This is a genomic window from Enterobacter cloacae complex sp. 309I3 (genome assembly GCF_050031595.1).
Taxonomy (GTDB): domain Bacteria; phylum Pseudomonadota; class Gammaproteobacteria; order Enterobacterales; family Enterobacteriaceae; genus Enterobacter; species Enterobacter cloacae.
On record NZ_JBLGWI010000003.1, the window covers coordinates 1 to 46422 of the forward strand.

56 protein-coding genes and 3 pseudogenes are annotated in these 46422 nt (G+C 46.6%); 48 read left to right on the forward strand and 11 right to left on the reverse strand.

The features are described from left to right. Positions 1–58: 58 nt before the first annotated feature. Positions 59–721, reverse strand: a complete 663-nt coding sequence (locus ACQG22_RS24545; RefSeq protein ID WP_001549893.1) for a recombinase family protein — start codon at positions 719–721, stop codon at positions 59–61. 380 nt (positions 722–1101) lie between these two features. Between ACQG22_RS24545 and ACQG22_RS24550 the strand changes: the two genes are divergently transcribed. From ACQG22_RS24550 to ACQG22_RS24565, 4 genes are all read left to right on the forward strand, one after another. Beyond that, positions 1102–1764: a division plane positioning ATPase MipZ gene (locus ACQG22_RS24550; protein WP_000516402.1), complete on the forward strand. Its 663-nt coding sequence runs from the start codon at positions 1102–1104 to the stop codon at positions 1762–1764. Between the two features lie 99 nt (positions 1765–1863). After that, on the forward strand, positions 1864–2148 hold the full coding sequence (locus tag ACQG22_RS24555; RefSeq protein ID WP_001185481.1) for a hypothetical protein: 285 nt from the start codon (positions 1864–1866) through the stop codon (positions 2146–2148). Positions 2149–2353: 205 nt separating this feature from the next. Further along, positions 2354–2665, forward strand: a complete 312-nt coding sequence (locus tag ACQG22_RS24560; RefSeq protein ID WP_000469598.1) for a hypothetical protein — start codon at positions 2354–2356, stop codon at positions 2663–2665. 35 nt (positions 2666–2700) lie between these two features. Then, positions 2701–2985, forward strand: coding sequence for a hypothetical protein (locus tag ACQG22_RS24565; RefSeq protein ID WP_001043731.1), 285 nt, complete (start codon positions 2701–2703; stop codon positions 2983–2985). A gap of 20 nt (positions 2986–3005) precedes the next feature. Here ACQG22_RS24565 and ddp1 (ACQG22_RS24570) read toward each other — a convergent pair whose 3' ends face one another. The 3 genes from ddp1 (ACQG22_RS24570) to ACQG22_RS24580 form a co-directional block, all read right to left on the reverse strand. Beyond that, positions 3006–3359, reverse strand: coding sequence for a DNA distortion polypeptide 3 (gene ddp1, locus ACQG22_RS24570; RefSeq protein ID WP_000877224.1), 354 nt, complete (start codon positions 3357–3359; stop codon positions 3006–3008). A 187-nt stretch (positions 3360–3546) separates the two neighbouring features. After that, positions 3547–3990, reverse strand: a complete 444-nt coding sequence (locus ACQG22_RS24575; RefSeq protein WP_001074369.1) for a hypothetical protein — start codon at positions 3988–3990, stop codon at positions 3547–3549. An 8-nt stretch (positions 3991–3998) separates the two neighbouring features. After that, positions 3999–5012 carry a replication initiation protein gene (locus ACQG22_RS24580; RefSeq protein ID WP_001348704.1) on the reverse strand — a complete coding sequence of 338 codons (1014 nt, stop codon included), beginning with the start codon at positions 5010–5012 and terminating at the stop codon, positions 3999–4001. Positions 5013–5622: 610 nt separating this feature from the next. On the opposite strand from ACQG22_RS24580, the pseudogene ACQG22_RS24585 reads away from it, so the two are divergent. The 31 genes and pseudogenes from ACQG22_RS24585 to ACQG22_RS24735 form a co-directional block, all read left to right on the forward strand. After that, positions 5623–5775: pseudogene (locus tag ACQG22_RS24585) on the forward strand (DNA-binding protein); the annotation flags it as partial. 589 nt (positions 5776–6364) lie between these two features. Beyond that, positions 6365–6880, forward strand: coding sequence for a DnaJ domain-containing protein (locus tag ACQG22_RS24590; protein WP_001025390.1), 516 nt, complete (start codon positions 6365–6367; stop codon positions 6878–6880). Between the two features lie 58 nt (positions 6881–6938). Continuing rightward, on the forward strand, positions 6939–7175 hold the full coding sequence (locus ACQG22_RS24595) for a hypothetical protein (protein ID WP_000792381.1): 237 nt from the start codon (positions 6939–6941) through the stop codon (positions 7173–7175). A 59-nt stretch (positions 7176–7234) separates the two neighbouring features. Continuing rightward, the gene (locus ACQG22_RS24600; protein ID WP_000662998.1) at positions 7235–7786 is read left to right on the forward strand and encodes a hypothetical protein; all 552 of its coding nucleotides are present in this window, start codon (positions 7235–7237) and stop codon (positions 7784–7786) included. An 8-nt stretch (positions 7787–7794) separates the two neighbouring features. Continuing rightward, positions 7795–8064 (forward strand): hypothetical protein, encoded by a 270-nt coding sequence (locus tag ACQG22_RS24605; RefSeq protein ID WP_001006717.1) that lies wholly within the window; start codon positions 7795–7797, stop codon positions 8062–8064. Further along, positions 8054–8296, forward strand: a complete 243-nt coding sequence (locus tag ACQG22_RS24610; protein WP_000008707.1) for a hypothetical protein — start codon at positions 8054–8056, stop codon at positions 8294–8296. Before ACQG22_RS24605 ends, ACQG22_RS24610 begins: the two co-directional genes overlap by 11 nt. 93 nt (positions 8297–8389) lie before the next feature. After that, positions 8390–8728: a hypothetical protein gene (locus ACQG22_RS24615; protein ID WP_001099725.1), complete on the forward strand. Its 339-nt coding sequence runs from the start codon at positions 8390–8392 to the stop codon at positions 8726–8728. Positions 8729–8802: 74 nt separating this feature from the next. Beyond that, on the forward strand, positions 8803–8967 hold the full coding sequence (locus ACQG22_RS24620; protein WP_000004083.1) for a hypothetical protein: 165 nt from the start codon (positions 8803–8805) through the stop codon (positions 8965–8967). Further along, positions 8964–9221 carry a hypothetical protein gene (locus tag ACQG22_RS24625; RefSeq protein ID WP_004199355.1) on the forward strand — a complete coding sequence of 86 codons (258 nt, stop codon included), beginning with the start codon at positions 8964–8966 and terminating at the stop codon, positions 9219–9221. The genes ACQG22_RS24620 and ACQG22_RS24625 overlap by 4 nt, the downstream gene beginning before the upstream one ends. A 340-nt stretch (positions 9222–9561) precedes the next feature. Further along, a complete protein-coding gene (ddp1, locus tag ACQG22_RS24630; RefSeq protein ID WP_001348698.1) occupies positions 9562–10107 on the forward strand; it encodes a DNA distortion polypeptide 1 in 546 nt (181 codons plus the stop codon). A 2-nt stretch (positions 10108–10109) separates the two neighbouring features. After that, on the forward strand, positions 10110–11270 hold the full coding sequence (gene mobP1 / locus ACQG22_RS24635) for a MobP1 family relaxase (protein WP_004199101.1): 1161 nt from the start codon (positions 10110–10112) through the stop codon (positions 11268–11270). A 352-nt stretch (positions 11271–11622) separates the two neighbouring features. Next, positions 11623–12132, forward strand: a complete 510-nt coding sequence (locus ACQG22_RS24640; RefSeq protein ID WP_000455437.1) for a transcription termination/antitermination NusG family protein — start codon at positions 11623–11625, stop codon at positions 12130–12132. A gap of 232 nt (positions 12133–12364) precedes the next feature. After that, entirely contained in the window at positions 12365–13009 is a 645-nt protein-coding gene (locus tag ACQG22_RS24645; protein ID WP_000953538.1) for a lytic transglycosylase domain-containing protein, read from the forward strand. After that, positions 12993–13283, forward strand: coding sequence for a TrbC/VirB2 family protein (locus ACQG22_RS24650; protein WP_000916156.1), 291 nt, complete (start codon positions 12993–12995; stop codon positions 13281–13283). The genes ACQG22_RS24645 and ACQG22_RS24650 overlap by 17 nt, the downstream gene beginning before the upstream one ends. Positions 13284–13307: 24 nt before the next feature. After that, a complete protein-coding gene (locus ACQG22_RS24655; protein ID WP_015060057.1) occupies positions 13308–16061 on the forward strand; it encodes a VirB3 family type IV secretion system protein in 2754 nt (917 codons plus the stop codon). A gap of 9 nt (positions 16062–16070) precedes the next feature. Continuing rightward, entirely contained in the window at positions 16071–16841 is a 771-nt protein-coding gene (locus ACQG22_RS24660; RefSeq protein WP_000716326.1) for a type IV secretion system protein, read from the forward strand. Between the two features lie 9 nt (positions 16842–16850). Next, positions 16851–17108 (forward strand): EexN family lipoprotein, encoded by a 258-nt coding sequence (locus ACQG22_RS24665; protein ID WP_000759841.1) that lies wholly within the window; start codon positions 16851–16853, stop codon positions 17106–17108. A gap of 11 nt (positions 17109–17119) precedes the next feature. Beyond that, positions 17120–18175, forward strand: a complete 1056-nt coding sequence (locus ACQG22_RS24670) for a type IV secretion system protein (RefSeq protein ID WP_000235886.1) — start codon at positions 17120–17122, stop codon at positions 18173–18175. Between the two features lie 194 nt (positions 18176–18369). After that, positions 18370–19098 (forward strand): virB8 family protein, encoded by a 729-nt coding sequence (locus ACQG22_RS24675; protein ID WP_004199085.1) that lies wholly within the window; start codon positions 18370–18372, stop codon positions 19096–19098. A 5-nt stretch (positions 19099–19103) separates the two neighbouring features. After that, complete coding sequence (locus tag ACQG22_RS24680) at positions 19104–20033, forward strand: TrbG/VirB9 family P-type conjugative transfer protein (protein WP_000783386.1); 930 nt, start codon at positions 19104–19106, stop codon at positions 20031–20033. After that, positions 20030–21244 carry a VirB10/TraB/TrbI family type IV secretion system protein gene (virB10, locus tag ACQG22_RS24685; RefSeq protein ID WP_001295060.1) on the forward strand — a complete coding sequence of 405 codons (1215 nt, stop codon included), beginning with the start codon at positions 20030–20032 and terminating at the stop codon, positions 21242–21244. Before ACQG22_RS24680 ends, virB10 begins: the two co-directional genes overlap by 4 nt. 1 nt (position 21245) lies before the next feature. Next, a complete protein-coding gene (locus ACQG22_RS24690; RefSeq protein ID WP_000629109.1) occupies positions 21246–21443 on the forward strand; it encodes a DNA-binding protein in 198 nt (65 codons plus the stop codon). Further along, positions 21440–22474, forward strand: a complete 1035-nt coding sequence (gene virB11 / locus ACQG22_RS24695) for a P-type DNA transfer ATPase VirB11 (protein ID WP_000650512.1) — start codon at positions 21440–21442, stop codon at positions 22472–22474. Before ACQG22_RS24690 ends, virB11 begins: the two co-directional genes overlap by 4 nt. Before the next feature lie 2 nt (positions 22475–22476). Beyond that, positions 22477–24312 (forward strand): type IV secretory system conjugative DNA transfer family protein, encoded by a 1836-nt coding sequence (locus ACQG22_RS24700; protein ID WP_000053822.1) that lies wholly within the window; start codon positions 22477–22479, stop codon positions 24310–24312. Beyond that, a complete protein-coding gene (locus ACQG22_RS24705; RefSeq protein ID WP_000738524.1) occupies positions 24309–24701 on the forward strand; it encodes a cag pathogenicity island Cag12 family protein in 393 nt (130 codons plus the stop codon). Before ACQG22_RS24700 ends, ACQG22_RS24705 begins: the two co-directional genes overlap by 4 nt. 87 nt (positions 24702–24788) lie before the next feature. Continuing rightward, complete coding sequence (locus ACQG22_RS24710; protein WP_000754496.1) at positions 24789–25103, forward strand: TrbM/KikA/MpfK family conjugal transfer protein; 315 nt, start codon at positions 24789–24791, stop codon at positions 25101–25103. 85 nt (positions 25104–25188) lie between these two features. After that, positions 25189–25515, forward strand: coding sequence for a hypothetical protein (locus tag ACQG22_RS24715; protein ID WP_004208538.1), 327 nt, complete (start codon positions 25189–25191; stop codon positions 25513–25515). Then, positions 25512–26006, forward strand: a complete 495-nt coding sequence (locus tag ACQG22_RS24720; protein ID WP_001215543.1) for a thermonuclease family protein — start codon at positions 25512–25514, stop codon at positions 26004–26006. Before ACQG22_RS24715 ends, ACQG22_RS24720 begins: the two co-directional genes overlap by 4 nt. Positions 26007–26088: 82 nt before the next feature. After that, entirely contained in the window at positions 26089–27351 is a 1263-nt protein-coding gene (locus ACQG22_RS24725) for an AAA family ATPase (RefSeq protein ID WP_000517490.1), read from the forward strand. Positions 27352–27354: 3 nt separating this feature from the next. Beyond that, positions 27355–29682, forward strand: a complete 2328-nt coding sequence (topB, locus tag ACQG22_RS24730) for a type IA DNA topoisomerase (protein ID WP_087525827.1) — start codon at positions 27355–27357, stop codon at positions 29680–29682. Positions 29683–29693: 11 nt separating this feature from the next. Continuing rightward, the gene (locus ACQG22_RS24735; protein WP_001293458.1) at positions 29694–30149 is read left to right on the forward strand and encodes an H-NS family nucleoid-associated regulatory protein; all 456 of its coding nucleotides are present in this window, start codon (positions 29694–29696) and stop codon (positions 30147–30149) included. Between the two features lie 37 nt (positions 30150–30186). Here ACQG22_RS24735 and ACQG22_RS24740 read toward each other — a convergent pair whose 3' ends face one another. Beyond that, positions 30187–30837, reverse strand: coding sequence for a YkgJ family cysteine cluster protein (locus ACQG22_RS24740; protein ID WP_000351937.1), 651 nt, complete (start codon positions 30835–30837; stop codon positions 30187–30189). A 272-nt stretch (positions 30838–31109) separates the two neighbouring features. On the opposite strand from ACQG22_RS24740, the gene ACQG22_RS24745 reads away from it, so the two are divergent. The 5 genes from ACQG22_RS24745 to dqlB all read left to right on the forward strand — a co-directional run bounded on the left by ACQG22_RS24745 (position 31110) and on the right by dqlB (position 33939). After that, complete coding sequence (locus tag ACQG22_RS24745) at positions 31110–31289, forward strand: hypothetical protein (RefSeq protein ID WP_023408316.1); 180 nt, start codon at positions 31110–31112, stop codon at positions 31287–31289. Next, positions 31286–32107: a SprT-like domain-containing protein gene (locus tag ACQG22_RS24750; protein WP_000196235.1), complete on the forward strand. Its 822-nt coding sequence runs from the start codon at positions 31286–31288 to the stop codon at positions 32105–32107. Before ACQG22_RS24745 ends, ACQG22_RS24750 begins: the two co-directional genes overlap by 4 nt. 109 nt (positions 32108–32216) lie before the next feature. Beyond that, on the forward strand, positions 32217–32471 hold the full coding sequence (locus tag ACQG22_RS24755; protein ID WP_000510385.1) for a hypothetical protein: 255 nt from the start codon (positions 32217–32219) through the stop codon (positions 32469–32471). A 289-nt stretch (positions 32472–32760) separates the two neighbouring features. After that, positions 32761–33039, forward strand: a complete 279-nt coding sequence (locus ACQG22_RS24760) for a hypothetical protein (RefSeq protein WP_001093608.1) — start codon at positions 32761–32763, stop codon at positions 33037–33039. A gap of 804 nt (positions 33040–33843) precedes the next feature. Beyond that, entirely contained in the window at positions 33844–33939 is a 96-nt protein-coding gene (dqlB, locus tag ACQG22_RS24765) for a DinQ-like type I toxin DqlB (RefSeq protein WP_000609145.1), read from the forward strand. Between the two features lie 251 nt (positions 33940–34190). Here the strand turns inward: dqlB and ACQG22_RS24770 are convergent. Next, positions 34191–34703: pseudogene (locus ACQG22_RS24770) on the reverse strand (Tn3 family transposase); the annotation flags it as partial. Between the two features lie 143 nt (positions 34704–34846). Between ACQG22_RS24770 and ACQG22_RS24775 the strand changes: the two are divergent. From ACQG22_RS24775 to ACQG22_RS24785, 3 genes and pseudogenes are all read left to right on the forward strand, one after another. Next, positions 34847–35068 (forward strand): DUF4158 domain-containing protein, encoded by a 222-nt coding sequence (locus ACQG22_RS24775; protein ID WP_426711628.1) that lies wholly within the window; start codon positions 34847–34849, stop codon positions 35066–35068. 216 nt (positions 35069–35284) lie between these two features. Next, a pseudogene (locus ACQG22_RS24780) lies at positions 35285–38125 on the forward strand (Tn3-like element IS3000 family transposase); the annotation flags it as partial. A 219-nt stretch (positions 38126–38344) separates the two neighbouring features. Next, positions 38345–39346, forward strand: coding sequence for an IS30 family transposase (locus ACQG22_RS24785; protein ID WP_023408311.1), 1002 nt, complete (start codon positions 38345–38347; stop codon positions 39344–39346). A gap of 108 nt (positions 39347–39454) precedes the next feature. Here ACQG22_RS24785 and ACQG22_RS24790 read toward each other — a convergent pair whose 3' ends face one another. Then, positions 39455–40435, reverse strand: coding sequence for an IS5-like element IS5 family transposase (locus ACQG22_RS24790; protein ID WP_000019402.1), 981 nt, complete (start codon positions 40433–40435; stop codon positions 39455–39457). A 234-nt stretch (positions 40436–40669) separates the two neighbouring features. On the opposite strand from ACQG22_RS24790, the gene ACQG22_RS24795 reads away from it, so the two are divergent. Genes ACQG22_RS24795 through ACQG22_RS24805 form a run of 3 tightly spaced genes read left to right on the forward strand, consistent with a single transcriptional unit; the run spans position 40670 to position 42494 of the window. Further along, positions 40670–41482: a subclass B1 metallo-beta-lactamase NDM-5 gene (locus ACQG22_RS24795; protein ID WP_023408309.1), complete on the forward strand. Its 813-nt coding sequence runs from the start codon at positions 40670–40672 to the stop codon at positions 41480–41482. 3 nt (positions 41483–41485) lie between these two features. Next, the gene (gene ble / locus ACQG22_RS24800) at positions 41486–41851 is read left to right on the forward strand and encodes a bleomycin binding protein Ble-MBL (protein ID WP_004201167.1); all 366 of its coding nucleotides are present in this window, start codon (positions 41486–41488) and stop codon (positions 41849–41851) included. A gap of 4 nt (positions 41852–41855) precedes the next feature. Beyond that, positions 41856–42494, forward strand: coding sequence for a phosphoribosylanthranilate isomerase (locus ACQG22_RS24805; protein WP_004201168.1), 639 nt, complete (start codon positions 41856–41858; stop codon positions 42492–42494). 10 nt (positions 42495–42504) lie between these two features. Here ACQG22_RS24805 and ACQG22_RS24810 read toward each other — a convergent pair whose 3' ends face one another. Both ACQG22_RS24810 and cutA read right to left on the reverse strand, forming a co-directional pair. Further along, positions 42505–43536 (reverse strand): protein-disulfide reductase DsbD domain-containing protein, encoded by a 1032-nt coding sequence (locus tag ACQG22_RS24810; protein WP_004201169.1) that lies wholly within the window; start codon positions 43534–43536, stop codon positions 42505–42507. A gap of 4 nt (positions 43537–43540) precedes the next feature. Continuing rightward, positions 43541–43675 carry a divalent cation tolerance protein CutA gene (gene cutA, locus ACQG22_RS24815; protein ID WP_023408307.1) on the reverse strand — a complete coding sequence of 45 codons (135 nt, stop codon included), beginning with the start codon at positions 43673–43675 and terminating at the stop codon, positions 43541–43543. Between the two features lie 58 nt (positions 43676–43733). On the opposite strand from cutA, the gene ACQG22_RS24820 reads away from it, so the two are divergent. Continuing rightward, positions 43734–44438: an IS6-like element IS26 family transposase gene (locus ACQG22_RS24820; RefSeq protein ID WP_001067855.1), complete on the forward strand. Its 705-nt coding sequence runs from the start codon at positions 43734–43736 to the stop codon at positions 44436–44438. A 33-nt stretch (positions 44439–44471) separates the two neighbouring features. Here ACQG22_RS24820 and ACQG22_RS24825 read toward each other — a convergent pair whose 3' ends face one another. Beyond that, positions 44472–44828 carry a S24 family peptidase gene (locus ACQG22_RS24825; protein ID WP_004199403.1) on the reverse strand — a complete coding sequence of 119 codons (357 nt, stop codon included), beginning with the start codon at positions 44826–44828 and terminating at the stop codon, positions 44472–44474. 2 nt (positions 44829–44830) lie between these two features. Continuing rightward, positions 44831–45070: a hypothetical protein gene (locus ACQG22_RS24830; protein WP_001549892.1), complete on the reverse strand. Its 240-nt coding sequence runs from the start codon at positions 45068–45070 to the stop codon at positions 44831–44833. A 101-nt stretch (positions 45071–45171) separates the two neighbouring features. On the opposite strand from ACQG22_RS24830, the gene ACQG22_RS24835 reads away from it, so the two are divergent. Further along, positions 45172–46392 (forward strand): ISL3-like element ISKox3 family transposase, encoded by a 1221-nt coding sequence (locus ACQG22_RS24835; protein WP_000343760.1) that lies wholly within the window; start codon positions 45172–45174, stop codon positions 46390–46392. Positions 46393–46422 lie beyond the last annotated feature (30 nt).

Consider the following 46422-nt stretch of genomic DNA (forward strand, 5'->3'; position numbering starts at 1 on the left):
GCATATACAGTATAAAGAATCAGTTTTATTCTTCAACACACTGTTTATTATGTTGTAACTACTCCCTACCTTCAGGTTCATGGTTCATTTTGTTAACGGTCTGTTGCTTCACAGCTTTGCTGATAGTCGCCCGGCTACAACCCAGCACTTTTTGAATCTGGCTCCAGGAGCTGCCGCTCGCAATCAGCCTGTTTATGGCGTCATAGCGAGACTGATTAACCTGGCGGCCTTTATACTTCCCTTCCCTTTTCGCCCTGGCGATCCCCTGCTGCTGCCGTTCCCGGCGCTGTTCATAGTCTCGCCTGGCGACGGCGGCCAGCATATCCAGCAACATATCGTTTATGGCCGAAAACATTCGGCTGTCAAAATCATTGTGACCCGATGCGAGCCAGGTTGTCGGAACGTTGACGGCCACAACCCGGATATCTTTCTGCCGGATCATTTTCTTCAGTGTGTTCCAGTCCTCCCCTACCAGGCGTGAAAGCCTGTCCACATCCTCTACCAGCAAGATATCGTTTTGCTGACAATCTTTCAGGAGCCGGAACAACTCAGGGCGTTCAAGCTTAGAACCTGATTCATTTTCAATGTAGTAGTTACAGATGCTCAGGCCGCGCTCGATGGCGAAGGTATTTATCGTGTCCAGGGCGCGTGTTGCATCCTGTTCAGTCGTGGATGCGCGTAAGTAAGCTCTGACAAAGCCTTTCGGTACTGTTTGAGTCATTATAGGGAACCAGTTCATTTTGAGTTAACCAGACACACCCATACAGTACCCATTTCAGTTGGTTCAGGGAAGGCACACTCAAAAAGAACCAGCAAACAGACCCCAGCCCTATAGTGACAACGTCACACTAAAAATTTACAACATAAAGATGATGTAAAGACACACCAAGATTTACACCATAAAGCGCACATAAAGACACAGCAACATTTACCATGTAAAGACACCATAAAGATAAATATATCTTTATTTGTGCTTTACATGGTAAAGCCATTGCATTATAAAGACACTGTAAAGACAAAAGTATCTTTACGAAAAACACACCATGTAAAGACATTCATATCTTTACATGAGCTTTACAACATAAAGAGAGGGATTCTGAAATGGGTAAAATCTTGCTTGTCGTATCAGATAAAGGTGGGGTAGGCAAAAGCACCTACGTGGCTAACACAGGCTCAATGCTGGTCAACAAAGGTAAGTCGGTAATTATCCTGAAGACAGATAAAAACCACGATCTGTTGAGCTGGAACGAAAAGCGGACAGATAACGGCTTACTCACTATCCCGGTTCACGCAGCTTACGGAAACGTCAGCAACGAAATTAAGCGCCTTAGTAAGCTGTGTGAAGTTCTCATTGTCGATTGCCCCGGCCACGACAGCCAGGAGTTCCGTAGCGCCCTGACAGTATCAGATATCGTGGTGACACTGGTTAAGCCGTCCTCTGATTTCGAAAGCGAAACACTGACCAGTGTTACAGAGAAAATCCGCACCGCTCAGAAAGCTAACGCAGCTCTGGAACCGTGGGTGCTGTTCACCAGAATCAACTCAGCGAAACCCCGCCACAGAAAAGCGGCCATTGATCTGGATAAATTACTGCGTTCGGACAACATCTGGATTCAACCTCTGAAAACCCGGATATCCGAGCTGGATGTGTATGAAAGCGCCTGTAATGAAGGGGCAGGGGTACATGACGTTAGCCGGGCATCGAGCCTTTCAACAGCGAAAGCACAGATTGAACTTGTGGCACAGGAAATTGGCATTTTATAGAAATATCAACAATATTCATCGAAATCTTTACATTGTAAATACACCATAAAGATACTATGATATTTACAATTAATGCATACCGTACAAGGGGAAATTTTCATGGCTTTAAAACTAAACCGCCCGAACATCGATGAATCTCAGCAACCAGCAACAAACGCAGAAACCGCGCGTTTTATCTCCGGCGCTACCAGAGCGCCTGTAGCGGGTAAACCAAAGTTGATGAACTTCAGACTGCCAGCGTACTTTGAGGAGATCCTGGAAGCGGAGGCGCAGAGAACAGGCCAGAGCAAGACAACCGTTCTAAAGGCAGCGCTGGCCGCATTCGATAACCTGGACGAGAACCTGAAAAACCACTGGCTGCTTGAATCTGCAAAATTAGGGTAGCGTTATGGCTAAGAAAAAGAGATATGTTGTGATGGTTAGAGATAAACCAAATACAGCGGCAATCAGCGATTATTAGCCTGGTTAGTATGGTTCGCTAACAGGCATAATAAGGCCGTTGCCTATGACTGCGGAGAATGGATTGTCGAACCATCACATTGGTTAAGAATTGGAAATCCAAAATAGAAAGAAACCTAAGGAAAGAAAAATGTTCATATTCAGATATATTAAAACTCTTATTAATATCTACTTGTTATACATCCAACCGATATTGGGGATGTTCCTTATAGGTATAGGCTTATGGGGGTTCTATGCACCTGATGAGGGAACTTGTACTAATCTCAATATTGAGTTATGCGCTGTATCAGCTATTGATGTTCTGAAGCCTGCTATTTTTGTATTTTTAGGCATTATTACCGTTGCCGGATGGTACTTTACCGAACTTCAGCCGAAGCTAAGGGGGGAGGGCAAGTATATGAAGGTAAAAACAGGTGTAAAACCGGAAGATTTCGTTAAGTAAAAACCGAGCCTAAAGACGTTAACCGTGGGGGATTTATGAATAAATCATGGCTTGAACAACAGGTGCAAAATGAAAAATTAAAAAAAGTACAGGAAGAGAAAAAAGATGGCACTATCCAAAAAGGATTGTACAGGGTTCGTATAAAAGACAAATACAGGTGGGATTTGTGGGAAAATGATTTCAGAGTTGTTATTGCTTATTCGAAAGATGATGCAGAGCTAAAATTTACAGAAATGACAGGTTTTAATGAGCATTACTATATAGAAAGCATTGAAAAAATAGTGCTTTCAGATATAGAAAAAATCTTACTGGAAAACTGAAAAGATAGTTATCCAGAGGTTTAGTTAAATAATGGCGTCAGTTTTTCAACCAGTAGCAGATCGCTTAAACCGTCTAAAGAAACAACTTCTATACCAGAATCAACAAGTGAATCAACTCCACATACTTCACCGAAGCCGATAACCATAATCGGCTTTCGGTCTATCAAATCAAAAATCACCAAAGGCAATATTACACTGTTAATCGCTTCAAACTCCTGAAAAAACATTTCAGAGCCGTATTCGCTGGCAGGAAAAAGAATCTCACTTAATCTCAAACCATAAAAAATATGGTAGTGTTCTTTAAGGTTATCCTTTAAAATATTAACAGCCTTAGAATATTTTTCGTTAATAAACTCTTTAACCTGATATTTCATAACTCTCTCCAACAAGAACCGACTGTAGGTCACCGGGCAAACGTTGCGGAATGGCGTCAGAGACGTCATTTTGCGGCGTTTGCCCTATCCTGCATCGCAGTGAAAAGAACTCGCCTCGTGCGCTATGATTAACCGATGATAAAAGGCTGAAAGAAGCACTGCAAGCCGACTGGATAACATTGTTGCTTCACGGCTGATCATCATTGGTTGCCTCAGTGCTAGTGTGCTTTGCATCAGGAACCAGAAGACGATACCACGGCATTTTTTTGTTAAGCAGCTCCATCAGGGGAGTGGCAAACAAACTCAATCCCCACAGCGTTACGATTACTGGAATCGTGAAATTTTGCGGCGTCCAGAACTGGCGCTCAAGGTGGAACCATGTAACAACACAGAGCATTCCACCAATCCAGAAAATAGCTTTACTGAAAGCCCCCAGGACTGCCAGAGAAATAACAGAGACTAAATGCAGTGCGCCAGCCGTAGCAAGACGTAGATAAAACCAGAACCATTTAGCGTGCCGGATAACCGGGTTACCGTTCGTTTCTCGCAATCGTTTTTTACGTTCCCGGATGATTTCTTTTTTCAGCTTACTTCGTTCGGCTCCCTGCGGAAACTCATATATTTTAGCCATGTTTTGCCTCACTTATTCTTTTTTGGTGGAACGACTTTGTCAAACTCCTCTAAAAATGCCATATCATCTTCCGAAAAGGATGAGGATTTTTCATTTATACTAAACTCAAATCTAAGCATGTGAGCCATTCTCCCTTTTTTCCCAACAACAGAGAAAGATAACTGATTTATTTCCGTTTTCTCAATTATCTCATTAATGCTTTTATTGATAACATCACGAACAAAAAATGAGTATTTAGGATACTTATATTTCTTCTCCCCTTCCTCAATAGTATAAAGTCCCATTTCCTCTTTTAAATCATCCACGGATATATCAAAAGATTTTTTTGAACTATTCTGACTGTAATATTTCCTAATGACTTGATAAAGGTTTGTTGAGTTTACACTGTTCAACAACACAACTGATTTCAATACCTGAGTGGTATATCTATTTTCAGAACCAATCAACTTAGAAAAATATCGCTTAGCTGTATTTGTGAATTTTATCCGTACAGTTGCAAGATGATCGTAATAGGCACAGAATTCTGTTAAGTTTAAATCCAAGCGATCAGGTATTTTATTCTTAGATGATAGTATCCCAAGTTCATCAGCCAAATTTTTTAAATCATCTCTGTTTAAAACTAACGTAGTTGAAGAAAGAACTTTAGCTCCCTCTTTCAGAGCTGCATAAGAGGCATATTTATCTAAAGAAGTAGCTTTTGAAAAAAAGTCAGCATCAACCTCCAAAATATCATCATCTAACATTTCCTTTGTATCAATCTGGCAAAGAGCCAGAAAAAGCACTCTTTTTGCTGAAAGGGAAAGGGATGCAAGAGTTACCCCAACTTCATTTCTATGTCTAACTTTCGTTAATCCCGTTACTGTCTTCACGATAAGCCTCATATAACCTTTCCTATGTAGGCAAATCATAACCCCACAAAGGTTGTAATTCAAGACAACAATACAACCTTTAATTAAAAAACCTCTCACCTTTAGATATGAAGATCTGAGGATCTTCATATCTAAAGATAGCAACAACCGCATGTTTCACTTGATGTTCAGTCAAACTGTGGAAACCGTTAAAAATCTTCTCACCTTACGTGAAAAATCCTCTCATCTTTAGTGAAAAATCTAACTACCTTAACTTAAAAATCTTCTCACCTTACGTGAAAAATCCTCTCACCTTACGTGAAAAATCCTCTCACCTTTAGCAATTTTTTTCCATAATTTTCAGGTAATTGAAGCGAGCTAAGTTTTTAAGTTTTTAAGATCAAGAAGAAAATATAAGGCTTTTAATGCACAGCGTCTGTGGATAACTCAGCATAAATCCAGAGGATAGATCCGTCTGGCCTCCCTGAGCACTGCACCACCAAAAATTGAGCAAATATTAACCTTAGCGCGTAAGTGCTCTATTGAAACCCCGTGGAAATTCCGCTTCCTCGCTCACTCGCGGGCTTCGCCCTGTCGTTCGGCTGCGGCGAGCGGTGTAATCTCTCTAAAAGATCCAGACGGGATCCTTTTCCGATCCAATTCTTAAATGCTCTCAAAAGCCCTCAGAGGCGTTTTAACCGCTTTAACCCGGTCATGGTTCAACGGAGCGGGTAAAATGCGCTTAGAACGTCATACAGCTCGTTTTTAACCTGATCCCTAATCAGGGGGTATAACAGAGGCGGCCAAAAAATCCGGCCTTGCTCGTCAGAGTATCTACCGCGCATTATCCCCGAACGGAAACCCGACCATCACAACACTTGCACAGCTTGCAGCAGTAGCCGGGTTACAGTTCACTCTCAGTAAGCCCAACCACTAACCTTTCAGACAAGCCCCTCATACCGGGGGGATTATTTCTTACGCCAGCAAAATTTCACGACCGGCGAGGATGGCCAAGTGTTTTTTGCTGGCAATTTTCGTGCAGCAGCTGGCGCCCGGATTCATTTTTTGCTGTCAGGCATCAATCGGTTTCAGCAACCCGCCCCGTAATTCGCTGCTAACGCATCTCATAACGCGCAGATACAGCGCCCCGCGCCAGTGTTTCACACTGACCCGGCGTACCGTTCGCAAGCTCACGCGCTAACTGCGACAGGCTAAACATCGTCTGATAGTCAGAAATTGGCCTGGCAGGGGTGAGGGGGGTTATCGCTCTCATTCGGGCTTGTTGGTTCGCCAGTCCTGGCGAACGTCTCCGGCGCGATGTTACGACAGCGCATTATGTAACTACAGTTCGCGCCTCTTTCGGAAATCCCTTCATGCGCGGTAAAGCAATATACATCTTTATGTAATCTTTACAATGTAAAGCATTAAAAATGATTCCATAACCATCATTTGATGGTATAATGAATTTGTTGGTTGGGAATGGTTCCCTGCCAGATTCCAGAAGCCCACACGGGCGGGAGCGAAAAATGAATATTCAGGAAGCATTAAACGTTTTTGGTTTATCCGGTGATCTGACTGAAAAGGACATCAAGGCGGCATACAAAAAAGCGGCTTTAAAATATCATCCAGACCGCAATCCATTGGGTGCCGAGCTGATGAAAGCAGTAAATGCTGCGTTTGATTTTCTCATGGCTAACATTGATAAAATCAATCAGTTTCAAAGCACTGATGAAAACGCACGTTACAACTACGGTGAAGATCTGGAAAAAGTTCTGAATACGCTTTCCGGCCTTACAGGGATTGTCTATGAAGTTATTGGTAATTGGGTCTGGATTAGCGGAGAAACTAAAGAACACAAAGACATTTTAAAGGAAATGGGCTGTAAGTGGGCATCTAAGAAAAAACAATGGTTTTACCGTCCTGAAGAACACAAAAGCCGCTGGAACCGTAAAGAACACAGCATTGAAGAAATTCGTGAAATGTATGGTACAGCGGGTAAACGTAAGGCGTCAGGCTGGACACGTGTAGAAGCAAGCGCATAACCGGAATGGGGGCGAAAGCCCCCTAGAACATGGCAAAGATTGATTCGGAGACACGTTGATGAAAAACAAGACCATAACGGAAGCGGAGCTGATAAACATTTTTGAAAGTTACGGAGCCTACATTTGCCCGGATGAGATCGAAGTTACAGCCAAAGAATGCAATGAAAATGGTTCAGTCTTGCACCGTGGCTTAAACGCAGAAGGATGGGCGCATCTTTTTGCGAAGGAAGAAGCATATCAGCAGGAATGCGAAGCCCAGGAAGCTGCAAGTGATGATGGACACTTTGATGAATAGTCTTAAAACTGCCGTAATTCGATTTACGGCTTTTTTATTGAGTTCAAAAGGCTGAATCGATGAAAGAACAGAAAAATTTCTTTGAACGGTATAAACCGGTGTTTGAAATCGTTTGTCGAATCCTGGGGAACGGCTGGCGTGTAAATCTGCTCGATGATTGCCAGTACAGGATTAAGCTAACCTCACCTGATTTTAAAAATTACTCTATACATATTCGAATGGAGAAAGGAAGGTTAGTTATCATTGGAAGCGTAGATAGTCGCAGCTGGAGAAGTCCTTACCATACTTGCACAGTATCGCCAGAGCGTAACCCTGTAGAAATCGCCGCCGATATTGAAAAGAAAATCCTGTCGGATGCTTTAGATAATGTAGATATGGCGCGAGAGTATGAACAACAGTTACAGCAAAAACGCGAGAAAAAACTGATCCTGAAAGGAATGCTATCTCGTTTAGTGCATCTTGAAAGCTGGCATGGGACATTGACCGGGTTTAAAGTTGAGAATGGGTTAGATGGTAACGTATCAGAACGGGGCGACGGATATGAAATGGTAATTCGTGGCCTGAGTGTAGATCAGCTCATAAAGGTAGCGGGGTTTATTAAACAGCTATGAGGCAAAAAATGAATGAAGTCCTGAGCGACAGGAAAAACAAAGGTAATGTAACATACAGGATTGTTGTGTCTGAAGATGCAACACGTTTGTTTATTGAACTTGAAAAACTGATGAAGGTACGCTCTAAAGAAGCGGATAAAAAAACAACTAAAAAGATTGTTTTCCAAAAATCATTTTATTACGAAGAATTCTCGAACGTTAAAGATGAAATTGATGATCCAATTTTATTGAAATTCTATACAGATACTATTGTGAAGGTACAAAATCATGAGTTTTAAGCCAACACCTGAAGAGGTGAAACAAGCACGTATTAAAGCTGGCTTTACGCAGCAGGAAGCCGCTGAACGGTTTGGTTTTACGTTATCAGCCTGGCAAGCCAAAGAAACATCCGGTAAAACGTCTCGTGGTTTAGCCGCTGGTACGTATGAATTACTTTTGCTCCTGGCTGATGAACATCCAGATTACCAGCTCGTTAAGAGAGAAAAAAATCAGGATAAAGTGACTAAATAAATTGCATTACCATCATATGATGGTATAATTTATTTGTAGGTCGGGAATAGTTCCTTACCATGATCCAGTAGCCCAAACGGGCGGGAGACTAAAATGAACACGTATGTTATCACTTTCCAGGCTTTAAACACTAAGAAAGAAAAAATCACCTGCTCTGCTTTTGTCCATTCAGAAACTCTCTTCCTTGCCGTTCATTCTTTCGAAGATAAAAATCGCGGTCGTGGTTATGTTATCACGTCTGTTAGTGAATTGTTGTCCGAGGAACTGACGGCGAAAAATTCCCTCAAGAAAAATATTAACTTTTGGTTTAATGAGTGTGGTTTAAGTAAATCTGAGGTTATAAACGAAGTAATTAACTGGAAGAATTTCGCATATACCCTTAAAGAACTGGAGGAAGCCAAAAATGAAGCGATAAGAGAACTGCGGAGTTAATCAATTAGGGGTGGTATCAGGTTGTGGAGGCAACCTGATACCGTGACACTCAATTCCCTCGCGAGGAATATAAAATGTCGGAACGCATGTTATCAGCAATACAGACTGTTGAAAAGGGTGGGCGTCCGGTTTTTCCCTTGATGCCATTCTCTGCTTTTCCTGAGTACATGGCATTACTCAGAAAAGCCCTGGAAAAGAAAGAAACAAAAGCACTGATAGAAAAACAGGAGGTGCTATGAAAAAACAGGAGTTTTTAGATTTTATCAGTGCAGAACAGAGGCGGGGAGCTGTCCGGTTTTCGCTGGGATTTAACAGCAAAGGGGAAATTGTATTGCACTGGACTAACGAGGCCGGGTTAAGAGTCTGGAGTATACTAAGCGGTAACAGGGGAAAAAGTCCCAGCCGGGCAAACCGGGAAAGAATGAGTAACCTCCGCCGCTGGCTCCATGATGCCCGGCAGGGCATGGAAGGCGACACACCAGAGGCAGAATAAAATTCCCGTTCCTGAATCGCCGAAGCCCTCCCGTTTACGGGAGGTGCTTTTTTTGTATATTCCGTAAAACAGCGCTCGCGCCCCCTGCCAGGCCATTCGCGTAGCGAATTTATTTCCGCCCAAGTTAGCCGCGAATCCGTTGTCTCCGGTCGCAGACGCACCAGATCACAGCCACGATAGCCTTTCATTTTTTGCATTTCGATGGACGCTGAAGCACAATTTATGTGTGGAGGTAGTTCACTGCGATGCAGGATAGGGCAAACGCCGCAAAATGACGTCTCTGACGCCATTCCGCAACGTTTGCCCGGTGACCTACAGTCGGTTCTTGTTGGAGAGTTTTATGAAAAAAGTTCAATTCAGGATTGAAGAAAGCCAACATGATGATCTACTTGATTGTCTTAAAACACTTTATCCAGATGAACCGGGTTTAACCGTGGCAAAAGGAATGAAGCTGCTTGCCAATGCTTTACTGAAAAGCAAGGTTAAAAATGAAGATGTTAATGTGTCAAAAGACAATGATGATTTTATCAAAACCACAATGTATTTGACAGGGAAACAAAGAACTTTAATAGAGAAAGCGGCTCATCGTCATGGCTGGAATTTATCCAGAGAATGTCGTTATCGAATCCAGACGACACTTGAAAATGAACTTGATTTTTTCGATCAGGAACTTCTGGTGATGAATCGTTGCCGTAATGCAATAGATAAAATAGGGCGAAACTTTCATTATATTATCGTTAATGATAATGCCAGAGTACTTGATAAAGATGGGTTCTATCAGGACGCTGAGCGGTTGAGTTCAGAGATAATGAGTCTCAAAAGTGAGTTTGAAAACTACATTATGTTATGCAAAGGGCGAACTGTTTCTAACAAGGTTGAGGTGTAATCATGGGCGTTTATGTTGACAAGGAATTCAGGGTTAAGCGTAAGTCCTCTGAAGCTGGCCGCAAGTCTGCTTTCGCCCATAAAGTTAAAAATGGTGGTAAAAACTATCAACGCAACGTTCAGGAACGTATCAACCGCAAGGGTGCCAGTAAGGAGGTTGTTGTCAAAATCTCAGGAGGTGCGATTACCCGGCAGGGAGTTCGAAACAGTATTGACTATATGAGCCGGGAGTCAGAGCTGCCAGTGATGAGTGAAAGCGGTCAGGTATGGAAAGGTGATGAGATTCAGGAGGCTAAAGAGCACATGATAGATCGTGCTAATGACCCTCAAAATGTTTTCGATGATAAAGGTAAGGAAAATAAAAAAGTAACCCAAAATATTGTGTTTTCACCGCCTGTATCAGCAAAGGTAAAACCTGAAGATCTGCTTGAGTCTGTCAGGAAAACGATGAACAAGAAGTACCCAAATCATCGTTTTGTGCTTGGCTATCATAACGACAAAAAAGAACATCCACACGTGCATGTCGTTTTTCGTATTCGTGATAATGACGGTAAACGAGCTGATATCAGGAAAAAAGATTTACGGGAAATTCGTACAGGTTTTTGTGAAGAGCTGAAGATGAAGGGCTATGACGTTAAAGCCACTCATAAGCAGCAGCATGGACTTAACCAGTCTATTAAAGATGCGCACAAAACAGCGCCAAAACGACAGAAGGGCGTTTATGAGGTTGTTGATGTTGGCTACGACCATTATCAGAACGATAAAACCAAACCAAAGCAGCATTTCATAAAGCTTAAGACACTGAACAAGGGCGTGGAGAAAACATATTGGGGGGCTGATTTTGGTGAGTTAACCACTCGCGAGAACGTTAAGAAAGGTGATCTTGTTAAGCTGAAGAAGTTAGGACAAAAGGAGGTGAAAATCCCTGCACTTGATAAGAACGGTGTACAGCATGGCTGGAAGACTGCACACAGGAATGAGTGGCAGCTAGAGAACCTGGGGGTTAAGGGCATAGACAGAATCTCTTCATCCAGTAAAGAGCTGGTGCTGAACAGCGCGGAGATGATTAAGAAACAGCAACTCCAGATGAGAAATTTCTCGCAAATAAAACAGTCGATGATTCAAAGCGAACAGAAAGTGAAAATCGGAATTCGTTTAGGATAATTCATACTCTCCGGTAACTTATTGATTAAGATCGATTTATTTATCTTGTTAGCAGAGTTTTTGTAAAAAGTAACTAGCGGTAAAAAATTTAGTTAACTTGACTATAAAATAAGCGCATGGTGATCAATCGATCTGCTTTTTTGTTATCAAATAGCATATGTATCTAGATATAAATAAAATACAAGCACAAACAAAATGAAATGTGTCGTAAATGCGATCTAAAGATCTGCTTGTGTGGTTGAACGCAGCACATGTAGCTGATAAAGTTTTTATGAGATGTAAATTTGTCCTTTTGTTTTTTTTCTCTGATTCGGGGTCATCCGAGTCGAGAGAGCGCCTGAAAGGAAAAACTATGGAATGGTATGTTTTGCAATTCACCACTACGAGATTTGCAGCAGTTTTTGCTCATCTCGAACGCCTGAACTTCTCTTACTTCTGTCCTATGGAGACTGAAAGGTATCGTCGCCCGGATAAGATAATTTCATATCGAGAAAGACGTTTGCCGCTTTTTCCCGGTTATCTTTTTATCCAGGCAGATTTTGAAGAGGTTCATTCCACTACAATAACTGCTATCCCTTACGTACAACGCTTTATCTCATTTGGCGGTGAGCCTTTACCTGTACCAGAAGATGTGATGGCGGAGCTTTTGTACAGACAATCACATACAACAGCTCAGGCAAATCTTTTAAGGAAATCAATTCCACACGATTTTGCTGAAATTCTACTCATGGATAATCCGCAGCAAAGAAGTATGGCTTTCATCCACTACATCACAGAGAGAAGCTTAACCCACAAAATGAAACGGAAGAAAAATGACTGCTACCCGAAAAAAAACCGCAACGAGACGCAAGCCCCAACGTAATACACTCTACCTGCCCTCAGCTTCTCGTGAGGAACTGGATAAAATTGCTCTGGAGATTGGCTATCGCAGGGGGCGACGTATTTCAAGCTCTGGTGTTGTCCAGTACCTCATAAAAAAATATTCCAGCCAGGCTATTGAGGAGCTGATAAACGAAGACGATGAAGACGATGACGACTTCGATGACTAACCATTCAGTCTAAACTTTCCGCGCTGTTCTGGCCGGGAGAAAATCATGTTATCTACTACTGCTTTTGCGGCGCTTGCTTTGCAATGCGCGGCCAGCGTTCATCCCGATACTGCGCATGAAGTTGCAAGGGTTGAATCTGGTTTTAACCCATATGCTATTGCCGAGATAATACCGAAGGTTGAACGTAAGCCCGGTGACAAAGGCGTAGTGTCCTACTTTCCCAAAACTAAGGAGGCTGCACTCCAGATCGTAAATCAAATTGAATCACGAAATCATCGTTACTCAGTCGGTCTTATGCAAATAACGAGTACGAATTTTGCAAACTTCAATACAACCGCTGAGAAAATGTTTGACCCCTGCGAAAATCTCAAGGTTTCAGAGCAAATTTTGGTGGATTGTTATAAACGTGGTGGCGATATTTTACGTGGCCTGAGTTGCTATTATTCCGGCAATCCAGAAACAGGAACTAAACCTGAATCAGATTTTAATAACACCAGTTATATACAGCGCATAGGGTTTAATCCGCCTGATAACAAAAAAAACTGGGTGGTTCCTTCAGTTAAAGATGCAATCAGAAAGGAGAATGTAACACAGAGTATCAAACCTAAAGAAGTTACCGTATATCCCCAATATGCCATGCGTGGCACTGTTTTAGATGAAAAGGAAACAAACGATGTTAAAACTCAATAAACGTTATTTAACTCTTTCTGTATTTATGGCTGCATTGATGCTTTGTGTAGCAGAACCCGCCTTTGCTGATGATGTATCCACTAAAACAACTGGCTTCTTGCAGAAGATTATCGATTTTCTGACGGATATCCGTAAGCCAGCAATCACCATCATTGCGCTGGTAATTGGTTATATCGCTATCTTCTCACGCCAGCATGCAGCGTGGATTACGCCTTTAATTATCGGGATTATCATCTTTATTGTTGCGCCATATCTGCCTGACTGGTTAGCGTAATATGTAATAAAAGGGGGCGTAAAAATGAGTACCGTTTTTAAAGGGCTGACACGCCCCGCTTTGATTAGGGGGCTGGGCGTTCCGCTCTACCCCTTTCTTGGAATGTGCGTTATCTGCGTTTTGCTTGGTGTCTGGATTCATGAGGCTATGTATGCCCTCATCCTCCCTGGCTGGTATGCCATCAAGCGAGTTACGAAGATAGATGAACGCTTTTTTGACCTGCTTTATCTGCGAATGCAAATCAAAGGTAATCCTCTGGCAAACAAGCGCTTCAATGCCGTCCATTATGCGGGGAGTTCGTACGACGCAGTCGATATATCGAAAGTGGACAATTTTATGAAGCTTAAAGACCAGTCTTCTCTTGAAGAGTTAATCCCGTATTCATCACACATCACTGATAACCTCATTGTTACCAGAAACCATGATCTACTGGCGACCTGGCAGATTGACGGAGCTTATTTTGAATGTGTAGATGAAGCGGATCTAGCCTTGCTTACTGACCAGCTCAATACGCTGATACGTAGTTTTGATGGGAAACCCGTTACCTTTTATACGCATCGTATTCGGGTTAGAAAAGAAGTGCGACCTGTATTTGACAGCAAGATCCCATTCGTCAACAGAGTGATGAACGATTATTACGAATCGCTTTCGGCGGCTGAGTATTTTGAAAACAAATTATACTTAACCGTATGCTATAAACCGTTCAGCGCTGAAGATAAAGTGACGCATTTTCTTTCAAGGAAAAAGGGTAATAAAAATATCTTCGAAGAACCCATTAATGATATGAATGAAATATGTGGCAGATTGAGCACCTATCTCTCCCGGTTTCATTCCCGTCGTCTTGGGTTATATGAAGAAAATAATATAGTTTATTCAGAACAGCTTACGCTGTTCCAGAAACTGCTATCCGGGCGCTGGCAGAAAGTCAGAGTCACCAATAGTCCGTTTTATACATACCTGGGTGGTAAAGACCTGTTCTTTGGTAACGATGCTGGACAAATCACTGCCTCTGACCATGCCCGGTACTTTCGTTGCATCGAGATCAAGGACTACTTTCAGGAAACGGATGCCGGAATTTTTGATGCACTGATGTATCTCCCGGTTGAGTATGTACAGACTTCCTCTTTAACTCCGATAGACAAGCAGTCTGCAATCAAGGCGCTGGATGATCAGATCGACAAACTCGAAATGACCGATGATGCCGCTAAATCCTTGCTCGCTGATTTGAAAGTTGGTCTCGATATGGTCTCCAGCGGCTATATTTCTTTCGGGAAAAGTCACCAGACACTGATTGTTTACGCAGATTCGCCGGAGCGTCTGGTGAAGGACACCAATATTGTAACGACGACCCTGGAGGATTTAGGGCTGATCGTAACCTATTCAACCTTGAGTCTTGGCGCAGCGTATTTTGCTCAGTTACCTGGTAACTACACGTTACGGCCACGCCTGAGTTCTATCAGCAGTCTGAACTTTGCCGAAATGGAAAGCTTCCATAATTTCTTTACGGGCAAGGAGAAAGGAAATACCTGGGGTAACAACCTTATCACCCTGGGCGGCTCAGGAAATGATATTTATAACCTGAACTATCACATGACTACCGAGCATCAAAATTACTTCGGTAAAAACCCCACGCTGGGGCATACCGAAATTCTTGGTACGTCAAACGTGGGTAAAACGGTAGTGATGATGACTAAGGCTTTCGCCGCCCAGCAGTTCGGAACGCCGGAGTCTTTTCCACCTGAGAGGAAATTAAAGAAGTTAACTACAGTATTTTTCGACAAAGATCGGGCAGCGGAACCCGGTATACGTTCAATGGGAGGTGCTTACTTTCGGGTGAAAGAAGGAGAGCCGACTGGCTGGAACCCTGCGGCTTTGCCACCAACCAAACGAAATATTTCCTTTATGAAAGACCTGGTGAGGCTACTTTGTACGCTTAACAGTGAGCCGCTTGATGATTACCAGAACCGCCTGATTTCTGATGCCGTTGAGCGCCTGATGCAGAGGTCAAACCGCTCTTATCCGATCAGTAAGTTGCGACCACTCATTCTGGAGCCTGATGATACTGAAACCCGGCGGCATGGGCTTAAAGCACGCCTGAATGCCTGGGTGCAGGGAGGGGAATTTGGCTGGGTGTTTGATAACCCGGACGATACGTTTGATGTGGACAACCTGGACGTTTTCGGTATAGACGGAACGGAGTTTCTGGATAACAAAGTACTTTCCAGCGCCGCTTCATTCTATCTCATCTACCGTGTCACCATGCTGGCTGATGGCCGCCGACTCCTTATCTACATGGATGAGTTCTGGCAATGGATTAACAACGAAGCGTTCAGAGATTTTGTTTATAACAAACTCAAAACCGCGCGTAAGCTGGATATGGTGCTTGTCGTAGCGACACAATCGCCGGATGAACTAATTAAATCACCTATCGCGGCTGCCGTTCGTGAGCAGTGCGCAACACATATTTATCTGGCGAACCCCAAAGCGAAACGTAGTGAGTACGTAGACGAGTTGGAAGTGAGAGAACTTTATTTTGACAAAATTAAAGCCATTGACCCGTTATCTCGTCAGTTCCTGGTCGTCAAAAACCCACAGAGGAAGGGGGAAAGTGATGATTTTGCGGCTTTCGCAAGACTGGATTTGGGAAAAGCGGCGTATTACCTACCGGTTCTCAGCGCATCGAAACCCCAGCTTGAACTGTTCGATGAAATCTGGAAAGAGGGTATGAAGCCGGAAGAGTGGCTTGATACCTATCTGGAACGTGCAAACCTGATTTAAGGAATCCCTATGAAAAAGCATATCGTTGCGGCACTTATCGCCTCTGTTACGGTTATTTCTGGTGCTCAGGCTGGTGTTCCCGTTGCCATTGATGCAAACCCTGAATGGGCTGTCGAAGCGCAGCGCTGGACAGAACGCCTCAAACAGTGGCAGGACACCGTGAACCACTACCAGAAACAGATTAATGCCTATAAGCAGGAGCTGCTGACCAAAACGGGCATTCGTGATGTTCAGGGACTGGTGCAGTCTGCGCAATCTGTCAGTAAGGAGCTGGAGAATATTTACGACCAGGGGAACTCCTTCATTGATGATTACATTAAGAACCCGGAAGCCACCCTGTCTGAGCAAGCCAGATCACTACTGGCCGATTATAAGGTGACAAACACCTGTAAGGGGCTGGGATATACGGGCGACCTGGTGCGGGGCTGTGAAGCCTCGTTCCTGTCCCAACTGGCGGGGATCGAGTACGGCAATAAGCTGGAAAGTAAACTGCGTGAAGATAATCAGGAAATGGCCGACCTTATCGACCAGGTGAAGAACGCCCAGGACACGAAAGCCACGCAGGACGCGACAAACGCTGTATCTCTGGCAAGCCTGAAATTTAACAAGCTCAAATTTCAGTATGAAATGTATCGCGATAAGCAGCGCGATCTTGCAGAATACAAGGAGAAAATGTTACAGGCTGCTTTCCAGGAGAAACAATTAGGGGCTGTTAATAAAGAAACTCCAGTTGTTGATTATAAGGCAGCATTTGAGCAGCAGAGTTATGAAATGAACTGAGGGGGCATTTTGAAAAAATATGGATTAGTTGCGGCGTTGGGGCTTACATTCTTTCTTACCGGGTGTGAAGAGGTTAAATCTGTAGACTGGTGGCAGTCTCACGTAGACGATGCAACGAAAAAAGTAGCTGAATGCAAAAAGTCTGGGAGTGATAGCGAAAATTGTAAAAACGCTAAGGAAGGTTTGTTTAGGTATAAGCAATTACATCCTAAGCATGTTGACTATAAAGATGCATTCAAAAATGTATTGGGTAAAGATGGAAGTTAAAAGGAGCCACTATGGCAACTTCTAGGTATTTCCAGGCCGCTCATGACGTTATTGTTAAAACTCTTGACCAGTCTTTGACTGGTCAGTTAGATAACTTTTCTTCAATAGCGTCTCAGTTGGGTAAGTATGGTATTTCCATTTATATATTGTGGTATGCTTATACCACAATAGTTGGGAAGCAAAAAACCGCAGTGCAGGATTTTTTATGGAATCTATGTCGATTCTGGTTAATTCTTGTTTTTGTCAAAAATATGGGGGGGTGGTTAGATAGTGCAACTCAGGCCATTGATGGGCTGAAGGAAACATTTGCAGGAGGTGATCCTTGGAAATGGGTTGACGAGCTTTGGGAGAAAGTTCAGCAGGTAGCTGCATATCTTATGTCCAAAGATACTTCGAAGTATGTGAAAACAGATGGGGCAATCGCATCTTTATTAACATATGCTGGAGGGATAATTGCATTATTGCTAACTTCAATAGTTTATCTCGCCGCCGAAGTTACTATTAAGATACTTACTATTACCGCGCCGTTGTTTATTATTTGTCTTTCATTTGGTTTTTTAAGGCAGATGTTTAATAGCTGGCTTCAGTTAATATTTAGCTCATGCTTCATATTCTTGTTTTGTGGACTGGCAATTAAAGCGGGAATGACGTTCCTTAATGGCATTCTGACAATCTCGATAGCTAACGCAGATGAATTAAATCTGATATCAACAGGTGCTCAGGCCGGGGTTGCAGGTGCATTTATGGCCTGGATTATCTGGCAAGCCAAAACCTATGCTTCCCAGCTCGCAGGGGTAGGTGTTGAAGGCGCGATGCAAGGGGCAGCCGCAATGGGGATTGGTGCTGGCGTGTTCGGCGCTTCCCGTATGGGGCGTAATCTGCTTGGTATGGGTAAAAATGCAGGGATTGGCGCATGGAAAGGCGTTCGCCGTCAGGATGGAGGGTTCAACCAGTCTCCTGGTGTATCCGGTAAGTTGGGGAATCTGACCGGGCAGGGCGTTAATATTGGCGCTAAGAGGCTTCGCCAGGCTGCGATAGATGCGGCGAAAAAGAAATATGGAGGTTAACCGATTTATTATTTAAATCTGTCAACTCTGAGTATTCCGCAGTAAATATTCACTCCTCTATTTAGGTTCTCACATTATGAAACTACTTATCACGGCTATCGTGACGCTTTGCCTTGTCGGATGCCAGGCGTCACATAAACAACCTCCGGTATCCGGAAAAAGCGAACCTGTTAATTCAGCAGAGGTAATGCGCAATGGGGTTTAAACTCTCAGGATTAAAACTTCCCGGTTTTAACAAGAAAAAAGAAGTAACAGACTCTTCAACTACTTTTGAAGAGAAAAATGTATTGATGCAGGAGAAAATGAACCGCATTTATAAATTCGGTGGTATTGCAGGAATTGCCGTAGGTGTGTTGTCTCTGCTGGCACTGAATGGAGCGCTACCGTTAAAGAGTACGGTTGTCGAAGCTTATCTTATTAATGGTGTCACTGGCGTTGCTGAAAGACTGACTTCTGTTAAAAAAGAAAACCTCTCTGAAAATGAAGCGCTGGCGAAATACTTCATTACTCAGTATGTGAAGCGTCGTGAAGGGTATAACTATTTCAGTCTCCAGCATGATTATGATTATGTTCTGTTATACAGCGCTGAGAATGTGGCGACGGATTACAACGCTTTAATCAACGGCAACCAGTCACCAAAGGTTATTTATAATAAAGCGGAAAAAACCGCATCTGTTCAGGATAATCCGTCCGTGATTATCAGTCCGTCATCCCGGCGCGATGATAAGGATATGGGAGCATATATCCGGTTTAAATTAACCATTCGAAATGTCGCGACAGGCCAGGATGATTATGAATACTGGAACGTCCGGTTGACCTACCGTATTGAACCACAGGTCGAAATGGCATCGGGTGACCGAAACAATAACCCGCTTAAATTCGTTGTAACGAGCTATGTACGCGATAAAGAAGTGAAAGGGTGAAAACTATGAAAATGAATAAAGGAGCGCTAATTGTGGCGCTTCTGTTGGTGTCGCACGTCTGCCATGCAGCCGTTACGCCAGCAGCCAGCCGTTTTGATCCCCGTAATCAGATTGTCAGTTATAACCCGCAAAACACGACAGTCATAAACAGTGCGGTTGGCTATACAACCACACTGGTATTTGACGAGGATGAAACGGTCATCAGTGCCAGAACCGGCTTTCCCCAGGGCTGGGAAGTGAACAAAGAAGATAACCTGGTGTATCTCGAAGTGAAGCCCGTCAAACAGACCGTACAGAAGAACAGTACCGATGACAATGGCAACCAGTCTTCAGAGGTGGTCAGTGTAGCCCTTGATCCTGAAAACGACCTGGAACGCTGGCGAACAAACCTGTTTGTTCGCACAACAAAACGTAATTACAGCATGGAGCTGAACGCCCGAACGTTCCGGCAGCCGGATAAGATCGCGTTTGTTGTTAATTACCAGTACCCGCAGGAACGCCGGAAGGAGCAAGCCGAAATCGAGAAGAAACGGATTGAGGCTCTTAACAAGCGGCAGGAGGAGCAGGCAATCAACCGTTCTCTTGAAAATGCGAAGTCGCCCAAGAACTGGGATTACTGGAAGCGGGTAGCTGACGGCAGCCAGTCAATCAGCCCGGATTATGCGTATGACGATGGCCGCTATACCTGGTTTGGCTTCAGCCCCCTGAAGAAAATCCCCAGCGTCTTTGTTATGAGCGGCGAACAGGAAACGCTGACTAACCCGGTAGTCAAAAACAGCGGTAGTTTCACCGTTGTTGGTGTTCCTGTAGACCAGCGCTTTGTTTTGCGTATGGGAAATCAGGTTGTTGGGGTTGAAAACCGGGGCTTTGGCAAAGTCCGTCTTCCGGCAGGAGATACCGTTTCCCCGAACGTTGAGAAAGAGGTGATCCAGTGAGCGAACAGGAAAATAAAATCCCGACCGCTGTAGAAATTGAACAGGCACTACGGGAACGGCATCAGAAAGAAATTGAGCAAAACGATAAAACGGATAAGGGAGATGAAGATGACGGTAAATCAGTAAAACGCCTGGGTATCGAGAAGCTTAAAAAATCGCGTAAGGGGCTGGTGATTATTGTGGCCGCTTTCCTTCTGCTGGCCGCCGGGGTGTCTGTCTACTATATCCCGTCGATTATTCGTGCAATGTCCAGCGGTGATGATAAGCCTGCCAGTAATGCGGTATCTACTGGTTCAGTAAAACGCGCGACAGGACTCAGCGATGATGTTGATCCATTCAACACCAGGGAAGAACCGGCTAAGACGGAAGAACGGAAGGAAAGCAGCGGCAAAGCGGAAACGCCACCGGAAAAAGTACAACAAAACTTCAGTCGTGCGCTGGATGTGGCCTATGGGGGGAGCAGCTCTGCTTCCTCAAATTCCGGTGGTAGCTCATCAACGGCCAGCAATACCAGGAACGAGGGGGACGGCAGTGACAAACAGGCAGAGGTTCAGCCTGTTAATGCAGGGCAACCCGCGCAGCTTTCTAAAATTACGCGCGTTCCTTATGACCCTAACCTTTTCATTCCTGAAAATACCGCGATTAAGTGCTCGCTGGACAGACGATTTATTTCTGATCTGGCTGGCAAGCTGGTCTGTACGATTAATGAGGACGTATACAGTGCAAACAGGAATGTAAAGCTAATTGAAAAGGGAACAGCCGCATATCTGATGTATAAAACGGGCACGTTCAATCATGGTCAGGGAGCCGTGTTTATCGCTGCTACGAAGCTTAGAACACGTAAGGAACCTTTCATTGATATTCCGCTGATTGATACACAGGCGGCGGGAGCGCTGGGTGAGGCCGGGGCTTCAGGCTGGATTGACACACATTTTGCAGATCGCTTTATGGGCGCGATGATGGTTGGCATGATCCCCGATGTGGCACAGGCCGCAAGTGGAGCGGCTAAAAGTAATAAAGACAATCAGACCGACTATACAGCTAACAGTCGCCAGGCTTTTGCTGATATAGCACGCGAAGCGTTTGCAAACAGCGTAAATATCCCTCCAACGCTTTATAAAAACCAGGGGGAAATCATTACTCTGATCGTTGGTCAGGATTTGGATTTCTCCAGCATCTACAAATTAAAAATGGTGGGTACCCGGAGGTAATTTGATAACGCTGGATATCAAAGAGTTTTCAATGCTGTTAGGAATAAGGGAAAGCGAAATATACCATCATATTCGTAAGGGCATACCAATAAATGGCGTTCCTTTCCCCAAACCACTGAAACAAATCAAAACGCATCGATTTAATTACGAAGAAGTCATGCGTTTTATTGAAGATCTTAAAGGAAAAGGTGAATTATGAAGGATGCAGAGAACAGACATATTGTTTATGAAATAATAGATGAATACTTCCACCACTGGCTTAATGAAGTCGATGGTTTAACTGAAATCGCGGTAAATCGGCCTGATGAACTGTTTGTTAAAGTGAGTGGGAAATGGCAGCAGCATGAATTAAAAATGGATTTTAAAGATTGTATGTCATTTGCAGGGGCAATTTCTGATTATCATGATGGTGGGTCGGTTACGCCAGAATATCCCTTACGTTCTGTTACGCTCCCCGGAGGGGAGCGTGTACAAATAGTTATTCCCCCGGCAACGGAACGGGAAACGGTGTCTATTACAATCCGTAAGCCGTCCAGTGTGTTTATCGACCATGATACCTTTGTTAAACAAGGGTTTTACTCAAGGCTAAATCAAGGGGGGAAATTCAGGGATAAAGAAGATGAATTATCTTCAATGTTTAAAGATAATTGTTTTGAACAATTTGTCCCTGAATGCCTGGTTAAGGGTAAAACGATGGTATTTTGTGCCGGAACGGGGGCGGGTAAAACCACCTTTGCAAATGCCTGTCTTCAGTACATACCCCATCATTTACGATGTATTTCAATTGAAGATACAGATGAAGCAAAGTTCAGGTTCCACAAAAATCATGTGAAATTGTATTACCCGTCAGAAGGGGAAAGTAGCACTGTCAGTTCCGCTTCTCTTTTACGTTCTGGTTTTCGTATGAACCCGGACAGAATCCTCATGACTGAGGTTCGCGGCGCGGAAGCCTGGGATTTTCTCAAAGGCTCAAGTTCCGGCCATGCAGGGAACCTTACAACCGTCCATGAGAGCACCCCTGAAGATGCTGTGCTTGGACTGGTTCAACGGTGCTATATGAACCCTGAATGTCAGAATTTGCCTTATAACATTATATTGCGGAGGGTGTTAAGCAACGTCGATGTGATTATGAGTATTAAGTACATCGATGAGGAAGATAACCGATTTGCATCGGGTATTTACTATCGTGATATTCATTTTCAGGAATACTTTGAAAAGCTGAAGGAGTGATTATGTCTCTGAAACTACCCGATAAAGGCCAGTGGGCTTTTATCGGTCTGGTTATGTGTCTTGTGACGTATTATACTGGCTCAGTTGCTGTTTACTTCCTGAACGGAAAAACGCCGCTTTATATATGGAAGAATTTTGATTCCATGCTGCTGTGGCGGATAATAACAGAGAGTAATATACGGACAGATATCAGGTTAACCGCAATCCCCTCTCTTTTATCAGGTATGGTTTCGTCTCTCATTGTGCCTGTTTTTATTATCTGGCAACTGAATAAAACGGATGTTGCTCTTTATGGTGACGCGAAGTTTGCCAGTGATAATGATTTAAGAAAATCGAAACTTCTGAAATGGGAGAAAGAAAACGATACTGATATTCTTGTAGGTGCATATAAAGGTAAATACCTGTGGTATACCGCACCAGATTTTGTATCACTTGGCGCAGGAACCCGCGCAGGTAAAGGGGCTGCAATAGGTATTCCAAACCTGCTGGTCAGGAAACATTCCCTGATTGCATTAGATCCAAAACAGGAACTGTGGAAAATCACCAGTAAGGTACGTGAAAAACTGCTGGGTAATAAGGTCTATCTTCTTGACCCTTTCAACAGTAAAACGCATCAGTTTAACCCGCTTTTCTATATTGATTTAAAAGAAGAGAGCGGGGCTAAAGACCTGCTGAAGCTGATTGAGATCCTGTTCCCGTCTTACGGTCTGACCGGAGCGGAAGCACACTTTAATAACCTCGCGGGGCAGTACTGGACGGGGCTGGCAAAATTGCTTCATTTCTTTATTAACTACGACCCCTCCTGGCTTGGTGAGTTCGGGCTTAAACCTGTTTTCTCAATTGGTTCTGTAGTCGATTTGTACAGCAACATCGACCGGGAGCTGATACTCAGTAAGCGAGAAGACCTGGAGGGAACAAAAGGACTTGATGAAAACGCGCTGTATCATCTGCGCGATGCCCTGACCAAAATCAGGGAGTATCACGAAACCGAAGACGAACAACGTTCGAGTATTGATGGTTCGTTTCGTAAGAAAATGAGTCTGTTTTATCTTCCGACTGTTCGCAAATGTACAGACGGCAATGATTTCGACCTTCGCCAGTTGCGCCGGGAAGATATCACTGTTTATGTTGGCGTTAATGCTGAAGATATGTCCCTGGCCTATGACTTCCTCAACCTGTTCTTTAACTTCGTTGTGGAAGTCACGTTACGAGAAAACCCTGACTTTGACCCGACACTGAAACATGACTGTCTGATGTTCCTGGATGAGTTTCCGTCTATTGGTTACATGCCAATCATTAAAAAAGGTTCGGGTTATATTGCCGGGTTTAAACTCAAACTTCTGACGATTTACCAGAATATCAGTCAGCTTAATGAAATCTATGGTGTTGAAGGTGCCAAAACGCTGATGAGTGCGCATCCCTGCCGGATTATCTACGCTGTCAGTGAAGAAGATGACGCTAAAAAGATTTCGGAAAAGCTGGGCTATATCACCACCAAATCGACAGGTTCAAGCAAGACAAGCGGACGCTCAACGTCGAAAAGCAGTTCAGAAAGTGAGGCGCAGCGCGCCCTTGTGCTCCCGCAGGAGCTGGGAACGCTGGATTTTAAAGAAGAATTTATCATTCTTAAAGGTGAAAACCCGGTTAAAGCTGAGAAAGCCCTCTACTTCCTCGACCCGTATTTTATGGACAGGCTGATGATGGTAAGCCCCAAACTTACCGAGTTAACCGCCTCTCTGAATAAGACTAAAAAAGTATTGGGTGTTAAAGGGCTTAAATATCCTTCTAAAGAAAAAATGCTCTCCGTCGGTGAGCTGGAGTCAGAGGTTTTACTATGAAAAAAATGTTAATGGTCAGTGTCCTTTTTCTCTCTGCCTGTTCCTCTCCGCCTGAACCACCACAGGTTGACTGGGAACAGAATCCTGAAACGGTGAATACACAATTAATGGACTGGCAACCGACATACTCAGTTATTAAATCAGACAAGGTTAATTCATCGTGGGTTAAGGTTATCCATAATTTCAGGCCTGAAAACCGCCTTTACGATGATGCTGTTTTTTATTCTGTTGCACATTCTGATTCAGTGATTGTTGAAACCAGTAACGGAACAGACTTTTTCACAGCTAAAAACTGGTTGAGGGCGAACGGTGCAAACGGTGTCATACAGTATCGTTATAAAATGAACTGTTTTTCTTGCCGGACTACCAGTGTTTATTTATCACGATAACGCCGGATTAATAAAATTCTTGTAATTTTATTGAGCCGGGGTTGAACAACCGCAGGGCGTTAGTTGCCCGTTATCCATGAGGTGTATATGAAAAAGACCGTAACCACGGCAGTGCTGCTTTGTGCGTTCGCTGCCGGAACTGCTCATGCTGAGGAAAAGGCCGACCCGAACGATCCATGTGCAATGGTGTTATGCCTTGCCGGAAAACTTGACGGAAGTAGTCCGGCAGAATGTGACCCGATGTATAAAAGTTTTATGTCAATCAGGAAAAAGAATAAACATGGTTTTTTACCCGATCACACGGCAGATGCCAGAAAGAAAAAACTAAATGAATGTCCTGCGGCTGATGCAGGTACAGTAAGTAAAATTATTTCAAGCTTTGGCCGATTGAAAAACTTTTAATTCTGTTTGATTTAATTCTGATGTGAATACGCAAGTTTCAGGTTTGAGACTGGAACTTGCGAACATTTTTTACAGGGGTGGGAGGATGAAAATTATTAACGTACCTGATGCAAGAAGTGTGAGAATTGCCGGAATTGAAATTATCGATAGTGTCAAATCGGTCGCTTCTGTTTTTACTGAAATTTTGTTGTTTATGGTCTGGTTTCCGGCAATTGTCTATGGGCTTTATCGTTTTGTTATCGTTTTGTGGGATGCTTCCTTAAAGCCGCAATCGCTCATTGAGTTTATTAATTTCATGGTTGAGTTATACAGCTATGTACTTCCTTCGTTGGCTGTTATCGCAGTGGCTTTAGTCGTCGTTTTATCCATTTTTAAAAGACTCTCAGCAATATGGGAGGGAAGAAAGCAATGAGACATTTTTTTAATGTTCTTTCCTTTGCTGTTGCCCTGTTGCCAGCTACATTGTGTGCTGCTCAGATTCAGGGGAAAGTTATTCGCGTTCTCGATGGAGATACCATCGAAGTTAAAACACTACCCGCGAAAATTGTTGTGTATGAAGTTCCGATTCGAGTCCGATTGATAAATATCGATGCACCGGAAAAAAAACAACCCTTTGGTCGCTGGTCAACCAATCAACTTAAAGCCCTGCTGGCAGGGCAATCAGTTACCGTCTCTTATACGCAAACAGATCGCTACGGGCGAGTCCTGGGACGAGTGGTGACAGCGAACGGCACTGAGGCTAACCGCCAGCAAGTGCTAAAAGGGGCTGCATGGGTTTATGACAGGTACAACACCGATAACTCATTACCGGCTCTGCAACGGGAAGCTCAGACACAGAAGCGCGGCCTGTGGGCTGACAGTAATCCCGTTCCTCCGTGGGAGTGGCGTCATAAACAAAACTGACGCGCTTCGCTTGTCCAACCCCTCCTCTGCCTGAAGAAAATCTTCAGGCAACGTCACGGTTTTTAATATACATGGTGCGCATATGGGTAAATTAACTCTGGTAGAGCAGGCTTTACGGCTCCATAAAGAATATTACGGTGAAGATAATTTTGGTACTGTCGTAAAGGATTGTGATTACTATCCTAAAGTGGCAGAGATTTTTATAAACAGAAAGAATCGTAAAATTTATTCGAATCTTGATATCGAACCCGTTGCTTCAACCGTCGTTCATACGGGAAGTAGCCCTGTTATGGCTAAAGCCGGGAGGATTAAAAAGCTTATGTTTAAAGATGGTTCGGGAGCATACCGGATTCATCTTGGTCAAAATGAAGTGGTTCATATTATTCGCTTCATTCTTAACTCTAAAGTCAGAATGGAGTACGCAGTTGGCACAACCAAAAGTATGTCGATGCTTCATAATCTTTGCGAAGCTGGACGCGCTAAATTAAACCGCTCTTTACCCCGTAAAGGTATCTGGAAAATCGGGTGTTACGACGGCGTTTATTATCACGGTAAGGCAAGGAAGGAAGAAATAGAAAACGCTTTACGTTTTTCTGTTCATCCAAAGTTTAATGAGCTGGAGAATGACTTTAATCAGTTCTTTTCGGATATTGATTTCTACACCCGTTATGGTCAGTCAGGAATGCGAAAAGTGCTTTTTACTGGTCCTCCGGGCACAGGGAAAACGACTATCGCAAAAGCTTTGGGGGCAAAATATCAGGATAAATATGTATTTGTTTATGCTGATGATTACTTTAAAGATGTTTGCTATGCCGCAGCTCAAAAGAAAATACCCGTTATCATAATAGCTGAAGAGGTTGATGAACTTTATCGGGCTGATGCCGGAACGTTAAGTTTTCTTGATGGGGCTGATACACCGCGAAATCTTGCCGGGACATATGTTATTTTTTCAACGAACTATCCTAACCGGATTGATCCGCGCATCAGAAAACGCCCTGGCAGAATTGACAGAATCATATCTGTAGGTGCTTTTCGGACTAAAGCCGCTGCCGCTTGTGCCAAAATGTACTTACCAGACGATATAAATATTGACCTTAAAGAACTTGGCGCGGTGCTGGACAGAACGACTCCTGCTGAAATAAAGGAGATAATAAATATTGCTATTGGCATGATTCGCGGAACAAAAAACGAATTAACAGTAGATGTAATCAAGAATGCGCGTGCCTTTTTGAAAGGAACCCTTGACCTTAGTGTGCAGGAGGCAGAAGAAGACATAGAGGAAAGGGAAGAAATCTTTAAAAAGAATGGTGCGCAGCCTGACTATTCAAGTTACCTTGAGGATTGATTAATGAGACTTTTTATTGCAGAAAAACCGTCTTTAGCAAAGGCTATTTTTGAAGGACTGGGCGGAAATCCCAATACAGAAAAGAAAAACGGCTATTTTGAACACGGTTCTGATGTCGTTACCTGGTGTTATGGTCATATGCTGGAGCTTTACGACCCACAGGATTATGACGACAAATATTCCAACTGGCGTTATAGTGATTTACCCATTAAAGCGGTTTATCCGCCAAAATATAAAATCAAGCCTGAATCAGAAGCACAGACCCGCATTATTTTGTCTCTTATCGATAAAGCCGACAGCATCGTTCATTCAGGCGACCCCGATGATGAAGGATGTTTGCTGGTTGATGAGATTCTGGGTTATGCCGGAAACAAGAAACCCGTCCAGCGACTGCCTGTTGCCGACCTCAACCTTGCGCCAGTGCAAAAATCACTGTCGAATTTACAACCTAACGATAAATTTCGCGGTATGACGTTAAGCGCCCTGGCGCGTTCCCTGTGCGATCAGGGTTTTGGCTATAACATGACGCGGGGATGTACATTAAAAGGCCGTGAGAAGGGCTATGACGGCGTTCTGAACGTTGGCCGGGTACAAAGTGCCGTTCTTGGTCTGGTGAACATGCGCACGCTGGCGAACCAGAATCACACAGAAAGCTTTTATTACGATGTATTCGCCAGTCTGTCGATGAACGGGCATCAGATTAAGGCGAAATATCAGACAACAGACGACGATCAGATAGACGAGAAAAAACGCCTGATCTCCGAAGCTCAGGCCGCGCATATTGCCGGACGTGTTACGGGTAAGGATGCTATTGTTACTATCGCGACGACAAAGCCGGAAAATAGCAAGCCTCCGCTTCCGCTTAACCTTTCCACGCTTCAGCAGCTCTGCGCAAAGCGATTTGGTTATTCTGCAAAAGATACGCTCGATGTGATGCAGGGGCTGTATGAAACTCACAAGCTTCTGACCTATCCACGTTCTGACAATCGCTATCTTTCAGATGAGCATTATTACCAGGCCGGAGATATTGCCACTGCTATAGCGGCCACCGTACCCGAACTGGCGTCTGCGATCGTAGATATGGATAAAGGCCAGAAACACAAAGCCTTTAATGCCAGTAAGATTGAGGCGCACCACGCCATCATCCCGACGACAAAAAGCGGAGCCGGTATTCAGCTTAATGAAAAAGAGCGGAACGTTTATAACCTGGTGTCCGTCTACTTTATCGGGCTGTTCTACCCGGATGCGATCCGCAACAAGACGAAAATCCACTTTGATATTAAGGGGGATACCTTTACGGCCACACAGAGCGTTCTGGTACAAAAGGGCTGGGAAGCGCTGGGTAAGGATAGTGATGACGAGGACGAAACCGAAGATGCCGGAACGGACGGTTTTGACCTTTCATTGCTGAAATTTAATGACAGCGGCCTGTGTGAATCGGCAGACGTGGACAAGAAAAAGACTACACCACCTCGCTATTTCACAGAGTCAACGTTACTGGCCGCCATGACGAGTGCGGCAAAATTCATTGATGATCCGGCTCTCAGAAAGGCGCTGGAAGCGAAAGACGAGGGCAGCAGTGATCGTGGCAGTATCGGAACGGAAGCCACCCGCGCGGGTATTCTTGAGAAACTGGCGGCAAATACCGGGCTTATCTCCATCGAAAAAGAAAAGGGGTATTCGGAGCTGGTATGGAAAACCACAAAACAAGGCCAGGAGTTTTGCGCTGCACTGCCTCCTGAAATCACTAAACCGGATATCTCCGCTCTGTGGGCTGAAAAGCAGTCTCAGATCAAAGCCGGAGAGCTGACAGTTGAGGAGTTTATTAAGGAAAATGATGAGTACGTCCAGGGGTTAATCGACGAGCTGGACAGGAACGGAATTTCGATTTCTTCAAATGCCACGCCCTGCCCGGTTTGTAACAACGGTTTCCTGCGTAAGCGTAAGGGGCAAAATGGCTTTTTCTGGGGATGCTCCTGCTACCCTGAATGCAAGACAACATTCCCGGACAAAGACGGCAAACCGGATATGGAAGCAAAATCCAGATCAGAAGGTTCCATGTCCCGGCTCGAAGCCCCCTGCCCTTCATGCAGTAAAGAAATTATTATCCGGCCTAAAGGCTTTTTCTGTTCCGGGTGCGAGTTTAAAATCTGGTCTGAAGTGTCAGGAAAAAAACTGACACAAAATCAGGTTGAGACATTAATCAAAAAAGGTAAAACCGGAGAGATTAAAGGCTTTACCAGTAATAAAACCGGGAAAAAGTTTGACGCTGCAATTGTTTTGCAGGATAAAACTACGGGTAAACTTGGGTTTCAGTTCAGTAAAAAATAAGGATTAACTCGATGAGTGAAAATGAAACGTTTGACGCAACAAAAAAGCTACTCCTGAATATTCGCTCTGTTCGTGTTTTTGCGCGAGAAACCAGCTTTGAACAACTGCTGGAAATGCAGGAAAAGCTTAACGCCGTGATCGAAGAACGTCGTGAAGAAGCAGAGCGTGAGGCAGCAGAACGCGCAGAGCGCGAAAGAAAGCGCCAGGAACTGCTCCAGTTGATTGCCGGAGAAGGTTTTTCACCGGAAGAACTGCTTGGCCTGTCCGAAGATGCGCAAAAAACACGCAAAAAGACGTTGCCAAAAGCGCCGCCTAAATATCAGTTTGATGAAAACGGCGAAACGAAATACTGGTCTGGTCGTGGCCGGACACCAAAACCAATCGACGAAGCGTTAAAAGCTGGCCGTTCTCTTGATGAGTTTCTCATCAAAAAAGATGCTTCCAGCACTGCTGGTGACGAACAGTAATCTAACAAGCCTCTGACACTGCGTCAGAGGCTTTTTTTTAGCAAAAAGGGCGCGGGGGGTTATGGTGAAGAAATCTTTGGATATCTTCGCGGGGATAAGGGAAGTAGTCTCTGATATCTTTGGTTTCTAACTTACCAGTGCAGTGATACGTCTGAAAATAGATCCACTCTGCTATTGTTTTGTAGATGTGATTTCCCATGTTCGCGCTTTGAGAACCATACTGCATGACTTGTGCATCCAGGTCATTACACATCTCCGGCGGAGTGAGTACATGATATGTCCTGCATAACAGCGGGCGGTAATTGTAGATTGAGCATGTTCCCTTCTCAGACAAAAACGGACATTTTGACTCATGCCCGGTCGTAAGCGGGTTGTCTCTGGCAGTAAGTTTACTTGCTTGTGCAATATGTGTTGCCTCAAGCGCGGTTAAATGAACATCCATTTTACAGCACGAAGAGCACCCCTTTTGACAGGAGGTAAACGTGCTCACAAATTCTTTGTTAAAACGATCCAAAAAGGCGTACATCTGTTTTAACTTGAGGTAAATATTACCGGATTGAGTATTGAGTTTATTTATGAGTGCCTTTAACTCATCGAAATACTTATCAGGTACGGGTTTCAGATTGGTATAGCCGGGTAATGTTTCGCCTGGCTCCAGGTGGATCACTGAGTTAGGTTTGATATCCATTGCTTTTGCTTCCTATATTCTTCTCGCGCTGGTTGTTCATTTGACACTAAAACAAGCGTCATACAATGGCAAGGTGTCAAGCCCAGCAGTAAATCACGCTTGCCAGCAAACCAGTTTCCTGCAGCCGGTTTGGCCGTTGATTTTTGCCAGCAATATTACCCGCTCGATGCCCGCCCTGGGCGTGAAATTGCCAGCAAAAAAGATTGCCGCTATCAAAGGTGTGGTTTATATTATCTGTATCGTACGATACAGATAATGGAGAAGCTTAATAGATGACTGAAAAAATCACTGACGAGGAACTGGTAGATTTGTTGGAGGCGCTCAAAAGAGCACATGGTATGGGCGTTTGTTCAAAGGCGGTTAAGCTGGCACAGCGTTGCGCTGATGTGTTCCCTGCTATTGTTGCAGAGTTACAGGAATATCGGAACGCCGCTAAGCGAACTTCAGCATGACAAGAGCCACGGAACGCGCTTACAGCGAGCTACAACAGGCGTTTGATTTCTATAACCAGCGCCTTTTTGACGGCGAACTCCCTGACTGTCTGATTACGTTCCAGCGCGGCAAGAACACAATGGGCTATTTCAGTTACAGGCGCTTTGTTGCTGCTGACGGCAGCGGCAGGATGATTGATGAAATCGCCCTCAATCCTGAATACTTCCCGGTGTACCCGCTTATTGAAGTCATGCAAACGCTGGTTCATGAGCAGTGCCATATGTGGCAGTACCACTACGGCAACCCGTCGCGTAAGACGTACCACAATGCGCAGTGGGCGGCAAAAATGGAAAGTATCGGACTTATGCCCTCCTCCACCGGGAGACCTGGTGGTGCGAAAGTCGGCCAGAAGATTAATGACTATCCGATCCCTGGTGGCCGCTTCCAGCGCGTCACACTGGAACTGTTCCAGGGGCAATTTGCTTTGAGCTGGTTTGATCGCTTCCCTGTCCAGGTCGAACAACAAAAAGATATGACCGCCGTAATAGAGCAATGGCGCGAAACGCTTGCTCTGGCGCATCAAAATGCTGAGGCCGGGATTGATATAGAAGCGGTGCTTTCTATGGCTCTGCTGCCGTCAGTGTCACCGCAGAACGGGAGCCATTCAGATGATATGGCCGGGAGCAATGACAATGATTTGTCAGTTGCAGCATTTGAGGACAAGCCAAAACGAAATAAAGTTAAATATCAGTGTCGCGGGTGTGGCGCTGCCGTGTGGGGCAAAGCCGGACTGAATATTGAATGCGGCGATTGCGAGCTGGCTTTCATCGAAAATTAATTGCCAGCAAATTTTCCCGGTCACATCTGTTGGCCAGTGTTTTTTGCCAGCAAAGTTTCTTCCCGGGTTCGCGCCGGCAGCGCAAAAATGACAGCAAAAGAGGGGTATCATGGGGCATTACACAATCAGAACGAATGACGACGAAGATCAGGCCATTAAAAAGGCGCAGGAAGCGACCGGACAGGCATCAGCCAGCAAAACCTTTATGACGGCTATCCTTGAGCTTCAGCGTAACAGAGACGAGATGGCGCAGCTACGGCGTGAACTGGCGCAGGAAAAAGCGCGGAGTCAGGAGCTGGTATCATCGGTAAAACAATTCCGTTCCAGCCTGAACAATCTGTTTGATCTGGCTGACAACCCTTAAATAACAAGGAGCGAAACGTGCATACCACAAATGCGATTATCCTGTGCCTGGTGTCATATCCCTGCATCGTTGCATGGGTTATCTATAAAAACAGATTTGTCGATTACTTGTTTTTAACTCTGCTTGCTTGTTTGGGGAGCATTTTTTCAGTCGTATTGTATAAACAGCCCGACTACTCATTGACCATATATCAGGCCGTTGCTGTCGGCTATGCTGCCGTGATCATGCCAACGGTGTTAGTTTTGAGTGTCGTTAATATCTTCATGGGAAAAGCAGAGAGAACGTGCAAATGAATACACTGGCTGCACTGGAAAATACGTTTCGTGATATGAGAAAGCATGGCTGCCAAACAGTCATGGTCACGCAGTCTTTAGCTGATTTTGGCCGCTACAGCTATAAACCGCGCCCTGCATTTCAGGACTGGATCGAACGGCTGAAGACTGGCGAACGTCTGCCGCGAGGCCGTTACTTTGTTGGCAAGAAGCCTGGTGGCCGCCTGGTGCTCATTGATGAATTGGGGGGAACATGGACAGAAAAAGTAACAGTGATTCATACCAACGCTGGATGATAGAGAAGGCTGACAAAAGGGAAAGGACGCAAATCAGTATGTCGTTCGTAAAGATGAAGGACGTACTTTTTAACGTGCTGGCTATCGGTACTGTTTTAGCAGCCCTGGTGGTGATCTTTTATGAAGTGCAAAGCAGCTTATAAATTGATGGCCGTTGACAATGAATGTCATACTACCTGACCGGGCAATGCCGGAAGATTTCTTTCACGGGTGATGGTTTGTGATCCCGGCATTGTTCCGGCGCTCTCTCGTAAATTCTCGCGCCCAATCCCCCTCGCAAAACCTCAGAATTCACGTAACGCACCGCGATTTCGGCAACCATCAACCCTAACGTCCTTATGTTGTTGGGTTTGCCGCAGAACAATTTATTCATTTAAAATAGATTTAAACGAAGCGGGAAACCGCAGACGTAAAAAAACCGACTGGTGAGGTCGGCTTTTTTACGGTTCCGGTGCGAGCTGGTAACTCAGCCCGGAAGGGAAACTCTCTACAACTGACAATAGTATGATAATCCGTGAAGCCTGATTATGCAATATGACGGGCAGTGACTGTGCGTTAACGGTTTGCCTGAACGTTAGATAAACGTATAATCAGAGGGTTAGCTCTGTGGTGAGTCTCTCCCTGCATTCCGCTAAATGCGGCATGAACAGGTTCAAAGTCCTGACAGGTAATACAGGTGGTGCTGGTTATCTGTGCTCTGGCAGGAGTGAGACTCTCTACAACTGACAAGACGAAGAGAAGCCGTGGTGACAGGCAGTGTAAGAGCAAGCCACGGTGTCTTTACTCCATTTATGGAGAAAACGGATGATTAACCTGTTAATCATCGTTCTGAGGGCGGTAGCGGCGCTTGCAAACGCGCTGATTGCCATTCTGGAACTGATCCGCCAGTTCATCGACTAATGAACACGGAAACGTAATTAAGGCCGGAGGAACACCACCTCCGGCCTTTAATAAAAATATAGTTTAGTTACAACATTCACTAGTCTGTACTAACCACCACACACCTGACCTTCTGCGCACAAGTTACCTTTAATCACTCCTAAACAGGCATTTCATGAAACTCCCCTGTTCTTGCATCGGTAACAGGGGTCTGACGCTCAGTGGAACGAAAACTCACGTTAAGCAACGTTTTCTGCCTCTGACGCCTCTTTTAATGGTCTCAGATGTCCTTTGGTCACCAGTTCTGCCAGCGTGAAGGAATAATGGCCGAGCATATTGATATGTCCGTGGCAAAGCGGGGAGAGGCGTGCGATATCTTCATCATTCAGTGTTTCACCCTGCGCCCGGAGATGATCCAGGGCTGCCTGCATATAAATAGTGTTCCATAACACGACGGCGTTAGTGACCAGCCCCAGTGTGCCCAGTTGATCTTCCTGACCGTCGGTATATCGTTTTCTTATCTCACCTTTTTGACCGTGACAGATGGCTCTGGCAACGGCATGGCGACTTTCTCCCCGATTAAGCTGGGTCAGAATGCGCCGGCGGTAATCTTCATCATCAATATAATTAAGCAGATACAGCGTTTTGTTGATGCGCCCCACTTCAATGATTGCCTGAGTCAGTCCGGAAGGACGTTCACTTTTCAGCAATGAACGGACCAGCACTGAAACCTGTACTTTGCCCAGCTTCAGGGAGCCAGCGGTCCGGATCATTTCGTCCCACTGAGGGGTTCTAGGGATTTTCCGTCCAAAAACGACAAAGTGCTCTGGAGGCCCCGCCGTCTGTGGCCTCCAGAGGGGTATTACTTTTTTCGAGATCCCTATTTGGGCTCTGTTTGAGTAAGATTTAGTCTTTTTGGGCTAAATCCATGGCATTCGAAGAACGTGTCCAAATCTTGTCCGAGGCAGAACAAGATGAGTTATATGGACCCCCCGCTTTCACCTCCGCCGACCAACGCTTCTTTTTCTCGCTGAACGATAAGGAACTGGCGATCGCTAAAAGCCTCCGTCATCGGGGCCAGCGTTACATGCTGGTGGTACTGCTGGGCTATTTGGGGTCAGTTTGGAGATCGGAAATTTTTGTACGTTAAGCGCATTATTTAACCAATCTTGGTTCGTAAGGGGTTGATTTTGCGTCAGTGGCTATCGCTTTTAAGTTGTCGCTCTTGCAGTATCGCATTTAGGTTATCCGATTAAGGTCAAACCTCTGAAAATGCCGTATAGCGCGGGAGTACACCCTATTGCTATAGGTAAGTCTGTTCAAAAAACAGGCTTACCGTACAATAATTCTCTATATCCAAACTGACCCCTATTTCAAAGCCAAGCCGGTGGTGCTGAATCCCGGCTTTCATCAGATCAAGCAGGACCTCAAATACGTTTATCAAACCGTTCTACCAGGCCCAGGCTGTAGACCCTTTAATCTCACGCCAAAAGAGAACGAACGGATTTACCAACGTGTTTTCCAGCTCTGCAACTACCAGCGCTGGAATGTCAAAGACCATGGAGCGGCGTTGAGAGATTACTTATCCCAGCAAGCCAGAGCCTGGACAGCGCCTAGGCACCTCTTCGATGCGGCCAATGAATATTGTTCGGGGCAGAAGATCGCAATCCCTGCCTACAGCACGCTGCAAAAGATCATCAGTCAGGTGGTGGGAGACGAACAGGAACACATGGCCGCGCACCTTGAGCGTGCAATGTCACGCGGTCTTAAGCAAGCACTGGCGGAGCTCGTGAACGGCACAGGTCCACTGCCGTTCCGACAGTTGCGACAATCGGCTCGTAACTTCACCGGAACCGAGTTGGAGAAAGAACTGATTGTCTATCGCCATATCCAGCATTGGATGCCGGAAGTGGATCTGCTGTTGAGCACGCTATCACTGTCGCAGAAAAATCTGCAACACCTGGCAGAGAAAGTCGACTACTACGGTGCCAAACTGAAACGTCAAACCGTAGGCAGCCAATGGCTGTATTTATTGTGCTATCTTCAAACGCGATGGCAGCAAGCGCTGGAACGTATTGCCGATGGCTTTGTGCATCATGTCAGACAGACCAAACAGAAGGCAAAGGATTATGCGCAGGAAGCGGTGTTTAAGGATTGGCAAAAAGCAGCTAAAAATGTCAGCAAGGCAGCTGAAGTACTGCACCTGTTCATTGATGACAGCATTGATCTGCAACTACCGTTTGCAACAGTAAGACAGCAAGCACTGAGCCTGCTGACCAAAAGGGATCTGGAATCTGTATGTCTCTTCCTGAACGAGCAGCGACGATCGGTCGATGAAGCCATGTGGCAGTACTGCGACGAGAAAGAAAGTCTGCGGAAAGGTTTGCTGCGAGAGTTGTTCCTATGTCTGCGCTTCGAAGGCTGCGACGGCACCCAGCACTTAGCGGCCGCCTTGGCGAAAACACAAAACGAACTCAACGGCCAGGACGCTCAGTTGCAAACTGCCGACACCAGACTCCTTTCCAAAAAATCACGTGAATTCCTGCTGGATGGTGAAGGGAATATCCTGATCGATCGTTATGAGTGGTTCCTCTATCAACAGATTCCTGATCGCCTGAATGGCCAGCTGACGCTGCCTGATATCACTAAATACCGGGCACTCGACGCCGACCTGATCGACGGGGAACATTGGCGAAAAAACAAATATACGCTGCTTCAACAGAGCCATTTTACAAAATTAGCGGAGGAGCCTGAAAAGCTGATCAAACAGATGGCCATGGAATTGGATACCCGTTTGTACGAAGTCGGCGAATATCTTGAACAGGAAGACAACCGGAATATCATCTTGCGTAATCCGCAGGGTAAACGCTTCTGGCGCCTGCCTTCGGCCAGCAAACATCATCTGGTCAACAATCCCTTCTTCCAGCAAATTCCCACAACGGGGATTGCGGATGTACTGCGCATGGTTGATCGTGACACCGGTTTCATTGACTGCTTCGCTCATGTGCTGGGTTCCCAATCCAGAAGCCGTTCCCATGAATATGACCTGTTGGCAATTCTGGTCGGCAATGCAACCAATCAAGGCATTTACGGCATGGCACAGATCTCTGATCGTACCTATGATCAGCTCAGCACTATCCAGGCGAACTATCTTCGCCTGGAAACATTGAATGCTGCTAACGACAACATCAATAACGCGACAGCCAAGCTACCCATCTTCCGGTACTACAACATCCAGGAAGATGTGATCCACGCCAGTGCCGATGGTCAAAAGTTCGAAGCCCGGCGCGAGACCTTCAAAACCCGTTATTCGTCGAAGTACTTTGGCACTCAAAAAGGTGTTTCTGCCATGACCTTGATCGCCAATCACGCTGCGATCAACGCCAGAGTGATCGGCGCCAACGAACATGAATCGCACTACATCTTTGATTTGTTGATGAGCAATACGTCAGACATCATTCCGGATGTGCTCTCAACCGATACCCATGGGGTGAACCATGTGAACTTCGCGTTACTGGATCTGTTCGGATACCAGTTTGCCCCACGCTATGCCCAGGTTGGCAAAGTGATCAATGACATGTTTGATGTCAAGGAAGACAAAGAACACCGAATTCAGCTGTGCTTAAAAAAGCCAATCAATACCCATCGTATTGCGCAGCACTGGGATACCATCCAACGGATTGCAGTATCACTTAAGCAGCGGAAAACAACGCAAGCCACCTTGGTGAGAAAGCTCTCGGAGTACAAGCGCAATCACCCGCTGCTGGAAGCCCTGACGGAATACAATCGCCTGGTGAAAGCGAATTATCTACTGTGCTACATCGATGATGCCAGTTTAAGAAACTATGTTCAGCGCGCGCTGAACCGGGGAGAGGCCTATCACCAACTGCGTCGGGCCGTGAGCAGCGTCAATGGGGATCAGTTCCGGGGCAGTTCAGACGAAGAAATCCAGCTATGGAATGAGTGCGCTCGCCTGGTCACCAATGCCATCGTTTACTTCAACTCCAGGATACTCAGCCAGCTGTTGACCAGCTTCGAATACCAAGGAGATACCAAGAGAATAGATATCGTCAAACAGGCATCCCCTGTGGCCTGGCACAACATTAACCTCAAGGGGACTTACCACTTCGAATTGAGCGAAAAATTGCCAGATCTGGAGGAGCTTATGCGCTCAATCGAGGGATATTTACCCGTCAGCGAAAAGTAATACCCCTCTGGAGGCCACGGACGGCGCGGCCTCCAGAGCACTTTGTCGTTTTTGGACGGAAAATCCCTAGAACCCCATTATCTAAAAATACTTAATTGTCTTTTAACGTCGCTAAATTTTAAATAAATAAGTGAAGAGTGTTAGTGGAGCCACTGATTTAAAGTTGGCAGAGTAAAACTTGAAGTGCGACATAAACCACCTAATTAATTTAAAGGGTTTATGGAGTATATAAAATTGTCATACCATCATCTTAACTTTGAAGATCGTACTGCATTAATGCTTGAGTCAAGAAAAGAAGGCTTTTCAGCCAGAAAATTTGCTGAACTCATTAAAAGACATCCTAGTACGATCTATCGTGAGCTTAAAAGAAATAGCATCAATGACGTTTATCAAGCTCGATATGCTTCTGATAACACCTTCGCTAGACGTAGACGTGGTCACAGAAAACTCAAAATCGATTCAATCCTCTGGAAATTTATTGTTGAAGCGATCCGTTGTTTATGGTCTCCTCAGCAAATAGCAAAGCGTTTAAAGACATTTCCTGATTTGGATCAAACAATGAATGTAAGCCATACAACGATTTATTCAACGATACGAGCATTACCAAAGGGTGAGTTGAAAAAAGACTTATTATCCTGTCTACGTCATGAAAATAAAAAGCGAAAAGCTAACGGTGAACCTAAAAAAGATTCTATATTACAGGATATTAAAACTATTCATGAGCGCCCAGCCGAAGTTCAAGAAAGAAAAATACCGGGTCATTGGGAAGCTGATTTAATTAAAGGTAAAGACAATAAAAGTTCGATAGCAACACTTATTGAACGAAATACACGGCTCTGTATCTTGGCAACATTACCTGATGCAAAGGCAGAATCAGTGCGCAAGGCTTTAACTGAAGCTCTGAAATATTTACCTGCAGAACTGCGTAAAACGTTGACCTATGACCGTGGACGTGAGATGTCAGAACATAAAATACTCGAAGAAGATTTAGGCATAGATGTATATTTCTGTGACCCACATTCACCCTGGCAAAAAGGCACATGCGAAAATATGAATGGTTTAATTAGGCAATATTTACCTAAAGGGATTGATTTAAATCAGGCAGATCAGCATTATTTAAATCAAGTTGCCATGTCACTGAATACTCGTCCTAGAAAGGCGTTAGATTGGCTTACACCATTAGGGAAGGTGCGAATAAGCGGGGAAATTCTTCTCGGCTGACTCAGTCATTTCATTTCTTCATGTTTGAGCCGATTTTTTCTCCCGTAAATGCCTTGAATCAGCCTATTTAGACCGTTTCTTCGCCATTTAAGGCGTTATCCCCAGTTTTTAGTGAGATCTCTCCCACTGACGTATCATTTGGTCCGCCCGAAACAGGTTGGCCAGCGTGAATAACATCGCCAGTTGGTTATCGTTTTTCAGCAACCCCTTGTATCTGGCTTTCACGAAGCCGAACTGTCGCTTGATGATGCGAAATGGGTGCTCCACCTTGGCCCGGATGCTGGCTTTCATGTATTCGATGTTGATGGCCGTTTTGTTCTTGCGTGGATGCTGTTTCAAGGTTCTTACCTTGCCGGGGCGCTCGGCGATCAGCCAGTCCACATCCACCTCGGCCAGCTCCTCGCGCTGTGGCGCCCCTTGGTAGCCGGCATCGGCTGAGACAAATTGCTCCTCTCCATGCAGCAGATTACCCAGCTGATTGAGGTCATGCTCGTTGGCCGCGGTGGTGACTAGGCTGTGGGTCAGGCCACTCTTGGCATCGACACCAATGTGGGCCTTCATGCCAAAGTGCCATTGATTGCCTTTCTTGGTCTGATGCATCTCCGGATCGCGTTGCTGCTCTTTGTTCTTGGTCGAGCTGGGTGCCTCAATGATGGTGGCATCGACCAAGGTGCCTTGAGTCATCATGACGCCTGCTTCGGCCAGCCAGCGATTGATGGTCTTGAACAATTGGCGGGCCAGTTGATGCTGCTCCAGCAGGTGGCGGAAATTCATGATGGTGGTGCGGTCAGGCAAGGCGCTATCCAGGGATAACCGGGCAAACAGACGCATGGAGGCGATTTCGTACAGAGCATCTTCCATCGCGCCATCGCTCAGGTTGTACCAATGCTGCATGCAGTGAATGCGTAGCATGGTTTCCAGCGGATAAGGTCGCCGGCCATTACCAGCCTTGGGGTAAAACGGCTCGATGACTTCCACCATGTTTTGCCATGGCAGAATCTGCTCCATGCGGGACAAGAAAATCTCTTTTCTGGTCTGACGGCGCTTACTGCTGAATTCACTGTCGGCGAAGGTAAGTTGATGACTCATGATGAACCCTGTTCCATGGCTCCAGATGACAAACATGATCTCATATCAGGGACTTGTTCGCACCTTCCTTAGAGAAATTTGCTCAGCTTGTTGATTATCATATGGCTTTTGAAACTGTCGCACCTCATGTTTGAATTCGCCCCATATTTTTGCTACAGTGAACCAAATTAAGATCATCTATTTACTAGGCCTCGCATTTGCGGGGTTTTTAATGCTGAATAAAAGGAAAACTTGATGGAATTGCCCAATATTATGCACCCGGTCGCGAAGCTGAGCACCGCATTAGCCGCTGCATTGATGCTGAGCGGGTGCATGCCCGGTGAAATCCGCCCGACGATTGGCCAGCAAATGGAAACTGGCGACCAACGGTTTGGCGATCTGGTTTTCCGCCAGCTCGCACCGAATGTCTGGCAGCACACTTCCTATCTCGACATGCCGGGTTTCGGGGCAGTCGCTTCCAACGGTTTGATCGTCAGGGATGGCGGCCGCGTGCTGTTGGTCGATACCGCCTGGACCGATGACCAGACCGCCCAGATCCTCAACTGGATCAAGCAGGAGATCAACCTGCCGGTCGCGCTGGCGGTGGTGACTCACGCGCATCAGGACAAGATGGGCGGTATGGACGCGCTGCATGCGGCGGGGATTGCGACTTATGCCAATGCGTTGTCGAACCAGCTTGCCCCGCAAGAGGGGCTGGTTGCGGCGCAACACAGCCTGACTTTCGCCGCCAATGGCTGGGTCGAACCAGCAACCGCGCCCAACTTTGGCCCGCTCAAGGTATTTTACCCCGGCCCCGGCCACACCAGTGACAATATCACCGTTGGGATCGACGGCACCGACATCGCTTTTGGTGGCTGCCTGATCAAGGACAGCAAGGCCAAGTCGCTCGGCAATCTCGGTGATGCCGACACTGAGCACTACGCCGCGTCAGCGCGCGCGTTTGGTGCGGCGTTCCCCAAGGCCAGCATGATCGTGATGAGCCATTCCGCCCCCGATAGCCGCGCCGCAATCACTCATACGGCCCGCATGGCCGACAAGCTGCGCTGAGCCATGGCTGACCACGTCACCCCCAATCTGCCATCGCGCGATTTCGATGTGACAGAGGCGTTTTATGCGAAGCTGGGCTTTGCGACGAGTTGGAAGGATCGCGGCTGGATGATCCTGCAGCGCGGCGGTTTGCAGCTCGAATTCTTCCCCTATCCTGACCTCGACCCAGCTACGAGCTCGTTCGGCTGTTGCCTGCGGTTGGATGATCTCGATGCCATGGTGGCATTGGTGAACGCGGCGGGAGCCGAGGAAAAAAGCACCGGCTGGCCGCGCTTCAAAGCTCCGCAACTGGAGGCGAGCGGCCTGAGGATCGGCTACCTGATCGATCCCGACTGCACGCTGGTGCGGCTGATCCAGAACCCCGACTGACCGCATGCCCGCGAAAATCAAGATTTGCGGGATCAGCACACCCGAGGCGCTCGATGCGACCATCGCGGCGCGGGCGGACTATGCCGGGTTGGTGTTCTATCCAGCGTCGCCCCGTGCGGTTACGTCGAATGTCGCGGGCGCTTTGACATCGCGCGCAGCTGGCCAGATCGCCATGGTCGGTTTGTTCGTCGATGCGGATGATGCTGTCATCGCCGACGCACTGGTGGCAGCCAAGCTGAACGCGCTGCAGCTGCACGGTTCGGAATCGCCCGAACGCGTGGCCCAGTTGCGCGCGCGGTTTGGCAAGCCGGTGTGGAAGGCGCTGCCCGTCGCCAGCGCCAGCGATGTCGCACGCGCCGCAGCCTATGCCGGGGCGGCGGACTTGATCTTGTTCGACGCCAAGACCCCCAAAGGCGCGCTGCCCGGCGGCATGGGGTTGGCGTTCGACTGGTCGCTGCTGGCCGGATATCGCGGTGCCTTGCCGTGGGGGCTGGCAGGCGGGCTAAATCCGACGAATGTTGCCGAGGCGATTGCGCGCACCGGAGCGCCGCTGGTCGATACCTCCAGCGGCGTCGAAAGCGCGCCGGGCGTCAAGGATACCGACAAGATTACCAATTTCGCCTTTGCGGTGCGCTTGGCCTAAATCGCGTCGATCAATAGGCGTCGTTCAGCGCAAAGATCGGCTTGCGGGTGCGCCACTGCCCTCGGGTGAAGTCGGGAAAATCTAACGTGCGATTGCCCTCAGCAATCGATTGTTCCGACAGAGGCGTGATCGCGCTCCAGGCCAGCGCGTCGTAAATGTCGATTGGCATCGGGGCCTTGGCCTTCAGCGCCTCGACAAAAGCGTGGATCACGAACCAGTCCATCCCGCCATGCCCGGCCCCTGCCGCCAGATCGGCGTAGCGTTTCCATAGCGGGTGATCGTATTTCGCAAACCAGCCCTCGGCAGGCTCCCAGCGGTGCGGCTGTGGGCTCTTGCCCTCCAGATAGATCGACTTGTTGACGTCCATCCACAGCCCCTCGGTGCCTTGCACCCGAAAGCCGAGAGAATAGGGGCGCGGCAGCGAGGTGTCGTGGCACAGCATGATCGTTTCACCATTAGTGCAGCCGATCATGGTGTTGACCACATCACCCAGTGCGAATTTCACCTCGGCGTTGGGATGATCGGCAGAGCCGTTCTTGACGACATAATCATGCAGCCCGCGCGCCTTACAGCCGAAGCCGCCAGCGCCCGCTTCGCCCGGCAACGCGACCTTCAGGGTGCGGGTCTGCGGCGGGTAGCACACGCCGGCATCGGCGCAGCCCTGGTACTTCACGGTCAGGGTGGTCGCGCTCGCGCCGGCCGCGGGCGTGCCGGTGAGGGTGCCGAGCAATTCCTTGCGGTAGGTTTCGACGTCGCCGAAGAATTCGTCGCGGTAGGCCTTGCCCTTCGGCAGCGCCATGGTCGCGCCGGTGAAGGCGGCATCGGCCTTGACCGAGGTGCGGTGCCGGTACAGGTAATAGCCGTCGGCGATCCGCCAGCGCACCTCGATGCGGTCCGGCGCGGTGGCCTGCGCGGACAGGACGAAGACCTCGTCGACCGGCGGCAGTTCGAAGTCCTGGGCGACGGCCGAGGTCGCGGGCAGCGCAAGCAGCAGGGCGAGCCCGGCCAGCCAGCGGCGCAGGCGGATCGTGGATGCGGTCATTGGCTCAGTTTACCGGTCGGCTCTCGGCGGCCAGCCATTGCAGGTATTCGGGCAGGCCGGACGCGGCTTCGACCGCGAGCAGCTCCGGGAGTTCGTAGGGATGCAGTTGGCGCAGGCGTTCCTGCAGGGCGGGGGGCACTGTTGCAAATAGTCGGTGGTGATAAACTTATCATCCCCTTTTGCTGATGGAGCTGCACATGAACCCATTCAAAGGCCGGCATTTTCAGCGTGACATCATTCTGTGGGCCGTACGCTGGTACTGCAAATACGGCATCAGTTACCGTGAGCTGCAGGAGATGCTGGCTGAACGCGGAGTGAATGTCGATCACTCCACGATTTACCGCTGGGTTCAGCGTTATGCGCCTGAAATGGAAAAACGGCTGCGCTGGTACTGGCGTAACCCTTCCGATCTTTGCCCGTGGCACATGGATGAAACCTACGTGAAGGTCAATGGCCGCTGGGCGTATCTGTACCGGGCCGTCGACAGCCGGGGCCGCACTGTCGATTTTTATCTCTCCTCCCGTCGTAACAGCAAAGCTGCATACCGGTTTCTGGGTAAAATCCTCAACAACGTGAAGAAGTGGCAGATCCCGCGATTCATCAACACGGATAAAGCGCCCGCCTATGGTCGCGCGCTTGCTCTGCTCAAACGCGAAGGCCGGTGCCCGTCTGACGTTGAACACCGACAGATTAAGTACCGGAACAACGTGATTGAATGCGATCATGGCAAACTGAAACGGATAATCGGCGCCACGCTGGGATTTAAATCCATGAAGACGGCTTACGCCACCATCAAAGGTATTGAGGTGATGCGTGCACTACGCAAAGGCCAGGCCTCAGCATTTTATTATGGTGATCCCCTGGGCGAAATGCGCCTGGTAAGCAGAGTTTTTGAAATGTAAGGCCTTTGAATAAGACAAAAGGCTGCCTCATCGCTAACTTTGCAACAGTGCCACAATGTGCGTAATGACCCCCCTGACCTCCAACCCGTCCTCATCGTCATCAGGTATAGCCCTGAAGTTATCCAGCTTATCGAGTTCCTGGAGACACCGCTTGGGGTGTAGTCGCAATCGCATGATCCTGAATTCTTGTTCCAGGACACAGAGCACCAAAGACCCGTCAACGGGCGTGCCCCCAAAATCTACTATGAGCAGCGCACCAGGCTTTATCCCTTCCCGGAAAGAGTAGGTATCACTTCGAAAAAAGAATACTCCCGGCGCTCCTGTATTACAGTGCTGATCGAGTGACAGCCTGTTTTCCTGGTAGTCGGTTGCTGGCGATGGAAAACCCATTTTTAACGGCCTCCGTTGGGGTTAAAAAGCATGAATGTCCGGTTCTCTCCTTCCTGAGTGGAAATGTCTTTAAAAACGGTCACGTAGGTTTCAATCCACTGATTTGCTTGGCGACAACTCCAGTGAAAATTAATCAGCGCAAGCTGGCTGACAAAGGCTTCTGTCGTAACTGTCTGACGACCGTTCGGCTCACGCTTAATGCTCGCACGCCAGGCTGAGTCAATTTCATAGTGTCTAGGCATGAAAAACCTCCGATCAATATAGCTGTATGCATATGGGTCTTCCCTTGTTGTGGTGGCTGAAGGCATGATAATGGTGTATTTAATCGCCAGAGGTCACCGCCATGGACGAAAAGTCCCTCTACGCTCATATTCTCAACCTGTCCGATCCGTGGCAGGTAAAGTCCCTTTCTCTCGATGAAAATGCCGGTTCTGTTACTGTCACTATTGAGATCGCTGAAAACACCCGGCTAGCCTGTCCGACCTGCGGTAAATCCTGTTCTGTTCACGATCACCGTCATCGTAAATGGCGCCATCTTGATACCTGCCAGTTCACCACTATTGTTGAAGCCGATGTTCCACGAATTATGTGTCCGGAGCATGGCTGCCTGACGTTGCCTGTTCCGTGGGCTGGCCCCGGAAGCCGGTATACGTTGCTATTCGAATCGTTCGTTCTCTCATGGCTGAAAATCAGCACCGTTGATGCTGTCAGGAAGCAACTTAAGCTCAGTTGGAATGCGGTTGACGGCATTATGACCCGGGCAGTTAAGCGAGGTCTTGCCCGGATAAAAAAGCCATTATCCGCCCGTCATATGAATGTGGATGAGGTCGCCTTTAAAAAAGGACATCGTTACATAACGGTGATCTCCGATCGCGATGGTCGGGCGCTGGCCTTAACGGATGATCGCGGCACAGAGAGTCTTGCCGGCTATCTTCGCACGCTCACTGATGGGCAGTTGCTGGCTATCAAAACGCTCTCAATGGACATGAACGCGGGCTATATAAGAGCAGCGCGTATCCACTTACCCAGTGCGGTTGAGAAAATCGCCTTTGACCGCTTCCATGTGGCGAAGCAACTGGGCGAGGTAGTTGATAAAACCCGTCAGAATGAACATCCGCACCTCCCTGTTGAAAGCCGACACCAGGCAAAAGGAACCCGCTTCCTGTGGCAGTACAGCGATAAGTGGATGACCGAATCCCGGCAGGAAAAGCTGATGTGGCTGCGTGCACAGATGAAGCTGACGAGCCAGTGCTGGGCGCTGAAAGAGCTGGCAAAGGATATCTGGAACAGGCCATGGAGCGAGGAAAGACGGAGTGACTGGCAGAGATGGTTGGCGCTGGCGGCTAACAGTGACGTTCCCATGATGAAAAATGCCGCGAAAACGATAGGAAAAAGGCTGTACGGGATCCTGAATGCGATGCGACACAGTGTCTCAAACGGAAATGCGGAGGCACTTAACAGCAAGATCAGGCTGCTGAGGATAAAAGCCAGGGGATACCGAAACCGGGAGCGCTTTAAACTGGGGGTGATGTTCCACTACGGAAAGCTGAATATGGCGTTCTGAGCCTTCCCACCATGATCGGGGAAGACCCAT

What these genes read in the sequence shown, in the direction of transcription:
- ACQG22_RS24545 (WP_001549893.1), bottom strand. Translation starts at nt 721, where the DNA reads ATGACTCAAACAGTACCGAAAGGCTTTGTCAGAGCTTACTTACGCGCA.
- ACQG22_RS24550 (WP_000516402.1), top strand. Translation starts at nt 1,102, where the DNA reads ATGGGTAAAATCTTGCTTGTCGTATCAGATAAAGGTGGGGTAGGCAAA.
- ACQG22_RS24555 (WP_001185481.1), top strand. Translation starts at nt 1,864, where the DNA reads ATGGCTTTAAAACTAAACCGCCCGAACATCGATGAATCTCAGCAACCA.
- ACQG22_RS24560 (WP_000469598.1), top strand. Translation starts at nt 2,354, where the DNA reads ATGTTCATATTCAGATATATTAAAACTCTTATTAATATCTACTTGTTA.
- ACQG22_RS24565 (WP_001043731.1), top strand. Translation starts at nt 2,701, where the DNA reads ATGAATAAATCATGGCTTGAACAACAGGTGCAAAATGAAAAATTAAAA.
- ddp1 (WP_000877224.1), bottom strand. Translation starts at nt 3,359, where the DNA reads ATGAAATATCAGGTTAAAGAGTTTATTAACGAAAAATATTCTAAGGCT.
- ACQG22_RS24575 (WP_001074369.1), bottom strand. Translation starts at nt 3,990, where the DNA reads ATGGCTAAAATATATGAGTTTCCGCAGGGAGCCGAACGAAGTAAGCTG.
- ACQG22_RS24580 (WP_001348704.1), bottom strand. Translation starts at nt 5,012, where the DNA reads ATGCGGTTGTTGCTATCTTTAGATATGAAGATCCTCAGATCTTCATAT.
- ACQG22_RS24590 (WP_001025390.1), top strand. Translation starts at nt 6,365, where the DNA reads ATGAATATTCAGGAAGCATTAAACGTTTTTGGTTTATCCGGTGATCTG.
- ACQG22_RS24595 (WP_000792381.1), top strand. Translation starts at nt 6,939, where the DNA reads ATGAAAAACAAGACCATAACGGAAGCGGAGCTGATAAACATTTTTGAA.
- ACQG22_RS24600 (WP_000662998.1), top strand. Translation starts at nt 7,235, where the DNA reads ATGAAAGAACAGAAAAATTTCTTTGAACGGTATAAACCGGTGTTTGAA.
- ACQG22_RS24605 (WP_001006717.1), top strand. Translation starts at nt 7,795, where the DNA reads ATGAATGAAGTCCTGAGCGACAGGAAAAACAAAGGTAATGTAACATAC.
- ACQG22_RS24610 (WP_000008707.1), top strand. Translation starts at nt 8,054, where the DNA reads ATGAGTTTTAAGCCAACACCTGAAGAGGTGAAACAAGCACGTATTAAA.
- ACQG22_RS24615 (WP_001099725.1), top strand. Translation starts at nt 8,390, where the DNA reads ATGAACACGTATGTTATCACTTTCCAGGCTTTAAACACTAAGAAAGAA.
- ACQG22_RS24620 (WP_000004083.1), top strand. Translation starts at nt 8,803, where the DNA reads ATGTCGGAACGCATGTTATCAGCAATACAGACTGTTGAAAAGGGTGGG.
- ACQG22_RS24625 (WP_004199355.1), top strand. Translation starts at nt 8,964, where the DNA reads ATGAAAAAACAGGAGTTTTTAGATTTTATCAGTGCAGAACAGAGGCGG.
- ddp1 (WP_001348698.1), top strand. Translation starts at nt 9,562, where the DNA reads ATGAAAAAAGTTCAATTCAGGATTGAAGAAAGCCAACATGATGATCTA.
- mobP1 (WP_004199101.1), top strand. Translation starts at nt 10,110, where the DNA reads ATGGGCGTTTATGTTGACAAGGAATTCAGGGTTAAGCGTAAGTCCTCT.
- ACQG22_RS24640 (WP_000455437.1), top strand. Translation starts at nt 11,623, where the DNA reads ATGGAATGGTATGTTTTGCAATTCACCACTACGAGATTTGCAGCAGTT.
- ACQG22_RS24645 (WP_000953538.1), top strand. Translation starts at nt 12,365, where the DNA reads ATGTTATCTACTACTGCTTTTGCGGCGCTTGCTTTGCAATGCGCGGCC.
- ACQG22_RS24650 (WP_000916156.1), top strand. Translation starts at nt 12,993, where the DNA reads ATGTTAAAACTCAATAAACGTTATTTAACTCTTTCTGTATTTATGGCT.
- ACQG22_RS24655 (WP_015060057.1), top strand. Translation starts at nt 13,308, where the DNA reads ATGAGTACCGTTTTTAAAGGGCTGACACGCCCCGCTTTGATTAGGGGG.
- ACQG22_RS24660 (WP_000716326.1), top strand. Translation starts at nt 16,071, where the DNA reads ATGAAAAAGCATATCGTTGCGGCACTTATCGCCTCTGTTACGGTTATT.
- ACQG22_RS24670 (WP_000235886.1), top strand. Translation starts at nt 17,120, where the DNA reads ATGGCAACTTCTAGGTATTTCCAGGCCGCTCATGACGTTATTGTTAAA.
- ACQG22_RS24675 (WP_004199085.1), top strand. Translation starts at nt 18,370, where the DNA reads ATGGGGTTTAAACTCTCAGGATTAAAACTTCCCGGTTTTAACAAGAAA.
- ACQG22_RS24680 (WP_000783386.1), top strand. Translation starts at nt 19,104, where the DNA reads ATGAAAATGAATAAAGGAGCGCTAATTGTGGCGCTTCTGTTGGTGTCG.
- virB11 (WP_000650512.1), top strand. Translation starts at nt 21,440, where the DNA reads ATGAAGGATGCAGAGAACAGACATATTGTTTATGAAATAATAGATGAA.
- ACQG22_RS24700 (WP_000053822.1), top strand. Translation starts at nt 22,477, where the DNA reads ATGTCTCTGAAACTACCCGATAAAGGCCAGTGGGCTTTTATCGGTCTG.
- ACQG22_RS24705 (WP_000738524.1), top strand. Translation starts at nt 24,309, where the DNA reads ATGAAAAAAATGTTAATGGTCAGTGTCCTTTTTCTCTCTGCCTGTTCC.
- ACQG22_RS24710 (WP_000754496.1), top strand. Translation starts at nt 24,789, where the DNA reads ATGAAAAAGACCGTAACCACGGCAGTGCTGCTTTGTGCGTTCGCTGCC.
- ACQG22_RS24715 (WP_004208538.1), top strand. Translation starts at nt 25,189, where the DNA reads ATGAAAATTATTAACGTACCTGATGCAAGAAGTGTGAGAATTGCCGGA.
- ACQG22_RS24720 (WP_001215543.1), top strand. Translation starts at nt 25,512, where the DNA reads ATGAGACATTTTTTTAATGTTCTTTCCTTTGCTGTTGCCCTGTTGCCA.
- ACQG22_RS24725 (WP_000517490.1), top strand. Translation starts at nt 26,089, where the DNA reads ATGGGTAAATTAACTCTGGTAGAGCAGGCTTTACGGCTCCATAAAGAA.
- topB (WP_087525827.1), top strand. Translation starts at nt 27,355, where the DNA reads ATGAGACTTTTTATTGCAGAAAAACCGTCTTTAGCAAAGGCTATTTTT.
- ACQG22_RS24735 (WP_001293458.1), top strand. Translation starts at nt 29,694, where the DNA reads ATGAGTGAAAATGAAACGTTTGACGCAACAAAAAAGCTACTCCTGAAT.
- ACQG22_RS24740 (WP_000351937.1), bottom strand. Translation starts at nt 30,837, where the DNA reads ATGGATATCAAACCTAACTCAGTGATCCACCTGGAGCCAGGCGAAACA.
- ACQG22_RS24745 (WP_023408316.1), top strand. Translation starts at nt 31,110, where the DNA reads ATGACTGAAAAAATCACTGACGAGGAACTGGTAGATTTGTTGGAGGCG.
- ACQG22_RS24750 (WP_000196235.1), top strand. Translation starts at nt 31,286, where the DNA reads ATGACAAGAGCCACGGAACGCGCTTACAGCGAGCTACAACAGGCGTTT.
- ACQG22_RS24755 (WP_000510385.1), top strand. Translation starts at nt 32,217, where the DNA reads ATGGGGCATTACACAATCAGAACGAATGACGACGAAGATCAGGCCATT.
- ACQG22_RS24760 (WP_001093608.1), top strand. Translation starts at nt 32,761, where the DNA reads ATGAATACACTGGCTGCACTGGAAAATACGTTTCGTGATATGAGAAAG.
- dqlB (WP_000609145.1), top strand. Translation starts at nt 33,844, where the DNA reads ATGATTAACCTGTTAATCATCGTTCTGAGGGCGGTAGCGGCGCTTGCA.
- ACQG22_RS24775 (WP_426711628.1), top strand. Translation starts at nt 34,847, where the DNA reads ATGGCATTCGAAGAACGTGTCCAAATCTTGTCCGAGGCAGAACAAGAT.
- ACQG22_RS24785 (WP_023408311.1), top strand. Translation starts at nt 38,345, where the DNA reads ATGGAGTATATAAAATTGTCATACCATCATCTTAACTTTGAAGATCGT.
- ACQG22_RS24790 (WP_000019402.1), bottom strand. Translation starts at nt 40,435, where the DNA reads ATGAGTCATCAACTTACCTTCGCCGACAGTGAATTCAGCAGTAAGCGC.
- ACQG22_RS24795 (WP_023408309.1), top strand. Translation starts at nt 40,670, where the DNA reads ATGGAATTGCCCAATATTATGCACCCGGTCGCGAAGCTGAGCACCGCA.
- ble (WP_004201167.1), top strand. Translation starts at nt 41,486, where the DNA reads ATGGCTGACCACGTCACCCCCAATCTGCCATCGCGCGATTTCGATGTG.
- ACQG22_RS24805 (WP_004201168.1), top strand. Translation starts at nt 41,856, where the DNA reads ATGCCCGCGAAAATCAAGATTTGCGGGATCAGCACACCCGAGGCGCTC.
- ACQG22_RS24810 (WP_004201169.1), bottom strand. Translation starts at nt 43,536, where the DNA reads ATGACCGCATCCACGATCCGCCTGCGCCGCTGGCTGGCCGGGCTCGCC.
- ACQG22_RS24820 (WP_001067855.1), top strand. Translation starts at nt 43,734, where the DNA reads ATGAACCCATTCAAAGGCCGGCATTTTCAGCGTGACATCATTCTGTGG.
- ACQG22_RS24825 (WP_004199403.1), bottom strand. Translation starts at nt 44,828, where the DNA reads ATGGGTTTTCCATCGCCAGCAACCGACTACCAGGAAAACAGGCTGTCA.
- ACQG22_RS24830 (WP_001549892.1), bottom strand. Translation starts at nt 45,070, where the DNA reads ATGCCTAGACACTATGAAATTGACTCAGCCTGGCGTGCGAGCATTAAG.
- ACQG22_RS24835 (WP_000343760.1), top strand. Translation starts at nt 45,172, where the DNA reads ATGGACGAAAAGTCCCTCTACGCTCATATTCTCAACCTGTCCGATCCG.